At 68.8% G+C, this 55,837-nt stretch carries 53 protein-coding genes and 1 pseudogene (1 of these 54 cut by a window edge); 33 read left to right on the top strand and 21 right to left on the bottom strand.

The window, feature by feature from the left end; genetic code table 11:
• The 7 genes and pseudogenes from glyA to DIE17_RS28810 all read left to right on the top strand — a co-directional run.
• Nucleotides 1-309 (top strand): annotated as a pseudogene (gene glyA / locus DIE17_RS28780) (serine hydroxymethyltransferase); the annotation flags it as partial.
• 6 nt (nt 310-315) lie between these two features.
• Nucleotides 316-795 carry a transcriptional regulator NrdR gene (nrdR, locus tag DIE17_RS28785; protein ID WP_006760615.1) on the top strand — a complete coding sequence of 160 codons (480 nt, stop codon included), beginning with the start codon at nt 316-318 and terminating at the stop codon, nt 793-795.
• 152 nt (nt 796-947) lie between these two features.
• Complete coding sequence (locus tag DIE17_RS28790) at nt 948-1,505, top strand: GspH/FimT family pseudopilin (RefSeq protein WP_124488704.1); 558 nt, start codon at nt 948-950, stop codon at nt 1,503-1,505.
• On the top strand, nt 1,502-1,924 hold the full coding sequence (locus DIE17_RS28795; protein ID WP_044844097.1) for a hypothetical protein: 423 nt from the start codon (nt 1,502-1,504) through the stop codon (nt 1,922-1,924). The genes DIE17_RS28790 and DIE17_RS28795 overlap by 4 nt, the downstream gene beginning before the upstream one ends.
• The gene (locus DIE17_RS28800) at nt 1,908-2,747 is read left to right on the top strand and encodes a PilW family protein (protein ID WP_124488705.1); all 840 of its coding nucleotides are present in this window, start codon (nt 1,908-1,910) and stop codon (nt 2,745-2,747) included. Before DIE17_RS28795 ends, DIE17_RS28800 begins: the two co-directional genes overlap by 17 nt.
• Nucleotides 2,748-2,853: 106 nt before the next feature.
• Nucleotides 2,854-3,402 carry a pilus assembly protein gene (locus tag DIE17_RS28805; RefSeq protein ID WP_124488706.1) on the top strand — a complete coding sequence of 183 codons (549 nt, stop codon included), beginning with the start codon at nt 2,854-2,856 and terminating at the stop codon, nt 3,400-3,402.
• Nucleotides 3,399-3,851, top strand: coding sequence for a type IV pilin protein (locus tag DIE17_RS28810; protein ID WP_124488707.1), 453 nt, complete (start codon nt 3,399-3,401; stop codon nt 3,849-3,851). Before DIE17_RS28805 ends, DIE17_RS28810 begins: the two co-directional genes overlap by 4 nt.
• A 78-nt stretch (nt 3,852-3,929) precedes the next feature.
• Here DIE17_RS28810 and DIE17_RS28815 read toward each other — a convergent pair whose 3' ends face one another.
• From DIE17_RS28815 to DIE17_RS28825, 3 genes are all read right to left on the bottom strand, one after another.
• Nucleotides 3,930-4,373, bottom strand: a complete 444-nt coding sequence (locus tag DIE17_RS28815; protein WP_124488708.1) for a DUF3318 domain-containing protein — start codon at nt 4,371-4,373, stop codon at nt 3,930-3,932.
• Between the two features lie 43 nt (nt 4,374-4,416).
• Nucleotides 4,417-4,806, bottom strand: coding sequence for a phage holin family protein (locus DIE17_RS28820; RefSeq protein ID WP_044844100.1), 390 nt, complete (start codon nt 4,804-4,806; stop codon nt 4,417-4,419).
• Nucleotides 4,807-4,930: 124 nt separating this feature from the next.
• The gene (locus DIE17_RS28825) at nt 4,931-5,233 is read right to left on the bottom strand and encodes a YqjD family protein (RefSeq protein ID WP_044844101.1); all 303 of its coding nucleotides are present in this window, start codon (nt 5,231-5,233) and stop codon (nt 4,931-4,933) included.
• Between the two features lie 319 nt (nt 5,234-5,552).
• Here DIE17_RS28825 and DIE17_RS28830 point away from each other — a divergent pair, with 319 nt between their 5' ends.
• Nucleotides 5,553-6,191 (top strand): peroxiredoxin, encoded by a 639-nt coding sequence (locus DIE17_RS28830; protein ID WP_034182833.1) that lies wholly within the window; start codon nt 5,553-5,555, stop codon nt 6,189-6,191.
• A gap of 138 nt (nt 6,192-6,329) precedes the next feature.
• Here the strand turns inward: DIE17_RS28830 and DIE17_RS28835 are convergent, their stop codons facing one another.
• Nucleotides 6,330-7,517, bottom strand: coding sequence for an acyl-CoA dehydrogenase (locus DIE17_RS28835; protein ID WP_124488709.1), 1,188 nt, complete (start codon nt 7,515-7,517; stop codon nt 6,330-6,332).
• Nucleotides 7,518-7,640: 123 nt separating this feature from the next.
• Between DIE17_RS28835 and DIE17_RS28840 the strand changes: the two genes are divergently transcribed.
• The gene (locus DIE17_RS28840) at nt 7,641-8,432 is read left to right on the top strand and encodes an IclR family transcriptional regulator (RefSeq protein ID WP_124488710.1); all 792 of its coding nucleotides are present in this window, start codon (nt 7,641-7,643) and stop codon (nt 8,430-8,432) included.
• Between the two features lie 144 nt (nt 8,433-8,576).
• Here the strand turns inward: DIE17_RS28840 and DIE17_RS28845 are convergent, their stop codons facing one another.
• Complete coding sequence (locus DIE17_RS28845) at nt 8,577-9,380, bottom strand: EAL domain-containing protein (protein ID WP_044844104.1); 804 nt, start codon at nt 9,378-9,380, stop codon at nt 8,577-8,579.
• A 380-nt stretch (nt 9,381-9,760) separates the two neighbouring features.
• Here DIE17_RS28845 and DIE17_RS28855 point away from each other — a divergent pair, with 380 nt between their 5' ends.
• Genes DIE17_RS28855 through fahA form a run of 5 tightly spaced genes read left to right on the top strand, consistent with a single transcriptional unit; the run spans nt 9,761 to nt 15,718 of the window.
• Nucleotides 9,761-11,449, top strand: a complete 1,689-nt coding sequence (locus DIE17_RS28855; RefSeq protein ID WP_124488711.1) for an FAD-dependent oxidoreductase — start codon at nt 9,761-9,763, stop codon at nt 11,447-11,449.
• 29 nt (nt 11,450-11,478) lie between these two features.
• Nucleotides 11,479-11,709, top strand: coding sequence for a DUF2783 domain-containing protein (locus tag DIE17_RS28860; protein ID WP_044844106.1), 231 nt, complete (start codon nt 11,479-11,481; stop codon nt 11,707-11,709).
• Entirely contained in the window at nt 11,706-13,067 is a 1,362-nt protein-coding gene (locus tag DIE17_RS28865; protein WP_124488712.1) for an MFS transporter, read from the top strand. The genes DIE17_RS28860 and DIE17_RS28865 overlap by 4 nt, the downstream gene beginning before the upstream one ends.
• 15 nt (nt 13,068-13,082) lie before the next feature.
• A complete protein-coding gene (gene hmgA, locus DIE17_RS28870) occupies nt 13,083-14,417 on the top strand; it encodes a homogentisate 1,2-dioxygenase (RefSeq protein WP_124488713.1) in 1,335 nt (444 codons plus the stop codon).
• Complete coding sequence (gene fahA / locus DIE17_RS28875; RefSeq protein WP_124488714.1) at nt 14,414-15,718, top strand: fumarylacetoacetase; 1,305 nt, start codon at nt 14,414-14,416, stop codon at nt 15,716-15,718. Before hmgA ends, fahA begins: the two co-directional genes overlap by 4 nt.
• A gap of 104 nt (nt 15,719-15,822) precedes the next feature.
• On the opposite strand, the gene DIE17_RS28880 is transcribed toward fahA, so the two are convergent.
• The 6 genes from DIE17_RS28880 to DIE17_RS28905 form a co-directional block, all read right to left on the bottom strand.
• Nucleotides 15,823-16,983, bottom strand: a complete 1,161-nt coding sequence (locus tag DIE17_RS28880; RefSeq protein ID WP_124488715.1) for an MFS transporter — start codon at nt 16,981-16,983, stop codon at nt 15,823-15,825.
• Between the two features lie 125 nt (nt 16,984-17,108).
• Nucleotides 17,109-18,278 carry an MFS transporter gene (locus DIE17_RS28885; protein ID WP_124488716.1) on the bottom strand — a complete coding sequence of 390 codons (1,170 nt, stop codon included), beginning with the start codon at nt 18,276-18,278 and terminating at the stop codon, nt 17,109-17,111.
• Nucleotides 18,279-18,603: 325 nt separating this feature from the next.
• Complete coding sequence (bluB, locus tag DIE17_RS28890; protein WP_124488717.1) at nt 18,604-19,365, bottom strand: 5,6-dimethylbenzimidazole synthase; 762 nt, start codon at nt 19,363-19,365, stop codon at nt 18,604-18,606.
• Nucleotides 19,366-19,507: 142 nt separating this feature from the next.
• Entirely contained in the window at nt 19,508-20,506 is a 999-nt protein-coding gene (locus DIE17_RS28895; protein ID WP_124488718.1) for a 2-hydroxyacid dehydrogenase, read from the bottom strand.
• 30 nt (nt 20,507-20,536) lie between these two features.
• A complete protein-coding gene (locus tag DIE17_RS28900) occupies nt 20,537-21,523 on the bottom strand; it encodes a LysR family transcriptional regulator (RefSeq protein ID WP_124488719.1) in 987 nt (328 codons plus the stop codon).
• Nucleotides 21,524-21,796: 273 nt separating this feature from the next.
• On the bottom strand, nt 21,797-22,042 hold the full coding sequence (locus DIE17_RS28905; RefSeq protein WP_124523367.1) for a hypothetical protein: 246 nt from the start codon (nt 22,040-22,042) through the stop codon (nt 21,797-21,799).
• Between the two features lie 234 nt (nt 22,043-22,276).
• On the opposite strand from DIE17_RS28905, the gene DIE17_RS28910 reads away from it, so the two are divergent.
• Nucleotides 22,277-23,488 carry an alanine--glyoxylate aminotransferase family protein gene (locus DIE17_RS28910; protein WP_124488721.1) on the top strand — a complete coding sequence of 404 codons (1,212 nt, stop codon included), beginning with the start codon at nt 22,277-22,279 and terminating at the stop codon, nt 23,486-23,488.
• Nucleotides 23,489-23,556: 68 nt separating this feature from the next.
• Here the strand turns inward: DIE17_RS28910 and DIE17_RS28915 are convergent, their stop codons facing one another.
• A complete protein-coding gene (locus DIE17_RS28915) occupies nt 23,557-24,492 on the bottom strand; it encodes an AraC family transcriptional regulator (protein ID WP_044844116.1) in 936 nt (311 codons plus the stop codon).
• A gap of 133 nt (nt 24,493-24,625) precedes the next feature.
• Here DIE17_RS28915 and DIE17_RS28920 point away from each other — a divergent pair, with 133 nt between their 5' ends.
• Nucleotides 24,626-25,516 (top strand): DMT family transporter, encoded by an 891-nt coding sequence (locus tag DIE17_RS28920; protein ID WP_124488722.1) that lies wholly within the window; start codon nt 24,626-24,628, stop codon nt 25,514-25,516.
• Between the two features lie 7 nt (nt 25,517-25,523).
• A complete protein-coding gene (locus DIE17_RS28925; RefSeq protein ID WP_260426291.1) occupies nt 25,524-25,937 on the top strand; it encodes an RES family NAD+ phosphorylase in 414 nt (137 codons plus the stop codon).
• 27 nt (nt 25,938-25,964) lie between these two features.
• Here DIE17_RS28925 and DIE17_RS28930 read toward each other — a convergent pair whose 3' ends face one another.
• Complete coding sequence (locus DIE17_RS28930; RefSeq protein ID WP_044844119.1) at nt 25,965-27,179, bottom strand: MFS transporter; 1,215 nt, start codon at nt 27,177-27,179, stop codon at nt 25,965-25,967.
• Nucleotides 27,180-27,527: 348 nt separating this feature from the next.
• On the opposite strand from DIE17_RS28930, the gene xdhA reads away from it, so the two are divergent.
• The 4 genes from xdhA to DIE17_RS28950 all read left to right on the top strand — a co-directional run bounded on the left by xdhA (nt 27,528) and on the right by DIE17_RS28950 (nt 32,572).
• Nucleotides 27,528-29,072 carry a xanthine dehydrogenase small subunit gene (gene xdhA, locus DIE17_RS28935; RefSeq protein ID WP_124488724.1) on the top strand — a complete coding sequence of 515 codons (1,545 nt, stop codon included), beginning with the start codon at nt 27,528-27,530 and terminating at the stop codon, nt 29,070-29,072.
• An 18-nt stretch (nt 29,073-29,090) separates the two neighbouring features.
• Nucleotides 29,091-31,454 (top strand): xanthine dehydrogenase molybdopterin binding subunit, encoded by a 2,364-nt coding sequence (gene xdhB / locus DIE17_RS28940; protein WP_044844121.1) that lies wholly within the window; start codon nt 29,091-29,093, stop codon nt 31,452-31,454.
• A gap of 1 nt (nt 31,455) precedes the next feature.
• Nucleotides 31,456-32,073, top strand: coding sequence for a xanthine dehydrogenase accessory protein XdhC (gene xdhC / locus DIE17_RS28945; RefSeq protein ID WP_124488725.1), 618 nt, complete (start codon nt 31,456-31,458; stop codon nt 32,071-32,073).
• Nucleotides 32,074-32,170: 97 nt separating this feature from the next.
• Complete coding sequence (locus DIE17_RS28950) at nt 32,171-32,572, top strand: nuclear transport factor 2 family protein (protein WP_124522824.1); 402 nt, start codon at nt 32,171-32,173, stop codon at nt 32,570-32,572.
• 54 nt (nt 32,573-32,626) lie between these two features.
• Here the strand turns inward: DIE17_RS28950 and DIE17_RS28955 are convergent, their stop codons facing one another.
• The 3 genes from DIE17_RS28955 to DIE17_RS28965 all read right to left on the bottom strand — a co-directional run bounded on the left by DIE17_RS28955 (nt 32,627) and on the right by DIE17_RS28965 (nt 35,840).
• Entirely contained in the window at nt 32,627-33,574 is a 948-nt protein-coding gene (locus DIE17_RS28955) for a LysR family transcriptional regulator (protein WP_044844124.1), read from the bottom strand.
• Between the two features lie 68 nt (nt 33,575-33,642).
• Nucleotides 33,643-34,281, bottom strand: coding sequence for a 2-hydroxychromene-2-carboxylate isomerase (locus DIE17_RS28960; protein WP_044844125.1), 639 nt, complete (start codon nt 34,279-34,281; stop codon nt 33,643-33,645).
• Nucleotides 34,282-34,388: 107 nt separating this feature from the next.
• Entirely contained in the window at nt 34,389-35,840 is a 1,452-nt protein-coding gene (locus DIE17_RS28965; RefSeq protein ID WP_124488726.1) for a TAXI family TRAP transporter solute-binding subunit, read from the bottom strand.
• A gap of 452 nt (nt 35,841-36,292) precedes the next feature.
• On the opposite strand from DIE17_RS28965, the gene DIE17_RS28970 reads away from it, so the two are divergent.
• The 3 genes from DIE17_RS28970 to DIE17_RS28985 all read left to right on the top strand — a co-directional run bounded on the left by DIE17_RS28970 (nt 36,293) and on the right by DIE17_RS28985 (nt 41,437).
• Entirely contained in the window at nt 36,293-36,658 is a 366-nt protein-coding gene (locus tag DIE17_RS28970) for a BON domain-containing protein (protein ID WP_044844127.1), read from the top strand.
• A gap of 241 nt (nt 36,659-36,899) precedes the next feature.
• Nucleotides 36,900-38,990 carry a D-(-)-3-hydroxybutyrate oligomer hydrolase gene (locus tag DIE17_RS28975; protein ID WP_124488727.1) on the top strand — a complete coding sequence of 697 codons (2,091 nt, stop codon included), beginning with the start codon at nt 36,900-36,902 and terminating at the stop codon, nt 38,988-38,990.
• Nucleotides 38,991-39,601: 611 nt separating this feature from the next.
• Nucleotides 39,602-41,437: a S10 family peptidase gene (locus DIE17_RS28985; protein ID WP_124488728.1), complete on the top strand. Its 1,836-nt coding sequence runs from the start codon at nt 39,602-39,604 to the stop codon at nt 41,435-41,437.
• Between the two features lie 377 nt (nt 41,438-41,814).
• Here the strand turns inward: DIE17_RS28985 and DIE17_RS28990 are convergent, their stop codons facing one another.
• The 5 genes from DIE17_RS28990 to DIE17_RS29010 all read right to left on the bottom strand — a co-directional run bounded on the left by DIE17_RS28990 (nt 41,815) and on the right by DIE17_RS29010 (nt 47,228).
• A complete protein-coding gene (locus DIE17_RS28990; protein ID WP_044844146.1) occupies nt 41,815-42,603 on the bottom strand; it encodes a sulfite exporter TauE/SafE family protein in 789 nt (262 codons plus the stop codon).
• A gap of 278 nt (nt 42,604-42,881) precedes the next feature.
• Entirely contained in the window at nt 42,882-44,321 is a 1,440-nt protein-coding gene (locus tag DIE17_RS28995) for a DHA2 family efflux MFS transporter permease subunit (protein ID WP_124488729.1), read from the bottom strand.
• 126 nt (nt 44,322-44,447) lie between these two features.
• Nucleotides 44,448-45,182: a DsbA family oxidoreductase gene (locus DIE17_RS29000; RefSeq protein ID WP_124488730.1), complete on the bottom strand. Its 735-nt coding sequence runs from the start codon at nt 45,180-45,182 to the stop codon at nt 44,448-44,450.
• 292 nt (nt 45,183-45,474) lie between these two features.
• The gene (locus tag DIE17_RS29005) at nt 45,475-46,269 is read right to left on the bottom strand and encodes a transcriptional regulator (protein WP_124488731.1); all 795 of its coding nucleotides are present in this window, start codon (nt 46,267-46,269) and stop codon (nt 45,475-45,477) included.
• A complete protein-coding gene (locus tag DIE17_RS29010) occupies nt 46,266-47,228 on the bottom strand; it encodes an ornithine cyclodeaminase family protein (RefSeq protein ID WP_044844133.1) in 963 nt (320 codons plus the stop codon). Before DIE17_RS29010 ends, DIE17_RS29005 begins: the two co-directional genes overlap by 4 nt.
• Before the next feature lie 380 nt (nt 47,229-47,608).
• Here DIE17_RS29010 and DIE17_RS29015 point away from each other — a divergent pair, with 380 nt between their 5' ends.
• The 9 genes from DIE17_RS29015 to DIE17_RS29060 form a co-directional block, all read left to right on the top strand.
• Nucleotides 47,609-48,388, top strand: a complete 780-nt coding sequence (locus tag DIE17_RS29015; protein WP_124522832.1) for an ABC transporter substrate-binding protein — start codon at nt 47,609-47,611, stop codon at nt 48,386-48,388.
• Between the two features lie 67 nt (nt 48,389-48,455).
• Nucleotides 48,456-49,700, top strand: coding sequence for an NAD(P)/FAD-dependent oxidoreductase (locus tag DIE17_RS29020; RefSeq protein ID WP_124523364.1), 1,245 nt, complete (start codon nt 48,456-48,458; stop codon nt 49,698-49,700).
• A 479-nt stretch (nt 49,701-50,179) separates the two neighbouring features.
• Nucleotides 50,180-52,564 (top strand): hypothetical protein, encoded by a 2,385-nt coding sequence (locus tag DIE17_RS29030; protein WP_124523362.1) that lies wholly within the window; start codon nt 50,180-50,182, stop codon nt 52,562-52,564.
• A 276-nt stretch (nt 52,565-52,840) separates the two neighbouring features.
• A complete protein-coding gene (locus tag DIE17_RS29035) occupies nt 52,841-53,200 on the top strand; it encodes a hypothetical protein (protein WP_124488735.1) in 360 nt (119 codons plus the stop codon).
• Between the two features lie 46 nt (nt 53,201-53,246).
• Complete coding sequence (locus DIE17_RS29040; protein WP_044846302.1) at nt 53,247-53,762, top strand: sigma-70 family RNA polymerase sigma factor; 516 nt, start codon at nt 53,247-53,249, stop codon at nt 53,760-53,762.
• Nucleotides 53,762-54,547: an anti-sigma factor family protein gene (locus tag DIE17_RS29045; RefSeq protein ID WP_409333444.1), complete on the top strand. Its 786-nt coding sequence runs from the start codon at nt 53,762-53,764 to the stop codon at nt 54,545-54,547. Before DIE17_RS29040 ends, DIE17_RS29045 begins: the two co-directional genes overlap by 1 nt.
• Before the next feature lie 28 nt (nt 54,548-54,575).
• Nucleotides 54,576-54,989 (top strand): quinol oxidase, encoded by a 414-nt coding sequence (locus DIE17_RS29050; RefSeq protein ID WP_124488738.1) that lies wholly within the window; start codon nt 54,576-54,578, stop codon nt 54,987-54,989.
• Nucleotides 54,986-55,618, top strand: coding sequence for a LolA family protein (locus DIE17_RS29055; protein ID WP_124522837.1), 633 nt, complete (start codon nt 54,986-54,988; stop codon nt 55,616-55,618). Before DIE17_RS29050 ends, DIE17_RS29055 begins: the two co-directional genes overlap by 4 nt.
• Nucleotides 55,619-55,651: 33 nt before the next feature.
• Nucleotides 55,652-55,837, top strand: partial view of an SRPBCC family protein gene (locus tag DIE17_RS29060; RefSeq protein WP_124488740.1) — the 5' portion only. It continues 324 nt past the right edge of the window; the window shows 186 of its 510 coding nt (coding positions 1-186); the start codon lies at nt 55,652-55,654; its stop codon lies beyond the right edge, outside the window.

Raw genomic sequence — 55,837 nt, forward strand, 5'->3', positions numbered from 1 at the left:
AGCCACGTGATGCTGGTGGACCTGCGCGCGAAGAACATCACGGGCAAGGCAGCGGAAGCGGCGCTCGGCGCGGCGCACATCACGGTGAACAAGAACGCGATCCCGAACGATCCGGAGAAGCCGTTCGTGACGAGCGGCATCCGCCTCGGTTCGCCGGCGATGACGACGCGCGGCTTCGGCACGGCGGAAGCCGAGCAGGTCGGCAACCTGATCGCCGACGTGCTCGAGAACCCGGAAGATGCAGCGACGATCGAGCGCGTGCGCGCGCAAGTGGCCGAGCTGACGAAGCGTTTCCCGGTCTATCGCTGATCCGGCATGCGCTGCCCGTTCTGCCGGCATGAGGACACGCAGGTCGTCGACTCGCGCGTGTCCGAAGATGGCGCCGCGATTCGTCGGCGCCGTCGTTGCTCGGCTTGCGACAAGCGCTTCACGACGTACGAGCGGGTCGAGCTGAACCTGCCGGCCGTCGTGAAGAAGGACGGCAGCCGCACGGAATTCGACCGTCGCAAGATCGTCGCCAGCATGCAACTCGCGCTGCGCAAGCGGCCGGTTGCGGCTGACGCGATCGACGCGGCGGTCGCCCGCATCGAATATCAGCTGCTCGCAACCGGCGAGCGTGAAGTGCGTAGCGAGAAGCTCGGCGAGCTCGTGATGAACGAGCTGCGCGGCCTCGATACGATCGCCTATGTCCGTTTCGCGTCGGTTTACCGCCGGTTCGAGGACGTTTCCGAATTTGCCGACGTGATCGAAGAGTTCCGTCGCGCGTCCCCCTCCAAGCCTCCGCGTAAGCGCTGACGCGCTGCGTCCGTTCATCGTCTTCTCCGTGGTTCAGTTCGCGCCGATTGTGTCGGCTGCGATCGCACGTCGCCAGTCGGCCGTTCGGCCAATGGCGCGCGTTCGCTCGCGTCGCTACAGTCGACGCATCACGTTGACGGAGGGCGATCGCGATGGGACTGCACCGGCAGGGTGTTGAAAAACGCATGCGATGCGGCGGCTTCACGCTCGTCGAGTTGATGGTCGCGATCGCGCTGGCAGCCGCGATCGGACTTTACGCCGCACCCGCATTCGATCAGTGGCGCATGCGCGAACGCGTGGAGGCCCGCGCGCTCGCGCTGCTCGGTGCGCTGTCGTTCGCGCGCACCGAGGCGACGCGTCTCGGCGTGCGTGTCACGCTGTGCAGGGCCGGGCGCGATGGCGACTGCGTGCGGCACGGCGAGCGGTGCGATCCGGCGGAATGGTCGTGCGGCTGGATCGTCAGCGGGCAGTTCGACGGGCAGTCGCGCGTGCTGCGGCGCTATCCGCGCGATGCCGACGTCGCTATCGCGGGCGCGGCGCACGATCTGGCATTTGCGCCGTCGGCAGGCCAGGTGATCGGCGGGATCCGGCGTTTCGAATTGCGTCCGCAGCGTGCGCTGCCCGGCGATGACGCACGCGTATCGCGCTGCATCCGGATCGCGGCGGGCGGTCGGGCACGCGTCGTCGCCGGTCGTTGCGACGCGGCATGACGTGCGCACGCAAGTCGATGCGCGGCACGTCGCTGCTCGAAGCGGTGCTGGCCATCGCGTTGCTCGCAACCGTGATGCTGGCCGTGGCCGGCAGTCAGCTCGCGATGACGCGCACGCAGCGGGCGACGATCTGGCGTGAACGCGCGCTGTGGCTGGCCGACGCTCGCATCGAGCGCCGGCGCGCGGCGACGGGCGCCGACGACGGCATCGCGGCGCTCGCGGCTGCATCGCTGCCCGGCGGCACGATGACGCTCGACGATGGACCGGCCGGTGTCCGCTACGTGGTGGTCGGCTGGCGCGACACCAACGCCTACGCGGCGACTTCCACGCGATGTGAAGGTGCGGGCGCTACGGTCAAGCCGGCGTCGTGCGTGCGGATACCGTTTCGGGAGGCCCATGCCGATGCGGACGAACGCTGATCGCCGCAGCCGCGCGCATACGCTGCTCGAAGTGCTGATCGCGATGACCGTCGGCCTGCTCGTGCTTGCCGCGGCCGGTGCGCTGTACCACGCCCAGCGCATCGCGCAGCGGCGCGCGGAAGACGGGTTCCGGATGCGCGATGCGGCCGCGACCGCGCTGATGCTGATCGGCCAGCAGATCCAGATGGCCGGGTTTCGTCCGCTCGATGTCGAAGGGGCGTCATCGCTGCCGCCGGTGTTCGGTTGTTCCGCGGGGCGCGTGCGAGGCGATGGCGCGCAGGTGCGCTGCGAAGCCGTGCGCGCAGCGTCGGATGCGGTGCTGGTTCGGTATGTCGGCGATGCCGTGTCGACGTGGCTGACGGTCGGTGCACAGGTGTCGGATTGTCTCGGGCAGGGTGTCGGCGCTCCCGGTGAGCGGTCGCTCGTGGAAAACCGTTTCGACGCGCATGTCAGCCCGTCGACGGGCGAGCCCGAGTTGTACTGCGAGGGAAGCGGGCGCCCGGGTACGCCGCAGCCCGTCGTGTCCGGCATCGATCAGCTGCGGGTCCGTTACCTGCGTCGCGCAGGCGCGCGGTTCGTCAACGCGGAGGCGATGGGTGCCGGCGACTGGCACGATGTCGTCGCCGTGCATGTATGCGTGCGGGCGCGTGGCGAACCGATTGACGGGCCCGCGCGTCATGTCGATTGCGACGGCCGCACGGCCGTTTCGCGGGACGATCGCGCGCATCTGGTGCTGCATCGAATCGTCGCGTTGCGCAATGCCGCGGTCGCATTCGCGGATCCCGTCCGTGACGCGGCGCAGGACCACGAGGTAGCGCGATGATCCATGCAACCGAATTCGTCGGCGAGCTTGCGATGCGAATCGCGGCCGTCCGCGCAAGGGGGCGCATCGTTGCTTTCTTCGACTCGCAACATGCGGTGAGGGCCTCATGCTGAGCGGAAGAACGACGCGCGCACGCTTTCCATCCGCCAGCCGCGGCTGGCGTCGCGACGCGGGCCTTGCATTGCCTGCCGTGATCGCTGTCGGCGCGGCGGTCGCCGCGCTGACCGGCACATGGTTCGAATCCGCGCTGACGGAATCGCGCCGCACGCGTGCATTGTCGGACCGGTTGATTGCATTTCACGCGGCCGACGCAGCACTGGCAGCCTGTACCGCGCGATTGCTCCGCGGCGGGGCGCCGTACATGGACGAACCGCTATCACCCGGCGAGCCGGATGCATGGCGGCGTACGCCCGCGCTGGGCGTCGACGATGCATTCGCACCGTTCGCCTCCTGGCCGATGGCGGCCCAGCCGCCGCGTTGCCTGATCGAGGCCTGGCGAGGCGTCGGTCCGCAAGGGAGTCGCGCTTACCTCGTCACCGCGCGTGGTGTCGGCGGCCATGCGTCGAGCGTGGTCTGGCTGCAGAGCCAGGTCGCGCTGCGCGACGGACGCATTGTGGCGCAGCGCTGGCGTCGCGTCGCGGCGGTGCATCGATGAAAGCGCCTGGATTGCTGCGCCGGTCGGCGGCGTTCACGTTGCTCGAACTGATGATCGTGCTTGCGATCGTCGCTGTGCTGGCCGCGTGGGGCGTCCCGTCGTATCGCGAACATGTCGCGCGCATGCATCGCGCGTCCGCGGTTGCCGCGCTGTATCGCGCCGCTCAATATCTCGAAACGCTCGACGGCCCGGCGCCGCAGACGTTGCCGGATGCATACGCACAGGCACCGCCGGACGGGCAGGCGATTTACCGCGTGGGGCTGAAACGATCGGTCGGCGACGATGCGCAGGTCGTCTACGAACTCGTTGCGAACCCGCTCGAGGCAGGCCCGATGCGTGCCGATGCATGCGGCGCATTCACACTGCGTTCGGACGGCACGAAAGGCAATACGGGATCGAGCGACGCAGCGTCCGAGACACTGGGGCGGACATGCTGGGGCGTGCGCTGATCGCCCGATTACCCGATCGTCCGATCACGCACGGAAAACGCGCACCGCCGGATGGCCGTGCACGCCCGTCGTTGCGTATCAGTCGTCGTTCGCGGCCATTGCGCGTTCATCGCGCGACTGTTTCCAGATCCGGTAGAACTCCCACGCGGCGAAGCCGACGGTGCCCCACTTCAGCGCGGGGCCCGCGCTCGCGCGCAGCAGCGATCGAATGGGTTTCGCCAGCACGAGCGACGCGAGCGAACTCAGCATCGGATACTGGTTGACGAGCTGGCCGAGGTTCGCGTTCAGGTTCTTGGCGGACTGGCTCAACTTGCCGCTCGACAGGCCGGGGATGAACACCTTGAGCCAGCTGAAGCGCGTGACGGCGTGGCGCATTTCGGCGGCGGCTTCGGCAAGCTCGAGCCGCTCGACCTCGGATCGCAGGATCAGCAATTCCTTGCGGAGCGCGCGATGCTGCGACGCGCTCCACTTCGATCGCGACGAATGGGGGCGGGGCGAGTGGCCCGTGACGTTCTGGCTCATGGCGCGTCGGCGAAGTAGGTGAGAGGGGTGAACGCGACTGCGTTCACGGCTTGCCGCGGAAAGCCTCGCGGTCTTTCTCGAGCTCGGCGAGCGTTGCTTCGAACACGGTCGGCGCCTCGCGCAGGCCCGTGCGCGCCTTCAGCGCACATGCGATACCGGCGATCGCGTACAGCGCGGTGATGACCGCGAGCGATTGCCACCGGTAGGTGTCCCAGAACGCGATCGTGACGAGCACGGTCAGGCTGATGAGCGCCATCGTCGCGAGCATCATGGCCGCGAGCCCGAGGAACAGCACGCCCATCAGGCGTTCCTTCTCCTCGGCGAGTTCGATGCCGACCAGTTCGAGGCGCGTCTGCAGCAGGCCGATCGCGGAGCCGACGAAGCGGCGCAACGGTCCCTGGCCGGACGGCTGCGAGTGGGTGTCTGTCGTCATGAATAAGGCGCTTGCGCGCGCAGTGAGCGTCTAGGTCAAAGCTGGCCGGCGGCGAACCGCCGGCCGGCTTCGGCGCCCATGTGCCGCACCGGGCGGCGCATGGGGCGGAACGGCGCCGAGCGCGTTACTTGCGGTTGATCAGCAGGCCGATCAGCACACCGACGCCGGCGGCGACGCCGATCGACGTCCACGGATGCTCGTGCACGTAGTCGTCGGTCGCGCGCGCGGCCTTCTTGCCTTTCTCGACCACCACGACCTGGACGTCGGTTGCCTTTTCCTTGGCCTGCTTCAGGCGCGACAGGGCTTTTTCGCGCAGTTCCGCCGCACGGTCGCCCGTGCTGCTCGCCGCTTGCTTGAGCAGATCCTCGGCGTCCGCGAGAACGGTTTTGATATCCGACATCAGTTTCTCCTTGTTGATTTCCGACATTGCAACTCCCTTCATGCTGTCATGCTGCAGGTTCACATCCTAGCGAAACGCCTGCCCGCTGGCGAGCCGGGACAAATAAACGGCGGCAGTGCAAGACTGCATGGTAAACGACTCGTAATCGTCAACAGAGCTTCAGACGATACGAAAAGTTTCCCTGGACGCCATTCGTGCCGCGCCGCCACCCGGCAAAAATGACAAAAAAGTATGAATATCAAACGTAATAATCGTTCGCATGTCTCATTGCTTCCCGTAAGCTGATGGACTGTCCCGCGCCATCCAGCGCGCGGTTTCAACCAGCATCGTTCGAGGAGGGAACATCATGAGTCTGCGTCTTGGCGACATCGCACCGGATTTCGAGCAGGAATCGAGCCTGGGCCCCATCAAGTTTCACGAGTGGCTGGGCGACAGCTGGGGTGTCCTGTTCTCGCACCCGGCCGATTACACGCCGGTGTGCACGACTGAACTCGGGCTGACCTCGAAGCTGAAGGGCGAATTCGAGAAACGCAACGTGAAGGTGATCGCGCTGTCGGTCGACGGCGTCGAATCGCACAAGGGCTGGATCAACGACATCAACGAAACGCAGTCGACCGTGGTCGGTTTCCCGATCATCGCCGACGCGGACCGCAAGGTTTCGCAGCTGTACGACATGATCCACCCGAACGCGAACGAAACGCTGACGGTGCGCTCGCTGTTCGTGATCGATCCGAACAAGAAGGTGCGGCTCACCATCACCTATCCGGCCAGCACCGGCCGTAACTTCGACGAAGTGTTGCGCGTGATCGACTCGCTGCAGCTGACCGACAATTACAAGGTCGCGACGCCCGGCAACTGGAAGGACGGCGACGACGTCGTGATCGTGCCGTCGCTGCAGGATCCGGAAGAGCTGAAGAAACGCTTCCCGAAGGGTTTCAACGCCGTGCGGCCGTACCTGCGCCTCACGCCGCAGCCGAACAAGTAAGGAGCGGCTGCCGCCTCGGCGGCGCGTGACGAACGCGCGTCGATGAAAACGGCCCGCCCGGCAGCGATGCCGGGCGGGCCGTGTCGTTTCAGCGGCGACGATGCGACGCGAAGGGCGCCGCGCCGGGCAGGCGAATGATCAGAAGAATGCCTGGATGCCCGTCTGGGCGCGGCCGAGGATCAGCGCATGGATATCGTGCGTGCCTTCGTACGTATTCACCACTTCGAGGTTCACGAGGTGGCGCGCGACGCCGAATTCGTCCGAGATGCCGTTGCCGCCGAGCATGTCGCGCGCGAGCCGCGCGATGTCGAGTGCCTTGCCGCACGAGTTGCGCTTCATGATCGACGTGATCTCGACGGCCGCCGTGCCTTCGTCCTTCATCCGGCCGAGACGCAGCACGCCTTGCAGGCCGAGCGTGATTTCGGTCTGCATGTCGGCGAGCTTCTTCTGGATCAACTGGTTCGCGGCGAGCGGGCGGCCGAACTGCTTGCGGTCGAGCACGTACTGGCGCGCGGTGTGCCAGCAGGACTCGGCTGCGCCGAGCGCGCCCCAGGCGATCCCGTAGCGCGCCGAGTTCAGGCACGTGAACGGGCCGCGCAGGCCGCTCACGTCCGGCATCAGGTTCTCTTCGGGCACGAACACCTCGTCGAGGACGATCTCGCCGGTGATCGACGCACGCAGCCCGACCTTGCCGTGGATCGCCGGCGCCGACAGTCCCTTCCAGCCCTTCTCGAGAATGAAGCCGCGGATCGCGTCCTTGCCGTTTTCTTCCAGTTTCGCCCACACGACGAACACGTCGGCGATCGGCGAGTTGGTGATCCACATCTTCGCGCCGGACAGCGAATAGCCGCCGGGCACCTTCTTCGCGCGCGTGACCATGCTGCCCGGGTCGGAGCCGTGGTTCGGCTCGGTCAGCCCGAAGCAGCCGATCCATTCGCCGCTCGCGAGCTTCGGCAGGTATTTCTGCTTCTGCGCGTCCGAGCCGAATTCGTGAATCGGCACCATCACGAGCGACGACTGCACGGACATCATCGAGCGGTAGCCGGAGTCGACGCGCTCGACTTCGCGCGCGATCAGCCCGTAGCTCACGTAATTGAGACCGGGGCCGCCGTATTCTTCAGGAATCGTCGGGCCGAGCAGGCCGATCTCGCCCATCTCGCGGAAGATCTCGGCGTCGGTGCGCTCGTGGCGGAACGCTTCGGTCACGCGCGGCGCGAGCTTGTCCCGCGCGTACGCGTGCGCGGCATCGCGCACCATCCGCTCTTCTTCGGTCAGTTGCTGGTCGAGCAGCAGCGGATCGTCCCAATGAAAAGTTGCAGCAACCATCGTTTCATCTCCTGTCGGCCCCGGGTTGGCGCTTCGCCGCCTGGCCCGATGTCTAAAGTTCGCTTGACTCAGGTTCCGCTGTGCGGAACAATGTTTTGCAAAACGAACCCAGTGTAGCATCAGATGACGCTTTCAACCATCGACGAAACCACGATCGACGAACGCAAGTTCGTCGTTGCGCTCGCGCGCGGGCTCGACCTGCTGCGCGCCTTCCGGCCCGGCGAGACGATGCTCGGCAATCGCGACTTCGCGGAGCGCACCGGGCTGCCGAAGGCGACGGTGAACCGGCTCGCCTACACGCTGACCGTGCTCGGCTACCTGCGCTACGACGAGACGCTCGGAAAGTATGCGCTCGACGCCGGCGTGCTGTCGCTCGGCTACGCGCTGCTGTCCGGCTCGGGCACCCTCGATCTCGCGCGGCCGCACATGCAGGCGCTCGCGCGCGAGATCGGCGCGGCCGTGTCGCTCGGCTGCCGGGACGGGCTCGACATGATCTATCTGGAGACGATCCGCAGCGAAACGGCGCTGACGCTCGGGCTGGCGCCCGGCTCGCGGCTGTCGATGCTGACGAGCTCGATGGGGCGCGCGTACCTGGCCGTGCAGCCGGAGGACGTGCGCCGCGCGCTCTACGCGGATCTGCACCGGGCGGCGGGCGGCGCGGCCGATGCGGATGCACTCGTCGCGGCAGCCCAGGACGCGGTGGCCGAATTCTCCGCGGGCGGATGCTGTTATTCGTTCCGCGCGTGGCACATGGACGTGAACGCGGCGGCCGTGCCGTTTCGCGAGCCGCGCGAGGGGCGCTGGCTGATCCTGAGCTGCAGCGGGCCTGCGTCGTCGATGGACGAGGACGTGTTCCGCACGCAGGTCGGGCCGAAGCTGAAGGCGCTCGCGCAGCGGCTCGGGCAGACGGGCTGAAACAGGCCCTGCGCGGCGTGTCGCCGGGGCGCCCGGGCACGCGAGCGGGCGCGCCGACATCCCGATCCTCACCGCTACCCGCTCGCTGAATCGAATCCACGATCCTGCGCGGCGCTCCCCGCGCGCCGGCAGCCACACCGCCAATCAGGCCGTGACGACCTTCGCGAACACCGGCCCCTGCATGAACCGCACGTCGTGCTGGCGCAGCAGCTCGCACTGCGTCTCGTCGACGACGCCGTCGAAAATCAGCGGAATCCGCACGCGCTGCGCATACGCGACCAGCGCCTTCACCATCCCGTCGCGCAGCGCGATGCCCGCATCCATCTTGATGTAGTCGGGTCGCGCCATCTCCGATTCGACCGCGAGGATCCGGCCCGGGTCGGGCAGCTTGTCGGCGACCTTGAAGCCGTGATGCTGGTAGCTGCGCGTCAGGTAGCCGAGGAAGGTCTTGTGCGCGACCGCGACGGCCGGCAGCTCGATCACGATCCGCTCGGTCGGCAGCCCGAAGCGCTGCAGCACCGACGAGAAATGCTTGCCGTGGTCGTACTTCACGCTCTTGAGCAGCCGCTCGTGCACGCGCAGGAACAGCAGCCCGTGACGTTGCGCGCCGAAGAAGTTGATCGCGTGCAGCGCGCGCGACAGCCGGTCGATCGCGACGAGTGTCTGGTCGTCGACGGCCGAATCGACCGGGTCGTGCGGCGTGCCCGTGACCAGCGTGACGGCCTGGAAGCCGAGTTCGTCGCCGTAGCGCTCGATCGCGTCCGCGAACGACGTCGACTGCGGCGCGCCGGGCATCGTCACGTCGTAGATCGGTTCATAGGCGCTCGCGAGCGTGCGCTCCGGCAGATTGGCGCACGCGGTGCCGCCCTCGGCGAGCGCAAGGTGTTCACGCAGATACGGCAGTTGCCCGGCACGGACGACCAGCTCGGGAATGTTGGGCGGAATCATCGGCGTGGGAAGGAAAAAATGGCGGCCGAAAGGGCCGCCTCATCTCTCGATATTAGCAGCGCGAGCCCGGCTCGGCTTGGCGTTTCGCTCATATGGTTATCCCGTTCCGGAACCGGCGGCTAGGGTTTACGTTGATTTCACTATTCGTAATTGGTTTTACTATTCGTAAATCCAAGAATATGTCGCCGATCAAGAAAAGCGGCGTTCGGGCGCCCGCAGCGGTGCCGTTTCCCGAATCGGATCAACAGGAAGCAAGGAGCGAGACGTGGCGGTTGACAGGAAGTGGACGGAACAGGGCGGGCCGCGGCGGCGGCGGGCAACGGGCATGAGCGGAACGACGCTGCGCGCGCCGGCATGCGCACGGCAGGGTTGAGGAGCGGATGGCGACCATGAGCATCGATTACCAGACGCTGAAGTTCGACTACCGGCCGCGCGCGACGCGCGCCGCCGGCGATGACGCGACCCTCCACCCGGTGATCGTCGTCGGCGCGGGCCCGGTGGGCCTGTCGGCCGCGATCGACCTGGCGCAGCAGGGCGTGCCGGTCGTGCTGCTCGACGACGACGACACGCTGTCGACGGGCTCGCGCGCGATCTGCTTCGCGAAGCGCACGCTCGAGATCTTCGACCGGCTCGGCTGCGGCGAGCGCTTCGTCGACAAGGGCGTGAGCTGGCATGTCGGCAAGGTGTTCCTGCAGGACGAACAGCTGTATGCGTTCGACCTGCTGCCGGAGGAAGGCCACGCGCGTCCCGCGTTCATCAACCTGCAGCAGTACTACGTCGAAGGCTATCTGGCCGAGCGCGCGTTCGCGCTGCCCAACCTCGACATTCGCTGGAAGCACAAGGTGACGGGCGTCGCGCAATCGGCGGAACACGCCACGCTCACCGTCGAGACGCCGGAAGGGATCGAGACGCTGCGTGCGCAATACGTGATCGCGGCCGACGGCTCGCGCAGCCCGATGCGCGCGGCGATGGGCCTCGAGAGCCGCGGCCGCACGTTCAAGGACCGCTTCCTGATCGCCGACGTGAAGATGAAGGCGGAATTCCCGACCGAACGCTGGTTCTGGTTCGATCCGCCGTTCCATCGCAACCAGTCGGTGCTGCTGCACCGTCAGCCCGACAACGTGTGGCGCATCGACTTCCAGCTCGGCTGGGACGCCGATCCGGTCGCCGAGAAGCAGCCGGAACGCGTGATCCCGCGCGTGCGCGCGCTGCTCGGGCCGGACGTCGAGTTCGAGCTCGAATGGGTGAGCGTCTATACGTTCCGCTGCCAGCGGATGGACACGTTCCGTCACGGCCGCGTGCTGTTCGCGGGCGATTCCGCGCACGGCGTGTCGCCGTTCGGTGCGCGCGGCGCGAACAGCGGCGTGCAGGACGCGGACAACCTCGCGTGGAAGCTGAAGCTCGTGCTCGACGGCCGCGCTGACGACCGCCTGCTCGACACCTACGCGAGCGAGCGCGAGTTCGCGGCCGACGAGAACATCCGCAATTCGACGCGCTCGACCGATTTCATCACGCCGAAGAGCGCGGTGTCGCGCGTGTTCCGCGACGCGACACTGAAGCTTGCGCGCGACTGCGAATTCGCGCGCAAGCTCGTGAACAGCGGCCGCCTGTCGGTGCCTGCCGTGCTGACCGATTCGCCGCTGAACACGCCGGACCGCAACGGCGACGCGTTCGCGTGCGCGATGCGGCCGGGCGCGGCGGCGGCCGATGCGCCGGTGCGCGCGCAGGGTGCGTCCGGCTGGCTGCTGCGGCATCTGGGCGACGGCTTCGCGGGCATGCTGTTCGGGCTGCCGGGCGACGCCGCCGCGCTCGCGCAGGCGCTCGACGGCCTCGCGCTGCCGGTGCGGCCGGTGCTGGTCGTGCCGGCCGGGCACGCGCAACCGGTGGCCGGCGTCGACGTCGTGGAGGACGTCGACGGTTTCGTCGCGCAACGCTACGACGCGAAGCCCGGCACGTTCTACCTGCTGCGTCCCGACCAGCACGTCTGCGCACGGATGCGCACGCTCGAGCGCCAGGCGATCGCCGACGCACTGGCGCGCGCGACCTGCGCACGCGCAACCGCGCATTGACCACGACAACGATACCGGAGACACCCGTCATGCCCCGACTCGACACCCGCCCGCGCCTGGCCGATCCGGACGCGTTCTACGAAGCGCTGATCGACATGCATCGCGACCTGTCGGACGCCGACAGCCAGCTCGTCAACGCGAAGCTGATCCTGCTGCTCGCGAACCAGATCGGCGACGCCGACGTGCTGCGCGAAGCGATGGCGCTCGCGCGCCAGGGCGTGACGCCGCCCGTGCATCCGGCCGCCGAGGCGGCGCAATGAGCGCGGCGCCGGCCGACGCGCGCGTGCTCGAAGTCGAGCGCGTGATCGACGACACGCATCGCCCGGGCTTTCACTGGATGCTGCTCGTGTTGTGCGGGCTGTGTCTCGTGATCGACGGCTTCGATGCGCAGGCGATGGGGTATGTCGCGCCGAGCGTGATCGCCGAATGGGGCGTGCCGAAGCAGGCGCTCGGGCCCGTGTTCAGCGCGAGCCTGTTCGGGATGCTGCTCGGCGCGCTCGGGTTGTCGGTGCTGGCCGACCGGATCGGGCGGCGCCCGGTGCTGATCGGCTCGACGCTGTTCTTCGCGGTGACGATGCTCGCGACGCCGTTCGCGGGTTCGATCCCGGTGCTGATGGCGCTGCGCTTCGTCACGGGCCTCGGCCTCGGCTGCATCATGCCGAACGCGATGGCGCTGGTCGGCGAGTTCAGCCCGGCCGCCCATCGCGTGAAGCGGATGATGATCGTGTCGTGCGGCTTCACGCTCGGCGCCGCGCTCGGCGGCTTCATCAGCGCCGCGCTGATTCCGGCGCTCGGCTGGCGCTCGGTGTTCTTCGTCGGCGGCGCGGTGCCGCTGGTGCTGACGCTCGCGATGTTCGCGCGGCTGCCCGAATCGCTGCAGTTCCTGGTGCTGAAAGGGCGCGACGCGCAGGCACGCGCCTGGCTCGCGCGCTTCGCGCCGCAGGCCGGCATCGACGCGAACACGCGCCTCGTCGTGCGCGAGCGCGCGGCGAGCGGCGCGCCGGTCGCCGAGCTGTTCCGTCATGGCCGCCTGCCGGTCACGCTGCTGCTGTGGGCAATCAGCTTCATGAACCTGATCGACCTGTACTTCCTGTCGAACTGGCTGCCGACGGTGATGCGCGACGCGGGCTATTCGCCGGGAACGGCGGTGATCGTCGGCACTGTGCTGCAGACGGGCGGCGTGATCGGCACGCTGTCGCTCGGCTGGTTCATCGAACGCTACGGCTTCGTGCGCGTGCTGTTCGCGTGCTTCGCATGCGCGGCCGTGTCGGTGGGGCTGATCGGCTCGGTCGCGCATGCGCTGCCGTGGCTGCTGCTCGTCGTGTTCGCCGGCGGGTTCTGCGTGGTCGGCGGGCAGCCGGCCGTGAACGCGCTCGCGGGCCAGTATTACCCGACGTCGCTGCGCTCGACCGGCATCGGCTGGAGCCTCGGCATCGGCCGGATCGGCTCGGTGCTCGGGCCGCTCGTCGGCGGACAACTGATTGCGCTCAACTGGACCAACGGCGCGCTGTTCCATGCGGCCGCGGTGCCCGTGCTGTGCTCGGCGCTGTTCGTGCTGGGCCTGGCCGGCGTCACGCGGCGCAGCGGGGCGCAGGCGCCGAACGCCGCCTTGAATTGATGGAGAAAGGAAACGATGACGCTTGACCTGTCGAAACCGGCGACCGCCGGCTACCTGAGCGGATTCGCGAACGAATTCGCGACCGAGGCGCTGCCCGGCGCGCTGCCGCACGGCCGCAACTCGCCGCAGCGCGCGCCGTACGGGCTGTATGCGGAGCAGCTGTCGGGCACCGCGTTTACCGCACCGCGCAGCCACAACCGCCGCTCGTGGCTGTACCGGATCCGGCCGGCGGCCGTGCACCGGCCGTTCGAGCCGTTCACGGGCCCGCAGCGGCTCGTGTCGGAATTCGGCGATTCGGCCGACGTGCCGCCGACGCCGCCGAACCAGCTGCGCTGGGATCCGCTGCCGATGCCGGTCGAGCCGACCGATTTCGTCGAAGGGCTCGTGACGATGGCCGGCAACGGCTCGGCGGCCGCGATGAACGGCTGTGCGATCCACCTGTACGCGGCGAACCGCTCGATGCAGGACCGCTTTTTCTACAGCGCCGATGGCGAGCTGCTGATCGTGCCGCAGCAGGGGCGGCTCTTCATCGCGACCGAATTCGGCCGGCTCAACGTCGAGCCGTTCGAGATCGCGGTGATTCCGCGCGGCGTGCGTTTTTCCGTCGCGCTGCCGGACGGCGATGCGCGCGGCTACATCTGCGAGAACTTCGGCGCGCTGCTGCGCCTGCCGGACCTCGGCCCCATCGGTTCGAACGGCCTCGCGAACCCGCGCGATTTCCTCACGCCGCAGGCCGCGTACGAGGATCGCGAGGGCGCGTTCGAGCTGGTCGCGAAGCTGAACGGGCGCCTGTGGCGCGCGGACATCGGCCATTCGCCGTTCGACGTCGTCGCGTGGCACGGCAACTACGCGCCGTACAAATACGACCTGCGCCTGTTCAACACGATCGGCTCGATCAGCTTCGACCATCCCGATCCGTCGATCTTTCTCGTGCTGCAGTCGCCCAGCGACACGCCGGGCGTCGACACGATCGACTTCGTGATCTTCCCGCCGCGCTGGCTCGCGGCCGAGGATACGTTCCGCCCGCCTTGGTTCCACCGCAACGTCGCGAGCGAGTTCATGGGGCTCGTGCACGGCGCGTACGACGCGAAGGCCGAAGGCTTCGTGCCGGGTGGCGCGAGCCTGCACAACTGCATGTCGGGCCACGGGCCGGACGCGGACACGTTCGAGAAGGCGTCGGCGAGCGACACGACGAAGCCGCACAAGGTCGACGCGACGATGGCGTTCATGTTCGAAACCCGCACGCTGATCCGGCCGACGCGCTATGCGCTCGACACCGCGCAGCTGCAGGCCGACTACTTCGAATGCTGGCAAGGCATCAGGAAACACTTCAATCCGGAGCAACGATGAGCGATACCCAAGACTGGCGCGCGACGCTCGACCCGGCTCGCAAGAGCTGGGTCGAGACGGCGAACGATCCCGCCTGCGATTTCCCGATCCAGAACCTGCCGTTCGGGATCTTCAGCGATGCGAAGCAACCGGCGCGCCGCGCGGGCGTCGCGCTCGGCGACCAGATCGTCGACCTCGCCGCGCTCGCGCGTGCGGGCCTCGTGACGCTGCCGGCCGGCGCCGACGTGTTCGCCGCGCCGACGCTCAATGCGTTCATCGCGCTCGGCCGCGATGCGTGGCGCAGCGTGCGTGTGCAACTGTCGACGCTGTTTTCGCGCGACGACGCGCGACTGCGCGATGACGCCGCGTTGCGCGCGCAAGCGCTCGTCGCACAGCGCGATGCGACGCTGCACCTGCCGGTCGACATTCCCGGCTACACCGATTTCTATTCGTCGAAGGAGCATGCGACCAACGTCGGCTCGATGTTTCGCGATCCGAAGAATGCGCTGCTGCCGAACTGGTCGGAGATGCCGATCGGCTACAACGGCCGTGCGTCGTCGGTGGTCGTGAGCGGCACGCCGGTGCGGCGCCCGAATGGGCAGCTGAAGCTGCCCGACCAGGAGCGTCCGGTGTTCGGCGCGTGCCGCAAGCTCGACATCGAACTGGAGACGGGCTTCATCGTCGGCCGCGGCAATGCGCTCGGCGAGCCGATCGCGTGCGAGGATGCCGAAGCGCACATCTTCGGGATGGTGCTGCTGAACGACTGGAGCGCGCGCGACATCCAGCAGTGGGAATACGTGCCGCTCGGCCCGTTCAACTCGAAGGGCTTCGCGACGACGATCTCGCCCTGGATCGTCACGCTCGACGCGCTCGAACCGTTTCGCGTCGCGCAGCCCGAACAGTCGCCGCAGCCGCTCGCGTATCTGCGGCACGCGGGCAAGCATGCATTCGACATCGCGCTCGAAGTGACGCTGCGCGCCGAAGGTGCGCCCGAAGCGACGTCGATCTGCCGCACCAACTTCAGGCACATGTACTGGACGATGGCGCAGCAGCTCGCGCATCACACGGTCGCAGGCTGCAACACGCGCGTGGGCGACCTGATGGGTTCGGGCACGATCAGCGGGCCGACGAAGGATTCGTTCGGCAGCCTGCTCGAACTGACGTGGAACGGCAAGGAGCCGCTCGCGCTGAACGGCGGCGGCAGCCGCGCGTTCATCGAGGACGGCGACGAGCTCACGCTCGCCGGGTGGTGCCAGGGCGATGGTTATCGCGTCGGCTTCGGCACCTGTGCCGGCAAGATCCTTCCCGCGCGGGGCGCGTGACGGATCGCGGCGCGACATGTAGCGCGTAGTCCGGAAGGACAGGGCGGCCCGCATTAAGTGGGCCGTTTTCGTTTTGTCGGCGGGGTGTGGCGCGTGTGCGCCCGTCAGACCGCGCGCTGCAACGCGGCGCGTCGTTCCCACAGCGCTGCCGCGACGAACGCGGCGACGCAGACGACCAGCACGCCGATCAGCGCGTTGCTGCCGAGTTGCTCCATCAATGCGCCGGCGACCAGCGGACCGCCGAAGCTCGCGGCGCTCCACGACGCCGACACGAGCGAGCTCGCGGTGACGAGCGCCGCGCCGCGAAAGCGTTCGCCGCACGCGACGAGCGACAGCGTGTAGATGCTGCCGGCCGCCGCGCCCAGCACGAACAGCAGCGGCCAGCATAGCCACGGGTTCGCGATCACGAACGGCAGCAGCGGCAGGCCTGCGAGCACGATCCAGCCGGCGCCGAGGTGCACGCGTTCGCGGCCGAGCTTGTCCGCGAGCCAGCCGATCGGGAACTGCATCGCGGTGTCGCCGAACAGCATGATCGACGCGAGCAGCACGGCGGTCGCGCTCGCGACGCCGTGATCCATCGCATAGAGCGGCAGCAGCGACAGCGCGAGCGTATCGAACAGCGCGAAGAAGCCCGTGCCGATGATCAGCGCGGGCATGCGCGGCAGCACGGCGAACCAGCTGTCGTGCGCTGCGTGATGTGCGTCGTCGCCGGCGAGCGGCGCGCGCCGGATCGTCGCGAGCGCCGGCAGCGCGAGCAGGAACAGCGCGCCGCACAGCGCGAAGCGGATGCGCGTCGCGCCGGCGATCTGGCTGACGAGCACCGGGCCCGCCATCTGGAACAGCGTGAAATTGGTCGCGTAGATCGCGACCACGCGGCCGCGTGTCGAGTCGTCGGCGAGCTGGTTGACCCATGCCTCGCCGATCGTGAACAGCAGCATCAGCGCCGCGCCGCACAGCACGCGCAGCGCACCCCACACGATCAGGTTCGACGTGAACTGCATCAGCGCGGTGGCCGCGGCGAGCAGCACGACCGACACGACGATCGCGCGGCGCGCGCCGATGCGCCGTGCGAGCGCGGTGACGAACGGGACGATCGCGAGGCCGCCCAGGGCCTGCGCGGCCGTCAGCATGCCGACGACGTTGGTGCCGTGTCCGGCTTCGGTCAAGGCGAGCGCGGTGAGCGGCATCGTGGCGCCGGTGCCGAGACCGACCACCGCGACGCTGAGGATCAGCGCGAGGAAATCACGATTGAGAATGGCTTTCATCGGCCGCGATGCTACACCGTGGCCCCTGAAAGGTCCATGAAGGCCGTCAGGATCGAATGGGGTTGCGTGCGCAACGATCGCGGCGGCGCGCGGGCGCGGACGCGCGCCGTGCCGCCGCGCACGCGTCATACGTATCCGGTCGGCCCGCTCACCGGGCGGCGTTCGAGCGACGCCGACCACAACGTGAGCGCGAGCGCGGCGACCGCCATCGCCGCACCGACCCACGGCAGGTTCACGAGCGACACGCCGGATCCGATCGCCATCCCGCCGAGCCAGGCGCCCGTCGCGTTGCCGAGGTTGAACGCGCCCTGGTTCAGCGTCGACGCGAGGTTCGGCGCGTCGCTCGCGCGATCGACGATCAGGATCTGCAGCGGCGGCACGATCGCGAACGCGAGGATGCCCCAGACGAAGATCGTCGCGAGTGCCGCGAACGGCAGGTGCATCGTGCCTGCGAACAGCGCGAGGACGATGCCGATCAGCGCGAGCGTCGCGATCAGCGACGGCATCCGGCGCCAGTCGGCGAGCTTGCCGCCGAGCGTGCCGCCGACGGTCAGGCCGAGACCGAACAGCAGCAGCACGTAGGTGACCTGGCGCGGCGAGAAGCCCGTCACGTCCTCGAGGATCGGCGTGATGTACGTGAACACGCTGAACAGGCTCGCCGACGCGAGCACGCTGATGCCGAGCACCATCAGCACCTGCGGGTGCTTCAGCACGCTGAATTCGCGCGTGATGCTGCTGTCGGGCATCGCGAGGTGCTTCGGCAGGCACACCGCGAGCGCGGCAGCCGCGGCGATGCCGATGCCGGTGACGGCCCAGAACGTCGCGCGCCAGCCGTACGCCTGGCCGAGCGCGGTGCCGAGCGGCACGCCGAGCACGTTCGCGAGCGTGAGGCCGGTGAACATCAGCGCGATCGCCTGCGCGCGGCGGTTCGGCGCGACGAGGTTGCTCGCGACCACCGAGCCGATCCCGAAGAACGCGCCGTGGCAGAACGCCGTGACGACCCGCGCGGCCATCAGCACCGCATAGCCGGGCGCGATCGCGCAGAACAGGTTGCCCGCGATGAACAGCCCGATCAGGCCCATCAGCGCGCGCTTGCGCGGCATCTTCGCGGTGACGATCGCGAGGATTGGCGCGCCGATCGTCACGCCGAGCGCGTAGCCCGACACGAGCATCCCGGCGGCCGGGATCGACACGCCGAGGTCGCGGGCGACGTTGGGCAGCAGCCCCATGATCACGAACTCGGTGGTACCGATTCCAAATGCGGCGACGGCAAGGGCGAAAAGAGGTAATGGCATCGCGGTGGGCTACGGAAAAGGCCGCGGCCCGAGATCGGCGCGGCATGCGCGGAAGGGGCGAGGCGCGGAGATGTCAGCCGCGATTCTACTTCAGTGAAAACCCCTATGCTCGGGGTCAAAATGGTTGTTGCCGGCGTGCGACGGGTGGCGGCCAAGGTGCGCCCAAAGTGTGGGATTGGGCGGTGCTCAGTGCTCAGTGCTCGGCGCTCGGCGCTCGGTGGCAAGGCAAGGGCGAGAGCGAGGGCGAGGGCGAGAGCGAGGGGAGGCGTAATATCGGGTCGGAGCAAGACCGGCGAAACGGCCGTTCCGCGCCTCGTGCATCCCGTCAGCGGTCGGACAGGGCGCCGGCGGGTGTCGAGCCGGAGCGGTCGTCGGGTGCGGCAAGCTCGGGCGACGGCGACGATCCGCCGGTCGCGCCGGATGCTGCATTGCCCTCGGCGACCCCGGCCGCCGACGCATCCCAGCCGTTTTCGAACAGGCACGCCTCGATCGGCATCCGCGCGGCCCACCGCTCTTCCTCGAGCATTGGCTTCGCATAGAACGCGTCGACGTGCCCGACGCACAGCACGGCGATCGGCTTCGCGCCGGCCGGCATGCCGAGCAACGTGCGCAGCGCGTCGACATCGAACAGCGACACCCAGCCCATCCCGAGCCCTTCGGCGCGCGCGGCGAGCCACATGTTCTGGATCGCGCAGGCGGCCGACGCGAGGTCCATCTCCGGCAGCGTGCGGCGGCCGAACACGTGGCGCTCGCGGTCGTCGGTCAGCGCGACGACCAGCAGTTCGCCGCATTCGCGCACGCCTTCGACCTTCAGCCGCATGAATTCGTCCTGCCGCTCGCCGAGCGCGTCGGCGGTCGCGCGGCGCTCGGCCTCGACCAGCGCATGGATCGCGGTGCGCAGCGCGGGATCGGTGATGCGGATGAAGCGCCACGGCTGCATGAAGCCGACGCTCGGCGCGTGGTGCGCGGCGCGCAGCAGCCGCGCGAGCGTGGCCGGATCGACGGGTGCCGGCGTGAAGTGGCGCATGTCGCGCCGTTCGAAGATGGCGCGGTAGACCGCGGCAATGGCGGAGTCGTCGAAACGCATGAGCGGCAGAAGCAGGGGGAAGTCGGCGCAACGATAGCAGACGCCGCGCGCGCAGCGTTACATCAGTCGAAATAAATTGACGAATCGTTGATGGATCGCGTGCGCTCAGGCGCTGCGCCAACGCCGTGCGGAACGACGTGGCTCAGCGCCCCGTCGTGACGACGTTGGTCGGCGTGCCGGCGTGCCACGCCTCGATGTTCAGCAGCGTCGTGTGCGCGATCTCGGCGAGCGCCTCGCGCGTGAAGAACGCCTGGTGCGACGTGACGATCACGTTCGGGAACGTCAGCAGGCGCGCGAGCACGTCGTCCTGCAGCGGCAGGTCGGAGTGATCCTCGAAGAAGAGGCCGCTCTCCTCCTCGTACACGTCGAGCCCGAGGTGGCCGAGCTGCCCGCTCTTGAGCGCGTCGATCAGCGCCGGCGCATCGACCAGGCCGCCGCGGCCGGTATTGATCAGCATCGCACCGTGCTTCATCCGCGCGAGCGTCTGCGCGTTGATCAGATGGTGCGTCGACGGCAGCAGCGGGCAGTGCAGGCTGATGATGTCGGCATGGTGCAGCAGTTCGTCCAGCTCGACGTAGCGCGCGCCGTACGCGATCAGCTCCTCGTCGTACGGCGGCATCGAGTGTGCGAGCACATGCATCCCGAAGCCCATCATGATCTTCGCGAACACGCGGCCGATCAGGCCCGTGCCGATCACGCCGACCGTCTTGCCGTGCAGGTCGAAGCCGAGCAGGCCGTTCAGCGAGAAGTCGCCTTCGCGCGTGCGTGCGACCGCGCGCGGCAGCCGGCGGTTGAGCGCGAGGATCAGCGCGACCGCGTGTTCGGCGACCGCATGCGGGGAATACGCGGGCACCCGCACGACCGCGATGCCGAGCCGCTCGGCGGCCGCCAGGTCGACATGGTTGAAGCCGGCCGAGCGCAGCGCGATCAGGCGCGTGCCGCCGTCGGCGAGCCGTGCGAGCACGGCCGCGTCGACGGTGTCGTTGACGAACGGGCAGACGACCTCATAGCCGTGCGCGAGGATCGCGGTTTCCGCGTCGAGGTGCGACGGCTGGAAGTGCAGCCGATAACCGAATGGCCGATTGGCGGCGGTGAACGATTCGTCGTCGTACTGCCGGCTGCTGAACAGGATCACACGCACGCTGCACCTCCGATGGCTGTCGCGTGCAGTTTACTGCAGGCCCGTCTGCCGGCCCGCGACGATCTCGGCGCGATCGGGCGTGTGCAGGAAGCCGTAGCCGGTTCGCTCGCGGGCCGCCTGCGCGCCGAAATGCTCGAGCGCATGCTCGACGAAGCTGCGCGTGCGGGCCGGCACGTACTGGCGGTTCGGGTAGACGAGCGACAGCTGCGCGTCCGGGTCGTCGATCCGGTAAGCGGGCAACAGCCGCACCAGCGTGCCGGTGGCGAGTGCATCGGCGACGCTCGGCTCGGGCAGTACCGCGATGCCGGACCCGGCGACGGCTGCCGCCTGCACGAGCGCCAGCTGGTTGACCGTGCAGGTCGGGCGCACCGTGACCGAATGCGTGACGCCGTCGTGGCCGACCAGCCGCCACGCGGGCGCATGCTGGTGCGGCGCGAGCGCGACCCAGTCGTGGCCCGGCAGGTCGTCGGGTGCGCGCGGCTCGCCGCGCCGTTCGAGATAGGCGGGCGCCGCGCAGGCGACGAACGGGTTCGGCGTGAGCGCGTGGCCGATCAGCGTCGGGTTGCCGTCGAGCCGGTTGCCGGTCACGATGCCGACGTCGTAGCCCGAATCGAGCACGTCGAGCGGCCCCTCGGCGACGGTGAGCTGCACGCGCAGTTCGGGGTAGCGGTGCCGGAAACTGCTGACGAGCGGCGTCAGCGCGAGCGGCGACAGCAGGCCCGATGCGACGACGCGCAGCGTGCCGGCCGGCTCGCGCACGGCGTGCGCGACGGATGCCTCGAGGTGGTCGAATTCCTCGAGCAGCGCACGGCAGCCGTCGAGGTAGCGCAGGCCGGCCTCGGTCAGCGACAGGTTGCGCGTGGTGCGGTGGATCAACCGCGTGTTCAGGTGCGACTCGAGCATCGCGATCGAGCGCGTGACGAGCGCGTTGGACACGCCTAGATGGTGCGCCGCGCGCCGGAAGCTCTGCTGCTCGGCGACGCAGACGAACACACGCATGGTCTGAATCTGGTTCATGGCTCGCGAATTTCTGGCCCGGTTGATTGATTTTGGTTGGGATTTTTCGTCAAACGACCTGGAAAACCGTCGCGCCACCCCCGGGTCTCGTTCGTCTCGAAAAATCGGTTTTCGATTCTGCAGACGATTGTTCATTACGGAAGCGATATCGTCAACCTGAGAAAAGGGGCGGCTTGCGTAAAATCGAAATCGCGGGTATCGATTTAACGGATCGGCGGCGCTGGTATGCACCTGGGTTAGTCCGGCGTGTATTCGGAAGGTCCGCCTTGTATTTTAATATTGCTCATATAAATCAATATGTTGATGCGGTCTGGATGCGACGTCGTGCGGTAATGGGTGAAATCGCTCACCAATAGATGCTGCGATAGTGGATGTTTTTGTGCCGGTCTGGTTTTCGTGTGCCGATGCCAGTCGCGCGATTTTTATCGTGGTGACCGGTATTCCGGTAGATGCATGCGGCATGCTGAACTCGGGCGTCAGGATGCGCATCTCAATATTGCCGGAGAAAATCGCGGGCATCGACCGTCCGTTGGAACCGTTTCGCATGCGGCCGGCAATGCCACGGCAATACGAAACCCGGTCGTGCGGCGCGGGCGCGGCCGGCTGGCCCGGTCCGTCGACCGGGCCAGCGTCACGCTGTCCGGGCGCGCGTGCCTCTTGCGCACGGGCGCGGAACGCGGAATGATCGATCAGTTCGCCGTGCCGTGCGGCGAACGACGTCCGAGCGTTTTCTCCGTTCCTCTTTTACCAGCCATGTCCATCGATTACTCGCCGATTCCCTGTCCCGTCGTCGTGCCGCTCGACGCGATCCTGCCCGAAGAACCGCTGCTGATGATGGGGGCCGGCCCGGTCCCGATCCCGGCCGCCGTCGCGAAGGCGAACACGATCGTGATCAACCACCTCGGCGCGACGATGGCGAAGATCATCGAGCAGGTGAAGGAGATGGCGCGCTACGTGTTCCAGACCCGCACGAAGTGGGTGCTCGGCGTCGCCGGCCCCGGTTCCGCCGCGATGGAAATGGCGATCTCGAACCTCGCGTGGCGCGGCACGCGCGTGCTGTCGATCCGCAACGGCTTCTTCAGCGCGCGGATGGCCGAGATGGCCACGCGCGTCGGCGCCGACGTCGCCACGCTTGAAGTGGCCGACCGCTCGGTCGCGAGCCTCGACGAGATCGCGGACGCGATCGCGCGCGAGCGGCCCGAGATCGTCACGATCGTGCAGGGCGAGACGTCGAACACCGTGTGGAACCGCGAGCTGCGCGACATCGCGGCGCTCGCGAAGGCGGCCGGCGCGCTGGTCGTCGTCGATGCGGTGTGCACGCTGTCGACGATGCCGCTCGAGATGGACGCGTGGGGCATCGATGCGGTGATCACGGGCGGCCAGAAGGGGCTGTCGTCGATTCCCGGCGTATCGCTGATCGCGTTCTCGGACGCCGCGTGGGACCGGATGAAGCAGCGTCCGGAACCGAATGCGCACTGGTGCCTCGACATGGCGCTCGCGGAGAACTTCTGGCACAACGCGGGCTACCACTACACGGCGCCGGTGTCGGGCGTGCTCGCGCTGCACGAGGCGCTGCGGCTCGTCTGCGCGGAGACGCTCGAAAGCCGCTTCGCGCGCCACCTGCGCTGCTCGCTCGCGTTGCAGGCGGGCGTCGAGGCGATGGGGCTCGCGCTCTATGCGCCGAAGGACTGCCGGCTCAATTCGGTGGTCGGGATCGAGACGCCCGAAGGGCTCACGCCCGGGATGGTGTGCGGCCATATCTCGAAGCAGTACCAGGTCGAGATCTCGGGCTCGTTCGGGCTGCCGATCGTGCGGATCGGGCAGATGGGCGAACAGTGCCGCGAACACAACCTGTTCCGCACGCTGCATGCGTTCGGCCGCACGATGATCGACCTGAAGGTGCCGGTGGACCTGCCGGCCGGCGTGGCCGCGCTCGAGCAGGAATTGTCGCAGCGGGGCGCGTAAGCAGGGAGACGGTGATGCGTGCCGGGTGCGCGCTGCGCCAGCCGGCACGTTGAAGGTGCGCGCGGGGCTCAGCCGCCCTGCATCGCGCGCCGGTACGCGTTCGGCGTCGTGCCGTGCGCGTCGCGAAAGCGATGGCTGAAGTGGCCGGCGTTCGCGTAGCCGCATTCGGCCGCGACCTGCGCGAGCGGCAGCGCCGTCGTGCGCAGCAGCAGGCGCGCCCGCGCGAGCCGCTGCTCGGCCACCCACGCGTGCGGCGCGCGGCCGAACGACAGCCGGAACATCCGCGAGAAGTGATATTCGGACAGCGCGGCGACCTCCGCCAGTTCGCCGAGCGTCAGCGGTTGCGACAGGTAGCTGTCGATGTAGTCGCGCACGCGGCGGCGCACGGCCGGCGCGAGTCCGCCGCGGAACGGCACGTCGGTGCGCGTCGTGCTCTGGCCGCGCAGTAGCAGGCTCAGTACGTCGTGCGCGGCCTCGTTCACGCGCAGCCGCCCGTCGGCATCGTCCCAGCGCTCCAGCGCGAGCGAACGGAACTGCGCCGCGACGCGCGCATCCTCGAAATAGGTGCGGTCGGCGAGCTTCAGCTCGCGCGGCTCGCGATCGAGTTCGCGGATCGCGCGCTGCGTGAAGTGCTCGGGCAGGAAGTACAGGTGGATGAAGTGCATCTCGCCGCGCACCCACCAGCGCGATTCATGGTCCCCCGGCAGCGTGCACAGCAGGCTCGGCGCGCCGTAGCGCGGCACGCGTTCGCGCTCCGTCCGGTAGCCGCCGTCGAGATAGCACGACAGCGTGTGGTGGCCCGGTTGTTCGTAGATCGTCTCGCTTTCGTCGGTGATGCGCGTCCATTCGGCGATCGCGAGATGATCGCCGAGCCACGTGAAGCGCTCGAGCGTCGCGTTCGCCTCGGCGAGCGTGCGGCACACCGACTGCAGGCCGAACGGCATCGCACCGCCGGCAAGGGCGGCGGCGTGATCGGCGGGCGGGGCGTACAGGGGCGGACTCATGGTGCGACGAGTATAAGCGCGCGCGCGACGCGCCGTGCGGCCGCCCGAAAAAGACCGCAATTCCGGACAATCCGCGCGGGCGGGGCGGCGGCACAGTCTGAGTCCGTTTCACTCGTTTCGCTTCGTTGCCGCCATGAACCTGTCGCTTTATTTCGTCACCGTGCTGATCTGGGGCACCACCTGGATCGCGATCAAATGGCAGCTCGGCGCCGTGCCGCCGCCCGTGTCGATCGCGTGGCGCTTCTGGCTCGCGGCCGCCGTGCTGTTCGCGCTGCTGCGCGTGATGCGCCGGCCGGTGCGTCCGCCGCGCGAGGCGTGGCGCTACCTCGTCGCGCAGGGCTTCGCGTTGTTCTGCCTGAATTTCCTGTGCTTCTACTACTCGGAGCAGGTCGTGCCGAGCGGCCTCGTCGCGGTGATCTTCTCGACCGCGCCGCTCTTGAATTCGATCAACGGCCGGCTGTTCATGGGCCGCCCGCTGCGGCCGTCCGCGATTGCCGGCGCGCTGCTCGGGCTGACCGGCATCGCCTGCCTGTTCTGGCAGCAGATGGCCGGCCACCTCGACGATCACGCGACCTGGACGGGCCTCGCGATCGCGTTCGCGGGCACGATGTGCTTCTCGGCCGGCAACCTGCTGTCGAGCCGGATGCAATCGATGGGGCTGCATCCGCTCGCGACCAACGGCTGGGCGATGCTGATCGGCGCGGCGATCCTGACGGTCGGCAGTGCGGTGGCCGGGCTGCCGTTCATGATCGACCCGAGCCCGCGTTATCTCGGCGCGCTCGTCTATCTGGCCGTGCCGGGCTCGGTGATCGGGTTCACCGCGTACCTGACGCTCGTCGGGCGGATCGGGCCGGAGCGCGCGGCGTACTGCACGGTGCTGTTCCCGATCGTCGCGCTGGCCGTGTCGACGGTCTTCGAGGGCTACCAGTGGTCGCCGCTCGCGGTGATCGGGCTGCTGCTCGTGCTGGCCGGCAATCTCGTTGCGTTCGACCTGACGCGCCGGTTGTTCCTGCGCGTGGCTTGACCGGGGCATCAGGCACTCTTGCGCATTCGCGGAGACGGTGCTGCACGACGAAGTCGCCGATCTGGTGCTGGGCGGTTTCCCGCTCGTCACGACCGAGCTCGATCGCTACGTGCTTTCATTCGACGGTGCGCCGTTGGCCGTGGCCGTCCTGCATGGCTTGCCGCTGAAGAACCTTGGCGGCGACGGTGCGTTGTCGACGATCGTGCCTTACGACGTTCCGCAGCAGTGGTCGCTGACCGTCCACCGGCATCAGCGGCGGGTCGACGGGTTCCTGTACATGTCCCGCCATCTGAACACGTCGGAAGCCCTCGTGCTCTTCGATCGTGCCGAACCCAAGCTCTCGCTCCGGGACGCCGTTCCGTTCCGGCGTCATCCTCAAGCCGTCCGCGTATTGCGCGACTTCAACGTGTTGCTGCGTTGAACGGCGTTGCGCGCGCGGCAGCACGACTCACGCCGCCGCGCCGCTCCCGGCGAGCCGCGCCTGCCGCTGGTACAGCACCATCGACAGCGCGACGCCGGCCGCCGCGGCCACCGCCGCGAACAGGAACACCTGCGGATAACCGAACGCACCGGCCACATAGCCGGCGAGCGGGCCCGTGATGCCGAGCGACAGGTCGAGAAACACCGAATACGCGGACAGCGCCGCGCCGCGGCTCGCCGGCGGGACGAGCGCCACGGCCTCGACGCCGAGCGCCGGGAAGATCAGCGCGAAGCCGAAGCCGGTCAGCGCGGCGCCGACGAGCGCGACGTGCGGCACGGGCGCGAGCCACAGCAGCAAGAGGCCCGAGCATTCGAACGCGAACGACACGATCGCGACGCGGAAGCCGCCGTGAGTCTTGATCGTGTTCGCGAACAGCAGCCGCGCGCCGATGAACAGCGTGCCGAACACGGTCAGCGACAGCGCGGCGTTCGGCCAGTGGCGCGCCGCGTAGTACAGCGTGACGAAGGTCGCGATCGAGCCGAAGCCGGCCGAGCCGAGCGCGAGGCCGAGGCCGTGCGGCAGTACGCGCGTGAACACGCTCGCATACGACATCCGTTCGCCGTGCACGAGCGGCACGGAAGCGATCAGGCGCGCGAGATAGAAGCCGATCGCGGCGAGCGCGATCACGATCACGCCGATCAGCGCCGGATTCAGCGTGTGCGCGATCGCGACGCCGACCGGCGCGCCGAGCGCGAGCGCCCCGTAGGTCGCGATGCCGTTCCACGAGATCACCTTCGCGTTGTGCGCGACGCCGACCCGCCCGATGCCCCACAGGATCGCACCGGTGCCGCACAGGCTCTCGCCGACGCCGAGCACGAGCCGGCTCGCGACCAGCAGCACGAGGCTCGCGACCGGCCAGTGAGCCAGCAGCAGCGCGACGAGCAGCAGCACGCCCGACACGCCGCAGCCGATCAGCCCGCGCAGCACCGTCTGCTTCGGCCCGAGCGTATCGGCGAAGCGCCCGGCGAGCGGGCGCGACGCGAGCGTCGCGAAATACTGGACGCTGATCGCGCCGCCCGCGACGATCGCGGAAAAACCGAGGTCGTCATGGACGAAGCCCGGCAGCACCGCGAGCGGCAGGCCGATGGTCAGATAGCAGATGAACGTGAAACAGACGACGGACACGATTTGCAGCGTGACGGCAAACCCGCTGCGCGGCGGTGTGGCGGAATCGGTTGACATGGGGTCGGATCGAATGGACGAAACGGAGCGGAAAGCGGCGAAAAACGGAATCGGGATTTTCCCATGGAACCGGTTTTCACGCAGGTACCATTTAGTTAATCGCGACCCATTTTCATCGTCGAAGAATGGCTGACGGACCGCTGCGGGCAGGCCGGAACCCAGGCCGGGCAAGGCGCCCGACGCCTGCCGGGCGGCCGCGGCGCGCATATCGCGGCAGTTATATGGGCCCCATGCGTGATGGGCTATGGGTTGCGGAATTTGACGGTGATAGCGTGCAAACTGTCAGAGAAACGTCGGTCGAGCGCCCCGCGCAGGCCGCCTTGCCCCCACCGGAAGAACGATAGAGACATGAGTGAGCCGATCCGCTTCTACCATCGTCACGCGGTCCGCGAAGTCAGCGGCGCGGACGTCACCCGCACCGTGCTGCAGTACCTGCGCGAGGATGCGCACTGCACCGGCACCAAGGAAGGCTGCGCGGAAGGCGACTGCGGCGCGTGCACGGTCGTCGTCGGCGAGCTGACCGACACGGGTACGGTCGCGTTCAAGGCCGTCAATGCCTGCATCCAGTTCCTGCCCACGCTCGACGGCAAGGCGCTGTTGACGGTGGAAGACCTGCGCCAGCCGGACGGTTCGCTGCATCCGGTGCAGCAGGCGATGGTCGATTGCCACGGCTCGCAATGCGGGTTCTGCACGCCCGGTTTCGTGATGTCGATGTGGGCGCTGTACGAGAAGCACGGCCATGAAGGCTGCGCCGGCACGTGCGCGAAGGCGAAGGACGTGCCGACGCGCACCGAGATCGCCGATGCGCTCACCGGCAACCTGTGCCGCTGCACCGGCTATCGCCCGATCGTCGATGCGGCCGTGCAGATGTTCGGTGCGCCGGCGCCGACGGCACCGGTCGATACGGCCGCGCTGGCCCGCACGCTCGCGTCGCTCAAGCGTGACGACACGTTCGACTACACGACGCGCGACGGCGCGCGCTTCGCCGCGCCGCGCACGCTCGACGCGCTGGCCGCGCTGAAGGTCGAGCGCCCGGATGCACGGCTGCTCGCTGGCAGCACCGACATCGGCCTGTGGGTCACCAAGCAGATGCGTCGCCTCGACGACCTGATCTACGTCGGCCAGATCGCCGAACTGCGGACCGTCGTGCACGGCGACGACTGGATCGAGATCGGCGCGGGCGTGACGGTCGAGGACGGCTATGCGGCACTCGCCGGCACGTATCCGGAACTGACCGAAATGTGGAAGCGCTTCGCGTCGCTGCCGATCCGCAACGCGGGGACGATCGGCGGCAACGTCGCGAACGGCTCGCCGATCGGCGACTCGATGCCGGGCCTGATCGCGCTCGGCGCGCGGGTCGTGCTGCGCGGCGGCGACACGGTGCGCGAGCTGCCGCTCGAGGCGCTCTACACCGGCTATCAGCAAAAGGACATGGCGCCGCACGAATTCGTCGTCGGCCTGAAGGTGCCGACCCGCACCGGTGCGCGCGCGAAGCTGCAGTTCCGCACCTACAAGCTGTCGAAGCGCTTCGACTCCGACATTTCGGCGGTGTGCGCGGCGTTCGCGTTCATCGCGGACGGCGAGCTGATCCGCGAGCCGCGCATCGCGTTCGGCGGGATGGCCGCGACGCCGAAGCGCGCGACGCATACGGAGAGCCTGCTCGACGGCGCGCAGTGGCACGAAGCCACCGCGCAGGCCGCGATGCAGGCGCTCGAGCGCGACTACCAGCCGCTCACCGACATGCGTGCGACGAGCGCGTATCGCCTCGATACCGCGAAGAACCTGATGTACCGATTCTGGCTGGAGACGCGCCCGCACGACCCGCTGCCGCCGCAGGCGCTGAACGTGCGTGAAGTGGCCGCCGAAGTTGCCGACGACGCGGCGCGCGTCTGACGAGGGAGAACACCGAACATGAACCAGCAAGCAGAACCGTTCCTGAACACCCTCGACCCGCAGGCCGACGCCGCGCAGGTGCACGTCTCGCGCGCGCACGAATCCGCGCACCTGCACGTGAGCGGGCGCGCGACCTACACCGACGACATCCCGCTCGTCGCGGGCACGCTGCACGCTGCGCTCGGGTTGTCCGCGAAGCCGCACGCGAAGATCGTGTCGATGAATTTCGACGCGGTGCGCGCGACGCCCGGCGTGGTCGCCGTGTTCACGGCCGACGACATCCCCGGCGTCAACGATTGCGGCCCGATCATCCACGACGATCCGGTACTCGCCAAAGGCATCGTGCAGTTCGTCGGCCAGCCGATGTTCATCGTCGTCGCGACGTCGCACGAAACCGCGCGGCTCGCCGCGCGCCGCGCGCAGGTCGACTACGAGGAGCTGCCCGCGATCCTGACCGCGCAGGAAGCGCGGCAGGCCGAAACCTATGTGATCCCGCCGCTGAAACTCGCGCGCGGCGACGCGGCCGCGCGGCTCGCCGCCGCGCCGCATCGCGAGTCGGGCGAGATGCTGCTCGGCGGCCAGGAGCAGTTCTACCTGGAAGGGCAGATCGCGTACGCGGTGCCGAAGGACGACGACGGGATGCACGTGTACTGCTCGACGCAGCACCCGAGCGAGATGCAGCACCTCGTCGCGCACGTGCTCGGCGTCGCGTCGCACAACGTGCTGGTCGAATGCCGCCGGATGGGCGGCGGGTTCGGCGGCAAGGAATCGCAGTCGGGCCTGTTCGCATGCTGCGCGGCGCTCGCCGCGTGGAAGCTGCTGTGCCCGGTGAAGCTGCGTCCGGACCGCGACGACGACATGATGATCACCGGCAAGCGACACGACTTCCATTACCGCTTCGACGTCGGCTACGACGACGACGGCCGCCTCGACGGCGTCGCGCTCGACATGACGTCGCGCTGCGGCTTCTCGGCGGACCTGTCGGGCCCGGTGATGACGCGCGCGGTGTGCCACTTCGACAACGCGTACTGGCTCGGCGACGTCGACATCGCCGGCTACTGCGGCAAGACCAACACGCAGTCGAACACCGCGTTCCGCGGCTTCGGCGGGCCGCAGGGCGCGTTCGCGATCGAATACATCCTCGACGACGTCGCGCGCGCGCTCGGCCGCGATCCGCTCGACGTGCGCTACGCGAACCTGTACGGCAAGACCGAGCGCAACGTGACGCCTTACGGGCAGACGGTCGAGGACAACGTGCTGCACGAACTGCTCGGCGAACTCGAGTCGACGAGCGACTACCGCGCGCGGCGCGCGGGCGTGCGCGAATTCAACGCACGCAACACGGTGCTGAAGAAGGGCATCGCGCTCACGCCGGTGAAGTTCGGCATCGCGTTCAACGTCACGCACTTCAACCAGGCGGGCGCGCTGGTGCACATCTACACCGACGGCTCGGTGCTCGTGAACCACGGCGGCACGGAGATGGGGCAGGGGCTCAACACGAAGGTCGCGCAGGTCGTCGCGCACGAGCTCGGCATCCGCTTCGGCCGGATCCGCGTGACGGCGACCGACACGAGCAAGGTCGCGAACACGTCCGCGACGGCTGCGTCGACGGGCTCCGACCTGAACGGCAAGGCCGCGCAGGATGCGGCGCGCCAGCTGCGCGAGCGCCTCGCGGCGTTCGCGGCGAAGCAGTTCGGCGACGGCAAGGTCGATGCGGCCGACGTGAAGTTCGGCAACGACTTCGTGTGGATCGGCGGCGCGAGCGTGCCGTTCGGCGAGGTGATCGCGAAGGCGTATCTCGCGCGCGTGCAGCTGTGGTCCGACGGCTTCTACGCGACGCCGAAGCTGTACTGGGATCAGTCGAAGCTGCAGGGCCGGCCGTTCTATTACTACTCGTACGGCGCGGCCGTGTCGGAGGTCGTGATCGACACGCTGACGGGCGAGATGCGCACGCTGCGCGTCGACGCGCTGCACGACGTGGGCGCATCGCTGAACCCGGCGCTCGACATCGGCCAGGTCGAAGGCGCGTTCATCCAGGGAATGGGCTGGCTCACGACCGAGGAGCTGTGGTGGAACAAGGGCGGCAAGCTGATGACGCATGCGCCGTCCACGTACAAGATCCCGACGGTCAACGACACGCCGCCCGAATTCAACGTGCGGCTGTTCCAGAACCGCAACGTGGAGGACAGCATCCATCGTTCGAAGGCCGTCGGCGAACCGCCGCTGCTGCTGCCGTTCTCGGTGTTCTTCGCGGTGCGCGACGCGATTGCGGCGGTCGGCGACTACCGGGTGAATCCGCCGCTCGACGCGCCGGCCACCGGCGAGTCGATCCTGCGCGCGATCACTGCGGTGCGTGCTGCGCGCGCCGGTCAGGCAGGTTGAGATGAACGGGCCTGCACGTTCGTTTCGCACCGCGACGACCCCGGCATTCGCGCAGGGTACCGGCCAGCGCAACCGCGCGACCGGTACGTCCGCGCCGATGCACATCGTGCTGTTCGGCGCGGGGCACGTCGGCCATGCGCTCGTCACGCTGCTCGGCGCATTGCCGTGCGTCGTGCAGTGGGTCGATACGCGCGACGAGCTGTTCCCGGACGAATGTCCGCCGAACGTGCAGCCGGAGCCGACCGACATACCCGAGGCCGTCGTCGACGCGGCGCCGCCCGGCGCGTACTTCCTCGTGATGACGCACAACCACGCGCTCGACTTCTCGCTCGCCGTGCAGATCATGCGGCGGCGCGACTTCGCGTACTTCGGGATGATCGGTTCGCGTACCAAGCGCGTGAAGTTCGAGCGCCGGCTCGCCGCGCGCGGCGTCGATCCGGCGCGGCTCACCGAGATGGTGTGTCCGATCGGCGTCGCGGGCATCGTCGACAAGGCGCCCGGTGCGATCGCGGTGGCCGTCTGCGCGGAACTGCTGCAGGCCCGCTCGGGCATGCCGGTGGCCGATGCGAAGGCGGCCGCGGCGGGGCGCTTGCGCGACGACGCGCGCTGCGCACGGTAACGATCAGGGGCGGCACGCCCGACCCACGTCCGCGCGTTTTTGCCTACACTGCACGGATCGCGCGGCAGCGGGCCGCGCGTTCTTTCGTGCAGGTACCATGTCCGATCATCAGGTCTATCTCGATGCGCTCGATGCGAGCCTCGTCGTCATCGAGCGCTGGCTGTCCGGCGCCGATACTTCCCCCGCGGCGCTCGATGCGCTGCTCGCGCCTTTCTCCGCCGAATTCACGATGATCATGACCGACGGTCGCGCGTTCGACCGCGACGACACGCGCGCGCTGTTCGCGAAGCTCGGCGGCGCGAAGCCGGGGCTGCGCATCAAACTGTCGGACATCCGCGTGCTCGCGGCAGACGCGTCGCATGCGGTGCTCACCTATCTTGAAGCGCAGCAGGCGGCGTCGGGCGAACTGCCCGCGCGTCGCGCGACCGCCGTGTTCGCGCGCGACGCGGCAGGCGTCGTGCGCTGGACCCATCTGCAGGAAACCTTCTGCACGGCCTGAGCGGCCGCGCCGCGTGATCGTGCGCGGGCGATTCCGCGGGGGGGCAGCGCCGCTTCAGCGCTTGCGGCCGCGTGCGGCGGTCAGCTCGTCGGACACGCTTTGCATCAGCGCACACAGCCACGCGATGTCGGTCGGGCGATCGGGGTGCGGGTGCGTGAGCAGGTAGCTCTTGATGCGCGGGAACGGCACGGGCGGCGCGACGACGACGAGCGGCAGCAGCTGCGCGTAGTGCGTCGCGAAGCGGCGCGTCGTCGTGAAGATCAGGTCCGACTGCAGCAGCACCTGCGGCACGATGCCGAAGTACGGCAGCGTCGTCACGATCCGTCGCGTGAGGCGGGCGCGGGCGAGGCCGATCTCGATCGCGTTGCGCTTGTCGCCGGTGTACGGCGTCGGCGCGACGTGCGCGGCCGACGCGTACGCTTCGCGCGTGAGCGGTTCGCGGGCGAGCGGATGCGCGTCGCGCATCAGGCACACGATCGTGTCGGAGAACAGGTCCTGGCGCGCGAACCGCGGGTCGGGCTTCGGCCAGTTGCCGATCACGAGATCGAGCGCGCCCGATTCGAGCGCCTCCGCGTGATCGAGCGCGGGATTCAATGAGTCGATTTCCAGATGCGCATGCGGCGCCGCGTCGCGAAAGCGCTCGATCAGCGTCGGCATGAAGAAATCGTTGAGGTAGTCGGGCGCGGCGACGCGGAACGTGCGCCGCGCGGACGATGGATCGAAGTCGCCGTGCGGCGTCGCGATGAAGTCGACCTCGCGCAGCGCGCGCGACGCGGCACCGAGCAGCGATGCGCCGTACTCGGTCGGCACCATCCCGGATTTGCCGCGCACGAGAATCGGGTCGTTCAGCGTCTCGCGCAGCTTGCGCAGCGCGGTGCTGATCGCGGGCTGGGTCTGGTTCAGGCGCAGCGCGGCCTGCGTGACGCTGCGCTCGAGCAGCAGCGTGCGCAATACGCGCACGAGCCAGATATCGAGCGAGGCGGTACGATCGTCGTCTTCCATCGGCGAGCGGTGTTCGGGAGAAGCGTAACCTTACCGCAGCCGCACGTTGCCGTGCGTGATACCGGCCATCACGTGCGCCCCTTCGGCAGCACGCTGATCCGCTTGACCTCGCGCGACTCGAGCCAGTTCGGCGTGCGCGCGCAGTACAGCACCATCGGCAGCGCGTCCTCGCCCCAGAACAGCTGCTGGTTCATCCAGAAGGTCGGTACGCCGAACACGCCGAGCGCGATCGCGTCGTCGGTGTTGCGGCGCAACTGCGCGCTCGTCTCCTCGAATTCGATCAGCTCGTCGCCGTGCCCGACGCCGACGCGCTCGCACAGCGCCGCGAACCCGTCCGGCGTCGACGGATCGTTGCCGTCGTGCCAGATGAAGCGGAACATTTCCAGCACGGTCGCGATGTCGGCGCGCAGCGCGATCGCGAGGCGCAGCACCTTGTCGGAGTCGAACGGATGCGCGGGCGGCATCTTGAAGCGGATGCCGAGCTGTTCGGCGCGAAACAGCGCGTGGCGGTACGTGAACACGCGCTTGGCCGGCACGTCGGCGCTCGGGCGCTGCCCCCAGTGGCGCTGCAGGTCGGGCAGCGACACGGCGACGGGGTCGAACGGCACGTCGGGCCACTTGTCGTGCTGTTCGAGCAGCAGGTAGGAGAACGGCGACACGAAGTCGAAGAACCAGGCAGGCTGGGCAGTGTCGAGGCCGGTTGTCATGGCGATCTCCAGAGGGTGGGGCGTGCGCGCCTGGCGGCGGCCTTCATGTTACGTTGCGGCGCGCGGATGCAACCGCGCGGATGCAGCAATGATCGCGGATCGGCCGCTCATGCGGAACCGGGAGTCGCCCGGGGGGGCTCGCCGGCCGGCGCCGCCGCGCCGCCGCGCGCCGCTGCACGGCCGCCGGCGCCGGGTGTGCCCGGCGTGCCCGATGCGACGTCGTGATCGTGCGCGGTGAGCCGCTCGCGCACGAAGCCGATGTGCTCGCGCAGCACGTAGAACTGCCCCGCGTACGCAAGCGGCATCTTCATCCGGTTCACGGCTTCCTCGATGTCGTCGAGTTCGTCGAGCAACTGGACGCGCTCTTCGGCCGTATGCTCGCCGAGCGCGCGGCGCTCGAGCGCGATCAGCGCGCCGTACCAGCGGTAGATGCGCGAACGCACGCGCCAGCCGTACAGCGACGGCACCAGCCGCAACCCGGGGATCAGCACGACGATCAGCGGCACCACGACGACGAGCAGCCGGTCGACGAGACTCGCGACCCAGAACGGCAGCCGCCGGTACAGGAACGACTTGCCCGACTTGTAATAGCGCCCCGCGTCGTCGGACAGCGGGAAGCCGCGCGTGACGGCCGACGGGAATTCGCCCGCGTGCTGCAGGATCGTCGCGTGGCCGTGCACTTCGCGCGCGGCCTCGATCAGCAGGTCGGACAGCGCGGGGTGCAGCGTATCGCGCGCGACCAGCTCGATCGTCGGCGCGACCGTGTGGATGTCGGCGGGCGGCAGGTTGAGGCCGAGATCGTAGACGCCCATCGGCAGCGTGATCGCGGTCAGGTACGGAAAGCGCCGCGCGTAGGCCTCGGCTTGCGTGAACGAGTACACGTGCACGCCGGGCGCGCGGAACAGCTTCGCCATCACCGGGATCTGCGTCGAGTCGCCGGACAGGAACGCGGCGTCGATCTTGCCGTCGAGCAGCGCGGCCGCGGCGTCCTCGCCGGCGGTCGGCAGCAGCTCGGTCGAGCCGCCCGGCACGATGCCGTTCATCTTCAGCAGCGCCAGGCTCAATTCGCGCGCGCCGCTGCCTTCCGCGCCGAGCGCGAGCCGCTTGCCCTTGAAGTCGGACAGGCGTGCGACCACCGGCCCGCGGTACATGATCGCGAGCGGCACGTAGCCGATGCTGCCGAGCGAGACCAGGTGTTCATCGCGCTCCTTCGGGCCGATGCCGCTCTGCACGAAGCCGACGTCGACCGGCGCGTCCGGATTCGACAGCCGCGCGAGGTTCTGCGCGGATCCTTCGGATGACTGGACGTCGAGCGTGACGCCGTTCTTCGCGAGGATCGCCTTGTATTTCTGCGCGGCGTTCCAGTAGGTGCTGCCGGGCGGGCCGGACGAAATCACGAGCGTGGACGGCGGCGCCGGCTGGATCAGCTTGACCGCGAACCAGACCGCCGCGACCGCGAGCAGCACGGTGGGGCCGATCGACAGCGCGAGGTCGCGCCACGACACCGCGACGAAGCGGGCGAGGATGCGGCGGGGCGGGCGGGGGCGGGCTGGCTTCATGGAGTCGGCGGATGACACGGGCGTGACGCATCGATGACGGCCGTCGCGGACAAGGCACGCGATGCGCGTTCTGGCGGCGATGGTACCCGGTTTCGCCCGGCGTGCGCGAGTCCGGCGCCGTCGCGCGGCGGCGGACACGGGCGCGCGCGGGCGGATGGCGGGCGGCCACGCGTCAAAAGCTTTGCGCTTCGGCTGGCGCTGGATTACATTGTGCGACGCAGCCGCGCCCGATTCGCGCACGACCCGGCACGTTATGAGACCGGGCGCGCCCGGCCGGCGGCTGTCCGGCCCGGCCGGCCCGCATTCGCGCGCGCCGGCCGCCGGCCCGTGTCGCCTCTCTCGCATCGCCGTGGAAATCATCGGCCGTCCCGCCCGTTCGCGCGCGGGCCGGCTGCCTTTGGGGGTATCCGGCCGTACTGTGCACGGCCGTTCCGGAGTTACAAGGAGATAGCATGAAGTCGATCGTGTTGAGAGCGTTGGGTGTTGCGGCCGTGGCGGCCTGTCTGACGGGCAGCGTGTACGCGCAGTCGAGCGATGCGGCGGCCACCGAAGCGCCGGCCGCGGCAGCGAGCTCGCCGAAGGCGGCGGCCAAGACCGCGAAGAAGGCCAACCGCCAGCTCGGCTATGCGGTGCGCAAGGCCATTACGAAGGCAGGCGGCATCGACGTGGCGAACATCGTCGTGCGCTCGAAGGGCGGCGCGATCTCGCTGGAGGGCACGGTGCCCGACCAGGCACAGATCGACAAGGCGGAAGAGGCGGCGAAGGGCGTGAAGGGCGTGACGTCGGTCACGAACAAGCTGACGGTTCAGCAGCAATGATGCCGGGCGGCGGCGCGCCAGCGCCGCGCGCCCGCTTTCACGCGGGCCCCGGCGTGCCGGGGCCCGTTTGCACTTTTGAATGCCCCCAGGGCCCGCCGCTTCGCGCCAGGCCCCGGAGCGGGCGTCCCCCAAGGAAACTTCCTTCGGGGCGGAAAACCTTGGGCGGCCCGGCGTTTTCCCGACAGGCCGCGAGCCGCGCACGACGCAGCGGCGCACCGATAACGATATCGAGAGGGCGGCAATGACAACGCACGGGTGGGGCAGTCGGATTCTTTGGGGCGCGGCGCTGGTCGCGATCACGTTGCTCGGCGCCTGCAACGGCGACGAGTCGTCCGAACGCAATCGGCTGCCCGGGTTCGTGTCCGGCAGCGTGCGCACCACCGCCTACGACGGTACGGGCGACGACCTGCTGACTGCCGGTCTCGGCAAGACGGGCCTCGCCGCCGCCACCGCGCCGGCGTTCGCGAATCCGTCGCGGCCGACGAGCGCCGAGCTGCGCCGGCTCGCGATCTGGTCGAACTACCGCGCGCTCGTCGACATGAGCGCCAACGGCGGCTACGGCCGTTTCTGGGGACCGAACGTCGACCTCGACGGCAACGACACGCTCGGCGAAGGCAAGATTCCCGGCACCGAATATCTCGCGTATTCCGACGACGGCAGCGGCCGCAAGAACGTGACGCTGCTCGTGCAGGTGCCCGCGAGCTTCGACCCCGCGCAGCCGTGCATCGTCACCGCGACGTCGTCCGGTTCGCGCGGTGTGTACGGCGCGATTTCGGCGGCCGGCGAGTGGGGCCTCAAGCGCGGCTGCGCGGTCGCGTACAACGACAAGGGCGGCGGCAACGGCGCGCACGAGCTCGGCACCGACACGATCACGCTGATCGACGGCACGCTCGCCGACGCGGTGCTCGCCGGCAATGCGAGTCTCTTTACCGCCAATGTGACGAGCAGCGACCTGGCCGCGTTCAACAGCCGCTTCCCGAACCGCTACGCGTTCAAGCACGCGCATTCGCAACAGAATCCCGAGCAGGACTGGGGGCACGCGACGCTGCAGGCGGTCGAATTCGCGTACTGGGCGCTCAACGAACAGTTCGGGCCGTTCGTCGACGGCTCGCATCACGGCGTGCGCTACCGCCCGGGCGACATCACGACGATCGCCGCGTCCGTCAGCAACGGCGGCGGCGCGGCGCTCGCGGCGGCCGAGCAGGACACGCGCCGCTGGATCACCGCGGTCGTGGTCGGCGAGCCGCAAGTCAACGTGCGGATGGCGCCGAACGCGGTCGTGCGCGAGGGCGGCCAGCCGGTGCCGTCGTTCGGCCGGCCGCTGGCCGACTACGCGACGCTCGCGAACCTGCTGGAGCCGTGTGCGGCCGCGTCGTCGTCGCTCGCGGGCGCGCCGTACCTGAGCGCGCTGCCGGCCGCCACCACGCAGTCGATCCGCACGCAGCGCTGCGCGACGCTCGCCGCGGCCGGGTTCGTGTCGGGGGCCGATACGCAGAGCCAGGCCGCCGACGCGCTCGCGCAACTGCACGCGGCCGGCTATCTCGCGGATTCCGACCTGCTGCAGGCGCCGATGTGGGATTCGCAGGCGATTCCGGCGATCGCGGTCACCTATGCGAACGCGTACACGCGCTCGCGCGTGACCGACAACCTGTGCAATTTCAGCTTCGCGACCACCAATGCGGCGACGGGCGCGGTGGCGCCGCCCGCCGCCTCGCCGATGCCGGCCGTGTTCGGCCTCGGCAACGGCGTGCCGCCGACGGCAGGCGTCAATCTCGTGTTCAACACCGGTGCGGGTGTCGACCACCGGCTCGCGACGCCCGACGCGAGTTTCGCGGGCGCGCTGTGCCTGCGCCAGCTGTGGACCAACGGGATGCTCGACATGCCGGCGAACGTCGATGCGGTGCGCGTGAACGCGAACCTGCAGGGCAAGCCGGCGATCATCGTGCAGGGCCGCAGCGACGCGCTCGTGCCCGTGAATCACGCGTCGCGCGCGTACGTCGCGCAGAACGGCATCAGTGAAGGCGGCCGCAGCCAGCTCGTGTTCTACGAGGTGACGAACGGGCAGCACTTCGATGCGTTCCTGCCCGTCGCGGGCTTCGACACGCGCTTCGTGCCGGTCCACTACTACAACCTGCAGGCGCTGAACCTGATGTGGCGGCACCTGAAGAACGGTGCCGCGCTGCCGCCGTCACAGGTGGTCCGCACGCTGCCGCGCGGCGGCACGCCGGGCGCCGCGCCGGCGCTGACGAGCGCGAACCTGCCGCCGATCTCGGCGTCCCCCGGCGCGAACGCGATCACGGCCGGCGCGGGCGCGATCGATGTGCCGCTCTGACGGCACCCGCCCCACCGCGATACGGAAGCCGGACGCTCGTCCGGCTTTTTTATTTTCAGCGTCTGGAATCGGTCCCGCATTGCCCTTGGTCCGAATGGCATGCGCTGTAACAAATTATCGCTTTACGGCGGAAAATCCGGAATCTATTATGCGCCGATATTTTAACTTAATTTAATAAATTCCCGTAAAGACAATATTCCTTTCCGTATAGTTAATCGATCCTTTCGATTTTATTAAATCGGCTCGAGTTGCGGTTGGTCGCCCTTTCGCGATTGACCGGCATTTCGTCGAGGGAGTCGTTCGTCTGTTCGAAGCGAAGGCGCCTTGTCTGGCGGCCTTTGCAGGGGATGCTTTTGCTTGCGGTTTCTCGCGCGTGCGGATGGCGAGGGCGAATTCGCAGTGCCGCACATTATTGAATCGTCGTTTGCAATGGAATTGATTCCATTGTGCGATCGCGGAATATGGGTGGGGTAAATCATGCCGGTCGGTATTCGCCGATGCGGTAAAAAACTCGGGGTGCATCGCAAAACGAATGCGCTCCCGGTGCGGAGCGCCGGCGCAAATGATCCTTTGCGACCGGCGGTATTTATCGTTCTGTTCGAGAGGCAATAATGACGACACTGAAGTCCTTGAAAGACGGTTTCGCGCTATTTGGAACGACGCTGAGCGTGCCGCTCGCCGCAGCCGCGGCCGCGGCGCTGCTCGTCACGGGATGCGGCGGCGACGACGGGGCGGGCCCGACCGCCGCCACCGCGGCAGCCGCGACGACGTCGAACGGCAGCACGTCGGCCAGCACCAATGCAACGGCCGCCGTCCCGGCCGACCAGCCGTACGTCGACAACGACGTGTACGGCACCGGGCCGAACGACGCGGTCACGGATTCGACCGAAGGGGCCGCGGTCGTGCACCGCCAGGTCACGATCGGCGGCAAGACCGTCCAGTACACGGCCACCACCGGCCACCTGACCACGATCGACCCGATCACGTCGGCGCCGAACGCGAAGATGTTCTACGTCGCGTACACGCAGGACAATCCGGACCCGTCGAAGCCGCGCCCGGTCACGTTCTTCTACAACGGCGGCCCCGGCTCGTCGTCGGTCTACCTGCTGCTCGGCTCGTACGGGCCGAAGCGCCTGCAGTCGTCGTTCCCGAACTTCACGCCGCCGGCCCCGTACAAGCTGCTCGACAACCCGGACAGCCTGCTCGACCGTACCGACCTCGTGTTCATCAACCCGGTCGGCACCGGCTACTCGGCGGCGATCGCCCCGGCGAAGAACAAGGATTTCTGGGGCACCGACCAGGACGCGCGCTCGATCGACCGCTTCATCCAGCGCTACCTGACCAAGTACTCGCGCTGGAACTCGCCGAAGTTCCTGTACGGCGAGTCGTACGGCACCGCGCGCAGCGCGGTCGTGTCATGGGTGCTGCATGAGGACGGCATCGACCTGAACGGGATCACGCTGCAGTCGTCGATCCTCGACTATGCGAATGCGCTGTCCGCGCCGGGTACCTTCCCGACGCTCGCGGCCGACGCGTTCTACTGGAAGAAGACGACGCTCAACCCGACGCCGACCGATCTCGACGCATACATGGTGCAGGCCCGCAACTACGCGGACAACACGCTCGCGCCGCTCGCGCAGAAGCCGAACCCGCAGGACGGCGGCTTCGTGAACGTGCGGCTGAACCTGAACCTGCAGACCGCGCGGCAGATGGGTTCGTACATCGGCACGGATCCGACGTCGCTGATCCAGACGTTCGGCAACCCGGCCGCGCTCGGCAACGTGCCGTCGTCGGACGACAACCCGCCGTACACGTTCTTCCTGACGCTCGTGCCGGGCACGCAGATCGGCCAGTACGACGGTCGCGCGAACTTCACGGGCAAGGGCATCGCGCCGTACATCCTGCCGAACTCGGGCAGCAACGATCCGTCGATCACGAACGTCGGCGGCGCGTACACGGTGCTGTGGAACAGCTACATCAACACCGACCTCAAGTACACGTCGACGTCGTCGTTCGTGGACCTGAACGACCAGGTCTTCAACAACTGGGACTTCAGCCACACCGACCCGACCGGCGCGAACCGGGGCGGCGGCAATACGCTGTACACGGCCGGTGATCTCGCGGCGACGATGAGCGTGAACCCGGACCTGAAGGTGCTGTCGGCGAACGGCTATTTCGATGCGGTCACGCCGTTCCACCAGACCGAGCTGACGCTCGCGCAGATGCCGCTCGATCCGACGCTCAAGGCACAGAACCTGACGATCAAGAACTATCCGTCGGGCCACATGATTTACCTGAACGACGCGTCGCGGACCGCGCTGAAGGGCGATCTCGGCAACTTCTACGACGGGATCCTCGCAAACCGTACCGCGCTGCAGCGCGTGCTGAAGCTGCAGGCGCGCACGCAACAGATGAAGCAGCAACAGTTGAAGCAGCAGGGGCAGTAAGGATCGCGAGCGACTTGCGCTGCCCGGCCGTGGGCCGGGCGGCCCGAGTTCGCGAGGCCCCGGATGGACGACAGCCCGATCGGCGCAGGCCGGTCGGGCTGTTTTTTTGCGGCGGGGGAAGCCGGCGGCGCGTGCTGGCCGGTCATGCATCACATCGCGCATGCGGCTCGCGATGCTGTGAGCTTCCACGGTGCCCGTGAGTCGTCGACCGACGGGGCGTTGTCGGGTCCGCGTGAGATTCGCGGCGGCTTGATCCTCGCAAGGGGGATGCATGCCCCTGTATCGAGGGAAATTCTCCACCGACAAATCGTGCCGATCTCTTCCGTCAGGGGCGGGAAGATGGCGGTGTCTGCCGTGGCGGGCGGCAGCCGCGCCGCTTACGCGAGCACGAGCCGCACGCCGACCGCGACGAGCGTCGAGGCGAGCAGGTTGCGCAGCAGCCGCTCGGGCGCGCGCGCCGACAGCAGGCTGCCGAGCACGATGCCGGGCAGCGAGCCGAGCAGCAGCGACAGCAGCATCGACCAGTCGACCGAGCCGAGCAGCCAGTGGCCCATGCCGGCGACGAGCGTGAGCGGCACCGCGTGCGCGATGTCGGAGCCGACGATGCGCGCGGTCGCGAGCAGCGGGTACAGTAGCAGCAGCACGGTGACGCCGATCGCGCCGGCGCCGACCGACGTCATCGACACGAGCGCGCCCAGCACGGCGCCCGTCAGCACGGTCGACCAGAACGTGCGCGCGGGATTCGGCGGGAGCGGGTTGCGCGCGGCGAGCGCGGTCAACTGCGGGCGGAAGATCAGTGCGAGCGACGTGAGCAGCAGCGCGATGCCGAGCACCAGCTGGATCATTCGCGCGGTGCCGGGCGAGTTCATCCCGTGCGTGTGCAGCAGCCACAGCGTGACGGCCGCGGCCGGGACGCTGCCGGCCGCGAGCCGGCCGGTAATGCGCCAGTCGATCGACCCCTTCAGTCCGTGGACGAGGGTGCCGGTGGCCTTGGTCGCGGCCGCGTACAGCAGATCGGTGCCGACCGCCGTCGCGGGATGGACGCCAAACAGCAGCACGAGGATCGGCGTCATCAGCGAACCGCCGCCGACGCCCGTCAGGCCGACGAGAACGCCGACGAACAGGCCGGACAGGGAGTACAGCAGATCGATATGGGGAAGCGACATCGGAAGCAGGCGGTTATGCGGCGTTCGGCGGCGGCGCGCGGCCGCGGCGCGCGCATCAAAGTCCGCCATTGTCGCAAAAGTGGCGCTTCGGTGTACGACTACGTTAAAAATCGGCCGGGAAGGCCCGCCGGACGGGCCGTTCCCGGCGGGTCAAACGAACGTTTGAACGGGCGCCGGGCCGGGCGGGGTGGCGTGCCGGCGTTGCCGGGTTGCGACGCCGATGGCGGGCCATCGGGTGCGGCGGGGCGGAACTCTCCCCGATTCAGGCCGGACGGCCGTCAATGCATCGCGGGGCCGGCGCCCGCAACGGCGTCCTGGCGGCGGATGCGCAGCGCGAGACCGAGCAGCCCGGCCGCGGCCGCAAATGCGGCGCCGACGGCGAACGCGGCGTGGTAGCCGCCGTTCAGCGCGTCGAGCGGCGAGGCGTGTGCCGCCGCGAGCGCATCGGTGCGCGCGGCCGCGAGGCTCGCGAGCACGGCGAGGCCGAGCGCCCCGCCCATCATGAACGCGGTGTTGACGATGCCCGACGCGAGCCCCGAATCGGCCGGATCGACGTCGCTCATCGCGGCGAGCAGCACCGGATTGAACGCGACGCCCGCGCCGATGCCGAGCAGCGTCATGCCCGGCAGCACGTGCCAGACGAAGCTGCCGTCGGCCGGCGCGCGCGCGAACAGCGCGAGGCCGCACGCCGCGATCAGCAGGCCGGCGGCGATCGGGCCGCGGATGCCGAAACGCATCACGATCCGCGCCGACAGCCCGAGCGAGAACGCGGCCATGATCAGGTTCGCCGGCAGGAACGCGAGCCCGACCTGCAGCGGTCCGTAGCCGAGCACGCGCTGCATGTAGAGCGCGGACAGGAAGAACCACGCGAACATCGCGGCCGCCCACAGCACGCCGATCACGTTCGCGAGCGCGACGTTGCGCGCGGCGAACAGCGTGAGCGGCATCAGCGGATGCGCGACGCGCGCCTCGATCGCGACGAACAGCGCGAGCAGCACGACGGCCGCGCCGATCAGCACGACTGTTTGCGTAGACAGCCAGCCGGCCTCGTTGCCCCCGACGATCCCGTAGACCGCGAGCATCAGCGACGCGGTCACGGTGATCGCGCCCGCGACGTCGAGCCGCGCGGCGCCGGCCGGCGCGCGCAGGCGCGGCAGCAGCGCGACGCACATCGCATAGACGGCGATGCCGATCGGCAGGTTGACGAGGAAGATCCAGTGCCACGACAGCGTGCTCGTCAAGAGCCCGCCGAGCAGCACGCCGATGCTGCCGCCGCCCGCGCAGACGAAACCGTAGACGCCCATCGCGCGCGCCCGTTCGCCCGGCTCGGTGAACAGGTTCATGATCAGCGACAGCGACACGGCCGACACGATCGCGCCGCCGAAGCCCTGCACCGCGCGCGCGGCGATCAGCATCGTCTGCGATTGCGCGAGGCCGCAGGCGAGCGACGCGAGCGTGAACACGACGAGGCCGGCGAGGAACATGCGCCGCTGCCCGTACAGGTCGCCGAGCCGGCCGCCGAGCAGCAGGCAGCCGCCGAACGTCAGCAGGTAGGCGTTGACGACCCACACGAGGGCCGTCTCGGTGAAATGGAGGTCGGTGCTGATCGACGGCAGTGCAACGTTTACGATCGTGCTGTCGAGCACGATCATCAGCACGCCGAGGCAGAGGACGATCAGCGCGTACCAGCGCTTCTCGCCGTGGATCCCGTGGGTCATGGCTGGCAGCCTTCTCTCTGATAGTTATTTGAAAGGCTGAATTGTAGACGTCGTTCGCGTGCGCTTCCTGCCGGTTTGTGGCAGGAGCGACGCGTAGCGGCAGCGCGTGTCGCGCGGCGCCGGACGTTATCCGCGCGGCGGGAGTTCGCAGCCGTCGGGGCCGCAAGCGGCGGCGTCGTCGCCGGCGAATTCGACGATGGCGCCGTCGCGCCATGCCTGCTCGAGCGCCTGCGCGAACACGTCGGCCGGCTGCGCGCCCGATACCGCGTAGCGGCCGCCGAACACGAACAGCGGCACGCCGCGTCCGCCGATCTGCGCGGCGCGCGCGATGTCGGCCTCGACTTCGTCACGGTATGCATCGCTGCGCAGCACGGCTTCGACGGCCGAGCGCTCGAGCCCCGCTTCGACCGCGAAGTCGATCAGCGCCGCATGGTCGAACAGCGAGCCGTGCTCGCAGAAATAGGCGCGGTACAGGCGCTCGGTCAGCGCATGGGCGCGGCCGGTGGCTTCCGCGAGCTTCACGAGCCGATGGCCGTCGAGCGTGTCGCCGACGAACGTGCCGGGCAGGTCGTAGCTCAGCCCGACGCTCGCTGCCGCGTCGGTCACCTGGCGCAACATCTGGTCGACCTGCGCGGGCGACATCCGGTACTTGCCCGCGAGCATCGCCTCCACCGGTTCGACCGGCTGGCCCGGCATCAGCCGGTACGCACGCAACGCGACGTCGACGTGCTCCGCGTGCGCGAATGCGGCGAGCGCCTCGTCGAAGCGGCGCTTGCCGATCCAGCACCACGGGCAGATCAGGTCGGACCAGATTTCGACGGTCAGGATCGGGCGGGCAGTCGGGGCGGGAGTGGTCGTCATGGGCGGTCCGGGGCGGCAAATAAATGTAACCGGGACTATAGCATTTTGTGCTTCGACGCTTCGACGCTTCGACGCTTCGATGCTTCGCCGTGGGCTGGCCCGCGTGGAACGGGCCGGCCCCTGACGTATCACGAAGCATAGTCACGGACCGCGCGAACCGGTAGCGGGGCTGATGTCAGTGATGGTGAACGGTGAAGGCGGCAAGCTTGGCGACCAAGCGACCAAGCGACCAAGCGACCACGCCCGCAGCACAGGTCGCTCACACGTCGCTCACACGTCGCTCACACGTCGCTCACACGTCGCCCTGCGTTTCCTTCAGATGCTTCAGGTGCTTGTAGACGGTCGCGCGCCCCATCCCGAGCACGTTCGCGACGTAGTTCGCGGCGCTCTTGCCGCGGAACGCGCCTTCCGCATAAAGCGCCTCGACGAGCTCGCGCCGGTGCTCGCGCGTGAGGCCGTTCAGGCCGACCTGCCGCTCGCGCAGCCAGCCGTGCAGGAACGTGTTGATGCGCTCCTGCCAGTCGTCGCGGAACAGCTCGTCCGGTTGCGCGACGATGCCCGCGCCCTTGATGAACACGTCGAGCGTCGCGCGGACGTCGTCGAACACCGCGATGTTGAAGTTGATGCACATCATCCCGGCCGGCCGGCCTTCGTCGTCGAACAGCACGTTGCTCACGCAACGCATGCGCCGGCCGTCCCAGTTCAGTTTCTCGTACGGGCCGATCACGCGCTCGCGCGCCGAATGATCGATTTCCTCGAGCGCCGAATCGTCGCCGACCTCGCGCTTCGACAGGTTGTTCGCGAGGTACAGCACGGTCTGGTCGTGCAGGTCGTGGATCACGACTTCCGCGTACGGGAAGAACAGCGCCGCGATGCCGTCGGCGATCGGTGCGTAGCGGGTGAGCAGCAGGTCTTTGACGGGGGATTGCTTCTTGCGCATCGGAATCGCCATCTCGGGTGAGCGGGAGCCGGGCGGTGCGTCGGCACGGCGCGCCGGCGTGCCGTCCACCGGCTCGCCCGTGCGCCCCCGCGCTGCCGCCGCGGCGGTTGCGCCATTGTATCGGCCCCGCGTGCGCGTGCCGCTCATGCGCGCGTCAGATGCATGTACAGCGCGTGTGCGATCGCGATGTCCTCGAGCCCGAGGCCGATCGAGCGGAAGAACGCGTGACGCGTGCGCGACGGCGCCGCGCAGGTGCCTGCGACGAGCGCGGGCAGGTCGCCGACGATCCGCTCCGGCGTCCAGCCGTGCCCGGCCGCCGCGATCTGCATCTCGCCCGCGCTCGCGGGCGTCGTGTGCCGGTAGTCACAGTACACGTCCATGTCGGGCAACCATGCGGGCGGGATCTCGTGCGCGCGCGCGACGTTGGTGCTGATCGAGGTGACGAGCGCGGGGCGCGTGAGCATGCCGTCGGCGAGCACCGGCGTGCCCGACGACGTGCACAGCATCACGACGTCCGCGTCGCGCACGCACGCCTCGACGCTGGCGGCCGCACGGGCGCGCGGATCGATCCGCGCGAGCGTCGCCTGCAGCGCCGGGTCGCCGGCGAGCGCGGGCGAATGGACGCTGATCGATGCCCAGTCGCGCAATGCCGCCGTATGGCGCAGATGTGCGAGGCCCACCGCGCCCGCGCCGATCACGGCGAGCCGGCGCGCATCGCGCGGCGCGAGGCAGTCGACCGCGAGCGCCGTCGTGCCGGCCGTGCGCTCGACCGTCAGCAGCCCCGCGTCGCACCACATCAGCGGCTGGCCGGTGCGCATCGACATCAGCGCGGTCCACGCCGTGACGATCGGTTTGCCGCCCGTCACGACGTATGGCGACAGCTTCGCGCCGAACACTTGCTCGTCGGCGAGTGCGCCGAGATACGTGATGAAATCGCCGGCCTGCTCGGGGAACAGCGTGAGGGTTTGCGGCGGCTGCACCGCGCGGGCCGATGCGAGCGACGCGAACATGCGGCGCAGCGTGCCGAGCACGTCGAGCGACGGCAGCGCCGCGCGCACCGCGGCTTCGTCGACGGTCAGCGGCAGGGTCGGGGCGGGTTGCGTCATGGAACTTCTCCGGTCGGGGCCGGACAGGACAGTCTCGAAAGCGGGCGTCCGGCGGTGTTCGTGATGGATTAAAAGTCTAATATAGACAAAAGAAGTCGGGTGAATTTTTCTTTTCAGGACAGGCCCGAGCCGCTGTCAGTCGAAAAAACATCGATGAATCAAAGGCATTTTGTGTAATCGACGGAATCTCGATGGGCAGCAGCGAGGCCGCGATTATCGTATCCCCTATAGTCTATAGTAGACTAAGAGTCTATATTTCACATGCGGACCGGCATGTTGCCGCCCGGCGGCCGGCATGCATCGCATGCCGATCCGGCGCCCGGCGACGGCGTCGCGCGAACGGTCTTCATCGCCTCAATCCGGAATCGAAGGACATCGTCATGAACTGGAAGCTTTCCCTCTGCGCCGTCGCGGCGCTTGCGTGCGCGGCCGTCACCGCCCACGCGGAACAGACCACGCTGCGCTTCGGGATCGAAGCCGCCTATCCGCCGTTCGAGAGCAAGACGCCGGCCGGCCAGCTGCAGGGTTTCGACGTCGACGTCGGCAATGCCGTCTGCGCGAAGCTGAACATGAAGTGCGTGTGGGTCGAGAATGCGTTCGACGGGCTGATCCCGGCGCTGCAGGCGCGCAAGTTCGACGCGATCAATTCGGCGATGAACATCACCGCGAAGCGCAAGCAGAGCATCGATTTCACGCCGGCGATCTACGTGGTGCCGATCGTGATGGTCGCGCACCGCGGCTCGCCGCTGCGGCCCGATGCCGCGAGCCTGCGCGGCAAGCACGTCGGCGTGCTGCAGGGCTCGTCGCAGGAGGATTTCCTGAAGGCGCACTGGGCCAATGCGGGCGTGGACGTCGTGTCGTATCAGGACCAGGACCAGATCTATGCCGATCTCGTCGCCGGTCGTCTCGACGCGGCCGTGCAGGAAGCGCAGACCGCGCAGGACGGTTTCCTCGACAAGCCGGCCGGCCGCGACTACCAGATCGTCGGCGAGCCGCTGAAGGATCCCGCGACGCTCGGCGAAGGCACCGGCTTCGGGTTGCGCAAGGGCGACAAGGCGCTGCAGGCGAAGATCGTCGGCGCGCTCGACGCGCTGAAGAAGGACGGCACGCTGAGCGCGCTGTCGCAGAAGTATTTCAAGCGCGACATCGTCGCGAAGTAAGCCAGGCCGCGCGCCGGCCGCGGTGCCGGCGCGCGTCGCACCGAATCTCGACGCAGTACGGGGAAGCATGGATTTCGACGTCATCGTTCTGGGGGCCGGCATCGTCGGCGTGTCGTCGGCGCTGCATCTGCAGGATCGCGGGCTGCGTGTCGCGCTCGTCGACCGGCGCGCGCCCGGCGAGGAAACGAGCCATGGCAATGCGGGGCTGATCGAGCGCTCGTCGGTCGTGCCGTACGCGTTCCCGCGCCGGCTCGGCACGCTGCTGCGCTACGCACGCAACCGCTCGGTCGATCTCTATTGGGACTACAAAGCATTGCCCGCGTACGCGGGCTGGCTTGCGCGTTTCTGGCGCGAATCGTCGCCGCAGCGGCTCGCGGCCGCCGCACGCGACATGCTGCCGCTCGTCGCGGCGAGCGTCGTCGAGCACGACGCGCTGCTCGCGCGCACCGACGCGCAGCCGCTCGTGCATGACGGCGGGTGGATCGAGGCATTCCGTTCGCCCGCGCTGTTCGACGCGGAAACGCGCGCGCAGCAGCGGGTGGCCGACGCGCACGGGTTGCGGATGAGTGTGCTCGACGCGCGCGCGTTGCGCGAACGCGAGCCCGGCATCGGCGACGCGTTCTGCGGCGCATTCCACTGGCAGGACCCGAAGACGGTGTCGAGCCCCGGCGGCCTCACGAAGGCGTACGCGCGGCTGTTCGAGCACGACGGCGGCACGTTCGTACGCGGCGACGCGACGACGCTCGCGCAGGTGCGCGACGGCTGGCAGGTCGATACCGAGCACGGGCCGATTGCGGCCCGTTCGGCCGTGGTTGCGCTCGGGCCGTGGTCCGATCACGTGTTCGCGCCGCTCGGCTACCGGATTCCGCTGCGCGCGAAGCGCGGCTATCACATGCATTACCGGCCGACCCGCGCGTCGCTGAACGTGCCCGTGTGCGATACCGAGGAGGGTTTCGTCGTCGCGCCGATGGAAGGCGGCCGCCTGCGGCTCACGACCGGCGTCGAGATCGCGTTGCGCGGCGCGCCGCCGACCGGCGTGCAGCTCGCACGGGCAGAGCCGCTGGCGCGCGACGCGTTCGGCATCGGCGAGCGGCTCGATCCGGCGCCGTGGCTCGGGATGCGGCCGTGCACGCCCGACATGCGGCCCGTGATCGGGCCTGCGCCGCGCCATCGTCATCTGTGGTTCGCGTTCGGGCACTGTCACCACGGGCTCACGCTCGGCCCCGCGACCGGGCGTCTGCTCGCCGAGATGATGACGGGCGCGCCGACCTTCATCGATCCCCATCCGTACCGGCCCGCGCGCTTCGGCTGAACCCGTTGCGATACGACGGCCGCCGCGTGTGCGGCCGTCACAGTTTTTCATTCGGCTGTCCGTATTGAGTGAAGTCTTGCAGCCGGAAATGATCTGCGCAATTGACCGGAAAGAAATCGCGAAATAAGCAAAACAGAAAACACGCGATTTATTAATGCAATTTCATGAAGATGAAATGCGAAGCAGGCGGTCCGTCCGGGCCATCCGGCGACGTTTCGCAACGGACGTTCCGATGTGACCCGGGATGTACCGGAACACGTTACTTCCGGCCTCGCAAACGTTACGTTACATCCGCGCTCCCGACACATTTATCGTCAGATGATTGCGGCTGCGCGACCCGTTTATTTACCCGGAAATCCATATAAAACCGTTATTGGCTTGCAATAGGCCAACGAATCAATCCGTTTTATCCGGATGGCACACTTCGTGCAATCGATCCCCATGCTTTATCAACGTAGTGCCAACGAGATGGGGTAAGGATGAGACAAAACTTTAAATTGACGGGCGTGGCGCTGTCGGTCACGACGGTGTTCGGGGTACTGGTTTCCGGTTCGGCTGTCGCCGGGCCGCTCGATGCGCTGCCGATTCCGCAAGTCGTCGTGAATCCGCCGACCAACAGCGTATCGATCGGGTTGGCCGCGACCGGCACGTCGCCGCTGGGTTCGGTCACCGTTGCGACGGGTGGGGCCGGCGCGATTCAGACGTCGCTGGGCAATCCGGCGCAGGCGTTGTCGGGCGCGGTGAACGCGCTGCAGGGCGCGCTCGGCGGCGGTGGCGGCGCGGTGACGCCCCTCGCGCCGGTACAAGGCGTGGTGAACCAGGTGACGGGAGCGCTCGGTGGCGGCAACCCGGCCGGTGCGTTGAGCGGCGCGCTGAATACGGCGACGGGGACGTTGAGCAATGCGGTCGGCACGGTGACGGGCGGGCTGGGTAACGTCGGCGGCGGTGCGAATCCGCTGGCGCCGGTTCAAGGTGTCGTCAATCAAGTGACGGGGGCGCTCGGTGGTGGCAACCCGGCCGGCGCGCTGACCGGCGCCCTCGGTACGGTCACGGGTGCGCTGGGTAACGTCGGTGGCGGGTCGAATCCGCTGGCACCGGTTCAAGGTGTCGTCAATCAAGTGACAGGGGCGCTCGGTGGTGGCAACCCGGCCGGCGCGCTGACCGGCGCGCTCAATACGGCGACGGGTACGCTGAGTAACGGAATCGGTACGGTGACGGGCGCACTGGGCAACGTCGGCGGCGGCGCGAATCCGCTGGCGCCGGTTCAGGGCGTGGTGAATCAAGTAACGGGTGCGCTTGGCGGCGGCAACCCGGCCGGCGCACTGACCGGCGCCCTCGGCACGGTGACGGGTGCGCTCGGCAGCGTCGGCGGCGGCAACCCGGCCGGCGCACTGACCGGCGCTCTCGGCACGGTGACGGGTGCGCTCGGCAACGTCGGCGGCGGCAACCCGGCCGGCGCACTGACCGGTGCTCTCGGCACGGTGACGGGTGCACTCGGCAACGTCGGCGGCGGCAACCCGGCCGGCGCGCTGACCGGCGCCCTCGGCACGGTGACGGGTGCGCTCGGCAACGTCGGCGGTGGCAACCCGGCCGGCGCACTGACCGGCGCCCTCGGCACGGTGACGGGTGCACTCGGCAACGTTGGCGGCACGAACCCGCTGGCGCCGATCCAGAACGTCGTCGACCAGGTCACGGGCACGCTGGGCAGCGGCAATCCGGCTGGTGCGCTGAGCAACGCGGTCAATACGATCACGGGTACGCTCGGCAACATCGGTGGCGCGTCGAGCCCGCTGGCCCCGGTGCAAGGCGCCGTCACGCAACTCGCCGGCACGCTCGGCAATGGCAACCCGGCCAGCGCACTGACGGACGCTGTGAACTCGGTGACGGGCGCGCTCGGCAGCCTCGGCGGCACGAACCCGCTGGCGCCGGTACAAGGCGTCGTGAACCAGGTCGTCGGCACGCTATCGGGCGCCGGCGGCGGCAGCCCGATCGCGCCGATCACGAACCTCGTCAGCGGCCTGCAAAACGCGCTGCCGACGGGCGGCAACCCGGCCGGCGCACTGGGCAACGCGGTCAACTCGGTCACGGGCGCACTCGGCAACCTCGGCGGCACGAACCCGCTGGCGCCGCTACAGGGCGTCGTGAACCAGGTCGTCGGCACGCTCGGCGGCAGCAACCCGGCCGGCGCACTGGGCAACGCGGTCAGCTCGGTCACGGGCGCACTCGGCAACCTCGGCGGCACGAACCCGCTGGCCCCGGTACAGGGCGTCGTGAACCAGGTGGTCGGTACGCTCGGCGGCAGCAACCCGGCCGGCGCACTGAGCAACGCGGTCAGTTCGGTGACGGGCGCACTCGGCAGCCTCGGCGGCACGAACCCGCTGGCGCCGGTGCAGGGCGTCGTGAACCAGGTCGTCGGCACCCTGTCGGGCGCAGGCGGCAGCAGCCCGATCGCGCCGATCACGAACCTCGTCAGCGGCCTGACCGGCGGCAGCAACCCGGCCGCCGCGCTGACCGGTGCGCTCGGTTCGGTGACGGGTGCCCTGGCGAACGGTCCGGCGGCCCTCGGGCAGGCGGCCGGCGCGTTGTCGGGCGCGGCCGGTTCGACGGCTGCAGCGGGCGGCAGCCTGCTCGGCTCGGGCGCGAGCGCGGCGGGCAGCACGGCGGGGGCAGCCGGTTCGCTGCTGTCGACGGGCGGCAACGCGACGGCGACGGTCGTCAATGCGGCCGGCACGACGCTGGGCACGGCGCTGGGTTCCACGCCGAGCCTGTCGGTCACGCCGCACTCGGGCAACAACTCGGCGAACAATCCGCTCGCACCGGTGTCGACGCTGCTGCAGGCGGTGACGGGCGCATTGCCGAGGTAACCGGCCGGCGCGCGCGGCGACGGTTCATCGCCTGCCGCGCGCAACGGGTCGCACAACGCGGCATGACAGCAATGTCATGCCGCGTTTTTTTTGGGTTCCCGGTCTGTCTCACGGGAGGAATGGCACTGAATTGCGGGGCGGAATGGAATAACCGGCCGGATTCGTCCGTTTACTTACCGAGTCGCGGCGCAGCCGGACAGCGGGATAATGGTCATGACGTAGTCGACGTCCCGTCCGGCGCCGCCGTGCCGCGATGCCATGCCAAGGAGAACGGGAATGAAGACGATGCTGTTCGCCATCGCGCTGATGGCCGCGATCGTGCGGCCCGCGGCCGCCGAGCCGCCGCAGGCCGGTGACGGGAAACTGGTCGACGAAGATCACATGACGCTGTACGTGTTCGATCACGACGCGCCGGGCAAGAGCACGTGCACCGGCACCTGCGCGGCCAACTGGCCGCCTGCGCTCGCCGACGGATACGACAAGGCGTCGGGCGCACTGAGCCTCGTCACGCGCGACGACGGCAAGAAGCAATGGGCGTACCGCGGCCGTCCGCTGTACCGCTGGAAGATGGACCACAAGGCCGGTGACGCGGGCGGTGACGGCGTCGGCGGCATGTGGCACGTCGCGCGCCCATGAGAACGGACTGACGGGCTGACGGCGCGGCGACGCGCAAGGCATCCGGATGAGCTACGAATCGGACCTGCTGGTGTGGCTGCCGCATCTCACCCGTTATGCGCGCGCGCTGACGGGCGATCGGGCCTGGGCGGACGATCTCGTGCAGGACACGCTGGAACGCGCGCTGAACCGGCCGCCGCGTGACGGCGGCAACCTGCGCGCGTGGCTGCTGACGCTGCTGCGCCACCGCTTCATCGACCAGTTGCGCGCGCGGCGCGAGATCGCGGTCGACGATGCGACCGCGCCGTGGCAGACGATGGCCGCGCCGAACGACGAGATCGGCGGCCTGCTGCTGCGCGACGTGCAGCGCGCGCTGTACCGGCTGCCGGTCGAGCAGCGCGAGGTGCTGCTGCTGGTGGCGCTCGAGGAGCTGAGTTACCGCGACGCCGCACAGGTGCTCGGCGTGCCGGTGGGGACTGTGATGTCGCGGCTGTCACGGGCGCGTGAACAGATGCGTGCGCTGTTGTCCGGCGAGCCGCCGGCGCACGGCGCGGCCGCGTTACGGGTGATCGGGAAGACATGATGGACGACGACGATCCGCGCAAACCTTCGAACGATCGGGACGATGCCGTGTCGGCCCAGCTGCTGTCGGCGCTGCTCGACGGCGAGCTGTCCGGGCAGGAGCGCCGCGAGGTGCTCGAGCGGCTGCGGTCCGATCCGCGGGAGGCCGACCGGTTCGCGCATTACGGCGCGCAGCGCGATGCGTTGCACGCGCTGTTCCCGCTGCCGGCTGCCGCACCCGCGCTGTTCGTGCAGCGGCGCGCGCCGCGCTGGCGTGGCCTTGCCTATGCGTTCGCGGGGCTGGCGGCCGGGCTGGTGATCGGCATCGCGCTGCACGCGGGCTGGACGACGTTCGGCGCCGAGCCGGCATTCGCCGCACGCGCGGACGTCGCTTACGCCGTGTACGCGGCCGAGCGGGAGCATCCGGTCGAGGTCGACGCACGCGATCCGGCGCGCCTTGCCGCGTGGCTGTCCGCGCATCTCGGGCGGCCCGTGCGCGCGCCGTCGCTCGACGAATACGGCTATGCATTGCTGGGCGGCCGGCTGCTGCCGGGCGACGCGGGGCCGGCGGCGCAACTCATGTACCAGCGCGCGGACGGCAAGCGCGTGACGCTCTACATGACGGCCTACGACGCGCGGCGCTTCGCGCCCCAGGCGATGTCGGCCGACGGCCGCCATACGTATTTCTGGTCGGATCGCGGCATGGGTTTTGCGCTCTCCGGGCGCGCCGACGAACGACGCCTGCGCGAACTCGCGATCGAGGCATGCGGCGCGCTCGGCGGGCCGACCGACGCGTGGAAGGGGTGATGCACGCGGCATCCGCAGGGAGCCAATGATGAACGCAAAGGTGGCGATGGTGACGGTGGCGCTCGCGGCATGCGCCGGGCTCGCGCGGGCGGACGGCGATGCCCCGGTGCGCGTGCCGGTCGACGCCGACGGCGTGCAGCGGGTGGCGATCGTCGGCGGCAGCTATTTCTTTCGCCCGAACCACGTGATCGTCCGCGCGCACGTGCCGGTGGAACTGACCGTATCGGCCGAACCGGGCGTCGTGCCGCACAGTTTCGCGATCGACGCGCCGCAGGCCGGCATCGCGGTGCGCACCGAACTCGGCACGACGCCGCGCACGTTGCGCTTCACGCCAACGACGCCCGGCCGCTTCGCCTACTATTGCACGCATCGGCTGCTGTTCTTGCGCAGTCATCGCGAGCGCGGAATGGAAGGCGTGCTCGACGTCGAGGCGGCGCCGTGATCGCCGCGTTGCTGGCCGCGAGCCTGATAGGAGCGAGCATGACAGCCGATCCCGTGACCGTCGCGCAGACGCATTTCGACCAGGTCCACTCGTACCGCGCGACGATCCGCTCGTCGGCGCGAAGCGGCGAGCACGCCGAATTCCACTATGCGTACCTGAAACCCGGTTTCGTCCGGATGGACTTCGTGTCGCCGCATCACGGCGCGGTGCTCGCGTACGATCCCGGCGACGGCAAGGTCCGGCTGCGCCCGTTCGGCGAGCATGCGCTGCCCGCGTTGACGCTGTCGCCGTCCAATCCGCTCCTGCGCAATCGCAGCGGCCATCGCGTCGACCGGTCGGACGTCGGCGTGCTGCTGCGCAACGTGCATGCGCTGCAGCAGGGCGGTGCGACGGTGACGGAGGGCCAGGAAACCGTCGGCGGCCGCACCACGCTGCGCGTGTCGGTGACGGGCGCACCCGCGCACGTGGTCGACGGCGTGCATCGCTATCGTCTGTGGCTGGACACCGAGGACGGCTTTCCGCTGAAGGTGGTCAGCTTCGCGGACGACGACGGCGCGCCGCTCGAGACGGTCACGCTCGACGACGTCGAGATCGACGTCGCGTTTCCCGCCCGCTTTTTCTCCCCCTGATTCCTGATCCCGACGACTCATGCCGGAGGCAGCATGGCGGAATACCGGTTTTCGACGACGTGGCGCGTGGACGCGCCGCTCGCGGCGGTCTGGGACGCGATCTACCAGGTCGATCGCTGGCCCGACTGGTGGAAGAGCGCCGTGCGGACCGTCGAGATCGAACCCGGCGATGCGCGCGGCGTCGGCGCGCTGCAGCGCTACACGTGGAAAGGCGCGTTG

Source organism: Burkholderia sp. Bp9099 (assembly GCF_003857805.1).
Taxonomy (GTDB): domain Bacteria; phylum Pseudomonadota; class Gammaproteobacteria; order Burkholderiales; family Burkholderiaceae; genus Burkholderia.

Bases quoted from the DNA above. Each gene is read 5' to 3' on its own strand.
- nrdR (WP_006760615.1), top strand. From the start codon at position 316: ATGCGCTGCCCGTTCTGCCGGCATGAGGACACGCAGGTCGTCGACTCG.
- DIE17_RS28790 (WP_124488704.1), top strand. From the start codon at position 948: ATGGGACTGCACCGGCAGGGTGTTGAAAAACGCATGCGATGCGGCGGC.
- DIE17_RS28795 (WP_044844097.1), top strand. From the start codon at position 1,502: ATGACGTGCGCACGCAAGTCGATGCGCGGCACGTCGCTGCTCGAAGCG.
- DIE17_RS28800 (WP_124488705.1), top strand. From the start codon at position 1,908: ATGCGGACGAACGCTGATCGCCGCAGCCGCGCGCATACGCTGCTCGAA.
- DIE17_RS28805 (WP_124488706.1), top strand. From the start codon at position 2,854: ATGCTGAGCGGAAGAACGACGCGCGCACGCTTTCCATCCGCCAGCCGC.
- DIE17_RS28810 (WP_124488707.1), top strand. From the start codon at position 3,399: ATGAAAGCGCCTGGATTGCTGCGCCGGTCGGCGGCGTTCACGTTGCTC.
- DIE17_RS28815 (WP_124488708.1), bottom strand. From the start codon at position 4,373: ATGAGCCAGAACGTCACGGGCCACTCGCCCCGCCCCCATTCGTCGCGA.
- DIE17_RS28820 (WP_044844100.1), bottom strand. From the start codon at position 4,806: ATGACGACAGACACCCACTCGCAGCCGTCCGGCCAGGGACCGTTGCGC.
- DIE17_RS28825 (WP_044844101.1), bottom strand. From the start codon at position 5,233: ATGTCGGAAATCAACAAGGAGAAACTGATGTCGGATATCAAAACCGTT.
- DIE17_RS28830 (WP_034182833.1), top strand. From the start codon at position 5,553: ATGAGTCTGCGTCTTGGCGACATCGCACCGGATTTCGAGCAGGAATCG.
- DIE17_RS28835 (WP_124488709.1), bottom strand. From the start codon at position 7,517: ATGGTTGCTGCAACTTTTCATTGGGACGATCCGCTGCTGCTCGACCAG.
- DIE17_RS28840 (WP_124488710.1), top strand. From the start codon at position 7,641: ATGACGCTTTCAACCATCGACGAAACCACGATCGACGAACGCAAGTTC.
- DIE17_RS28845 (WP_044844104.1), bottom strand. From the start codon at position 9,380: ATGATTCCGCCCAACATTCCCGAGCTGGTCGTCCGTGCCGGGCAACTG.
- DIE17_RS28855 (WP_124488711.1), top strand. From the start codon at position 9,761: ATGGCGACCATGAGCATCGATTACCAGACGCTGAAGTTCGACTACCGG.
- DIE17_RS28860 (WP_044844106.1), top strand. From the start codon at position 11,479: ATGCCCCGACTCGACACCCGCCCGCGCCTGGCCGATCCGGACGCGTTC.
- DIE17_RS28865 (WP_124488712.1), top strand. From the start codon at position 11,706: ATGAGCGCGGCGCCGGCCGACGCGCGCGTGCTCGAAGTCGAGCGCGTG.
- hmgA (WP_124488713.1), top strand. From the start codon at position 13,083: ATGACGCTTGACCTGTCGAAACCGGCGACCGCCGGCTACCTGAGCGGA.
- fahA (WP_124488714.1), top strand. From the start codon at position 14,414: ATGAGCGATACCCAAGACTGGCGCGCGACGCTCGACCCGGCTCGCAAG.
- DIE17_RS28880 (WP_124488715.1), bottom strand. From the start codon at position 16,983: ATGAAAGCCATTCTCAATCGTGATTTCCTCGCGCTGATCCTCAGCGTC.
- DIE17_RS28885 (WP_124488716.1), bottom strand. From the start codon at position 18,278: ATGCCATTACCTCTTTTCGCCCTTGCCGTCGCCGCATTTGGAATCGGT.
- bluB (WP_124488717.1), bottom strand. From the start codon at position 19,365: ATGCGTTTCGACGACTCCGCCATTGCCGCGGTCTACCGCGCCATCTTC.
- DIE17_RS28900 (WP_124488719.1), bottom strand. From the start codon at position 21,523: ATGAACCAGATTCAGACCATGCGTGTGTTCGTCTGCGTCGCCGAGCAG.
- DIE17_RS28905 (WP_124523367.1), bottom strand. From the start codon at position 22,042: ATGCCCGCGATTTTCTCCGGCAATATTGAGATGCGCATCCTGACGCCC.
- DIE17_RS28910 (WP_124488721.1), top strand. From the start codon at position 22,277: ATGTCCATCGATTACTCGCCGATTCCCTGTCCCGTCGTCGTGCCGCTC.
- DIE17_RS28915 (WP_044844116.1), bottom strand. From the start codon at position 24,492: ATGAGTCCGCCCCTGTACGCCCCGCCCGCCGATCACGCCGCCGCCCTT.
- DIE17_RS28920 (WP_124488722.1), top strand. From the start codon at position 24,626: ATGAACCTGTCGCTTTATTTCGTCACCGTGCTGATCTGGGGCACCACC.
- DIE17_RS28930 (WP_044844119.1), bottom strand. From the start codon at position 27,179: ATGTCAACCGATTCCGCCACACCGCCGCGCAGCGGGTTTGCCGTCACG.
- xdhA (WP_124488724.1), top strand. From the start codon at position 27,528: ATGAGTGAGCCGATCCGCTTCTACCATCGTCACGCGGTCCGCGAAGTC.
- xdhB (WP_044844121.1), top strand. From the start codon at position 29,091: ATGAACCAGCAAGCAGAACCGTTCCTGAACACCCTCGACCCGCAGGCC.
- xdhC (WP_124488725.1), top strand. From the start codon at position 31,456: ATGAACGGGCCTGCACGTTCGTTTCGCACCGCGACGACCCCGGCATTC.
- DIE17_RS28950 (WP_124522824.1), top strand. From the start codon at position 32,171: ATGTCCGATCATCAGGTCTATCTCGATGCGCTCGATGCGAGCCTCGTC.
- DIE17_RS28955 (WP_044844124.1), bottom strand. From the start codon at position 33,574: ATGGAAGACGACGATCGTACCGCCTCGCTCGATATCTGGCTCGTGCGC.
- DIE17_RS28960 (WP_044844125.1), bottom strand. From the start codon at position 34,281: ATGACAACCGGCCTCGACACTGCCCAGCCTGCCTGGTTCTTCGACTTC.
- DIE17_RS28965 (WP_124488726.1), bottom strand. From the start codon at position 35,840: ATGAAGCCAGCCCGCCCCCGCCCGCCCCGCCGCATCCTCGCCCGCTTC.
- DIE17_RS28970 (WP_044844127.1), top strand. From the start codon at position 36,293: ATGAAGTCGATCGTGTTGAGAGCGTTGGGTGTTGCGGCCGTGGCGGCC.
- DIE17_RS28975 (WP_124488727.1), top strand. From the start codon at position 36,900: ATGACAACGCACGGGTGGGGCAGTCGGATTCTTTGGGGCGCGGCGCTG.
- DIE17_RS28985 (WP_124488728.1), top strand. From the start codon at position 39,602: ATGACGACACTGAAGTCCTTGAAAGACGGTTTCGCGCTATTTGGAACG.
- DIE17_RS28990 (WP_044844146.1), bottom strand. From the start codon at position 42,603: ATGTCGCTTCCCCATATCGATCTGCTGTACTCCCTGTCCGGCCTGTTC.
- DIE17_RS28995 (WP_124488729.1), bottom strand. From the start codon at position 44,321: ATGACCCACGGGATCCACGGCGAGAAGCGCTGGTACGCGCTGATCGTC.
- DIE17_RS29000 (WP_124488730.1), bottom strand. From the start codon at position 45,182: ATGACGACCACTCCCGCCCCGACTGCCCGCCCGATCCTGACCGTCGAA.
- DIE17_RS29005 (WP_124488731.1), bottom strand. From the start codon at position 46,269: ATGAGCGGCACGCGCACGCGGGGCCGATACAATGGCGCAACCGCCGCG.
- DIE17_RS29010 (WP_044844133.1), bottom strand. From the start codon at position 47,228: ATGACGCAACCCGCCCCGACCCTGCCGCTGACCGTCGACGAAGCCGCG.
- DIE17_RS29015 (WP_124522832.1), top strand. From the start codon at position 47,609: ATGAACTGGAAGCTTTCCCTCTGCGCCGTCGCGGCGCTTGCGTGCGCG.
- DIE17_RS29020 (WP_124523364.1), top strand. From the start codon at position 48,456: ATGGATTTCGACGTCATCGTTCTGGGGGCCGGCATCGTCGGCGTGTCG.
- DIE17_RS29030 (WP_124523362.1), top strand. From the start codon at position 50,180: ATGAGACAAAACTTTAAATTGACGGGCGTGGCGCTGTCGGTCACGACG.
- DIE17_RS29035 (WP_124488735.1), top strand. From the start codon at position 52,841: ATGAAGACGATGCTGTTCGCCATCGCGCTGATGGCCGCGATCGTGCGG.
- DIE17_RS29040 (WP_044846302.1), top strand. From the start codon at position 53,247: ATGAGCTACGAATCGGACCTGCTGGTGTGGCTGCCGCATCTCACCCGT.
- DIE17_RS29045 (WP_409333444.1), top strand. From the start codon at position 53,762: ATGGACGACGACGATCCGCGCAAACCTTCGAACGATCGGGACGATGCC.
- DIE17_RS29050 (WP_124488738.1), top strand. From the start codon at position 54,576: ATGAACGCAAAGGTGGCGATGGTGACGGTGGCGCTCGCGGCATGCGCC.